This window comes from Arthrobacter sp. ok909, from assembly GCF_900104405.1.
Lineage (GTDB): Bacteria > Actinomycetota > Actinomycetes > Actinomycetales > Micrococcaceae > Arthrobacter > Arthrobacter humicola.
The window spans coordinates 1-50,402 of the sequence record NZ_FNJS01000033.1; the positions used below are offsets into that span (position 1 = coordinate 1).

The 50,402-nt window shown below is 68.1% G+C and carries 44 protein-coding genes, 2 tRNA genes, 3 pseudogenes and 1 riboswitch; of the genes and pseudogenes, 19 read left to right on the forward strand and 30 right to left on the reverse strand.

The features are described from left to right. On the forward strand, positions 1-798 hold a 798-nt coding region (locus BLR03_RS19625; protein ID WP_139184611.1), incomplete at its 5' end, for an aldo/keto reductase. 117 nt (positions 799-915) lie between these two features. On the opposite strand, the gene BLR03_RS19630 is transcribed toward BLR03_RS19625, so the two are convergent. From BLR03_RS19630 to BLR03_RS19650, 5 genes are all read right to left on the reverse strand, one after another. After that, positions 916-1,476, reverse strand: a complete 561-nt coding sequence (locus tag BLR03_RS19630) for an SRPBCC family protein (RefSeq protein WP_091255841.1) — start codon at positions 1,474-1,476, stop codon at positions 916-918. Positions 1,477-1,546: 70 nt separating this feature from the next. Further along, positions 1,547-2,335: an enoyl-CoA hydratase/isomerase family protein gene (locus BLR03_RS19635; RefSeq protein ID WP_091255842.1), complete on the reverse strand. Its 789-nt coding sequence runs from the start codon at positions 2,333-2,335 to the stop codon at positions 1,547-1,549. Beyond that, positions 2,332-3,630: a CaiB/BaiF CoA transferase family protein gene (locus tag BLR03_RS19640; protein ID WP_091255844.1), complete on the reverse strand. Its 1,299-nt coding sequence runs from the start codon at positions 3,628-3,630 to the stop codon at positions 2,332-2,334. The genes BLR03_RS19635 and BLR03_RS19640 overlap by 4 nt, the downstream gene beginning before the upstream one ends. Further along, positions 3,627-4,949 (reverse strand): MFS transporter, encoded by a 1,323-nt coding sequence (locus BLR03_RS19645; RefSeq protein ID WP_091255846.1) that lies wholly within the window; start codon positions 4,947-4,949, stop codon positions 3,627-3,629. Before BLR03_RS19645 ends, BLR03_RS19640 begins: the two co-directional genes overlap by 4 nt. 58 nt (positions 4,950-5,007) lie before the next feature. Continuing rightward, positions 5,008-5,823, reverse strand: a complete 816-nt coding sequence (locus BLR03_RS19650) for a maleate cis-trans isomerase family protein (RefSeq protein WP_091255847.1) — start codon at positions 5,821-5,823, stop codon at positions 5,008-5,010. Between the two features lie 148 nt (positions 5,824-5,971). Between BLR03_RS19650 and BLR03_RS19655 the strand changes: the two genes are divergently transcribed. After that, positions 5,972-6,802, forward strand: a complete 831-nt coding sequence (locus tag BLR03_RS19655; RefSeq protein WP_091255849.1) for an IclR family transcriptional regulator — start codon at positions 5,972-5,974, stop codon at positions 6,800-6,802. A 217-nt stretch (positions 6,803-7,019) separates the two neighbouring features. Here the strand turns inward: BLR03_RS19655 and BLR03_RS19660 are convergent. Next, positions 7,020-7,478, reverse strand: a pseudogene (locus BLR03_RS19660) (LacI family DNA-binding transcriptional regulator); the annotation flags it as partial. A 23-nt stretch (positions 7,479-7,501) separates the two neighbouring features. Here BLR03_RS19660 and BLR03_RS19665 point away from each other — a divergent pair. The 3 genes and pseudogenes from BLR03_RS19665 to BLR03_RS19675 all read left to right on the forward strand — a co-directional run bounded on the left by BLR03_RS19665 (position 7,502) and on the right by BLR03_RS19675 (position 9,473). Beyond that, a pseudogene (locus tag BLR03_RS19665) lies at positions 7,502-8,112 on the forward strand (lactate utilization protein C). Between the two features lie 145 nt (positions 8,113-8,257). Further along, positions 8,258-8,524, forward strand: coding sequence for a hypothetical protein (locus BLR03_RS19670; RefSeq protein ID WP_091255852.1), 267 nt, complete (start codon positions 8,258-8,260; stop codon positions 8,522-8,524). A gap of 166 nt (positions 8,525-8,690) precedes the next feature. Further along, the gene (locus BLR03_RS19675) at positions 8,691-9,473 is read left to right on the forward strand and encodes an SGNH/GDSL hydrolase family protein (RefSeq protein ID WP_175460628.1); all 783 of its coding nucleotides are present in this window, start codon (positions 8,691-8,693) and stop codon (positions 9,471-9,473) included. Between the two features lie 143 nt (positions 9,474-9,616). Here the strand turns inward: BLR03_RS19675 and BLR03_RS25220 are convergent, their stop codons facing one another. The 9 genes from BLR03_RS25220 to BLR03_RS19720 all read right to left on the reverse strand — a co-directional run bounded on the left by BLR03_RS25220 (position 9,617) and on the right by BLR03_RS19720 (position 18,785). Then, complete coding sequence (locus BLR03_RS25220; protein ID WP_091255855.1) at positions 9,617-10,330, reverse strand: SRPBCC family protein; 714 nt, start codon at positions 10,328-10,330, stop codon at positions 9,617-9,619. 19 nt (positions 10,331-10,349) lie between these two features. Continuing rightward, entirely contained in the window at positions 10,350-11,204 is an 855-nt protein-coding gene (locus BLR03_RS19685; protein ID WP_091255857.1) for an FAD binding domain-containing protein, read from the reverse strand. Then, on the reverse strand, positions 11,201-13,570 hold the full coding sequence (locus BLR03_RS19690; protein ID WP_091255859.1) for a xanthine dehydrogenase family protein molybdopterin-binding subunit: 2,370 nt from the start codon (positions 13,568-13,570) through the stop codon (positions 11,201-11,203). Before BLR03_RS19690 ends, BLR03_RS19685 begins: the two co-directional genes overlap by 4 nt. Continuing rightward, a complete protein-coding gene (locus BLR03_RS19695) occupies positions 13,567-14,079 on the reverse strand; it encodes a (2Fe-2S)-binding protein (protein ID WP_091255860.1) in 513 nt (170 codons plus the stop codon). The genes BLR03_RS19690 and BLR03_RS19695 overlap by 4 nt, the downstream gene beginning before the upstream one ends. Before the next feature lie 91 nt (positions 14,080-14,170). Further along, the gene (locus BLR03_RS19700) at positions 14,171-15,337 is read right to left on the reverse strand and encodes an XdhC family protein (RefSeq protein ID WP_091255862.1); all 1,167 of its coding nucleotides are present in this window, start codon (positions 15,335-15,337) and stop codon (positions 14,171-14,173) included. After that, the gene (locus tag BLR03_RS19705; RefSeq protein ID WP_091255863.1) at positions 15,330-16,445 is read right to left on the reverse strand and encodes a vWA domain-containing protein; all 1,116 of its coding nucleotides are present in this window, start codon (positions 16,443-16,445) and stop codon (positions 15,330-15,332) included. The genes BLR03_RS19700 and BLR03_RS19705 overlap by 8 nt, the downstream gene beginning before the upstream one ends. A gap of 4 nt (positions 16,446-16,449) precedes the next feature. After that, the gene (locus BLR03_RS19710; RefSeq protein WP_091255865.1) at positions 16,450-17,334 is read right to left on the reverse strand and encodes an AAA family ATPase; all 885 of its coding nucleotides are present in this window, start codon (positions 17,332-17,334) and stop codon (positions 16,450-16,452) included. 90 nt (positions 17,335-17,424) lie between these two features. Beyond that, positions 17,425-18,480 (reverse strand): GTP 3',8-cyclase MoaA, encoded by a 1,056-nt coding sequence (gene moaA, locus BLR03_RS19715; RefSeq protein WP_091255866.1) that lies wholly within the window; start codon positions 18,478-18,480, stop codon positions 17,425-17,427. Positions 18,481-18,695: 215 nt separating this feature from the next. Continuing rightward, positions 18,696-18,785: transfer RNA gene (locus BLR03_RS19720), tRNA-Ser, on the reverse strand. Between the two features lie 128 nt (positions 18,786-18,913). Here BLR03_RS19720 and BLR03_RS19725 point away from each other — a divergent pair. From BLR03_RS19725 to BLR03_RS19740, 4 genes are read left to right on the forward strand one after another with little or no spacing between them, the layout of a single operon-like run. Beyond that, the gene (locus BLR03_RS19725; RefSeq protein WP_091255868.1) at positions 18,914-19,957 is read left to right on the forward strand and encodes a dehydrogenase; all 1,044 of its coding nucleotides are present in this window, start codon (positions 18,914-18,916) and stop codon (positions 19,955-19,957) included. A 3-nt stretch (positions 19,958-19,960) separates the two neighbouring features. Further along, the gene (locus tag BLR03_RS19730) at positions 19,961-20,359 is read left to right on the forward strand and encodes a 6-pyruvoyl trahydropterin synthase family protein (protein WP_091255870.1); all 399 of its coding nucleotides are present in this window, start codon (positions 19,961-19,963) and stop codon (positions 20,357-20,359) included. Between the two features lie 9 nt (positions 20,360-20,368). Then, on the forward strand, positions 20,369-21,601 hold the full coding sequence (locus BLR03_RS19735) for a glycosyltransferase family 4 protein (protein WP_091255872.1): 1,233 nt from the start codon (positions 20,369-20,371) through the stop codon (positions 21,599-21,601). A 48-nt stretch (positions 21,602-21,649) separates the two neighbouring features. Continuing rightward, a complete protein-coding gene (locus BLR03_RS19740) occupies positions 21,650-22,936 on the forward strand; it encodes a DNA glycosylase AlkZ-like family protein (RefSeq protein WP_091255873.1) in 1,287 nt (428 codons plus the stop codon). A gap of 10 nt (positions 22,937-22,946) precedes the next feature. Here the strand turns inward: BLR03_RS19740 and BLR03_RS19745 are convergent, their stop codons facing one another. Beyond that, positions 22,947-23,447 (reverse strand): nucleoside deaminase, encoded by a 501-nt coding sequence (locus BLR03_RS19745; RefSeq protein WP_091255875.1) that lies wholly within the window; start codon positions 23,445-23,447, stop codon positions 22,947-22,949. An 89-nt stretch (positions 23,448-23,536) separates the two neighbouring features. Between BLR03_RS19745 and BLR03_RS19750 the strand changes: the two genes are divergently transcribed. The 4 genes from BLR03_RS19750 (at position 23,537) to BLR03_RS19765 (ending at position 26,221) form a co-directional block, all read left to right on the forward strand. Beyond that, positions 23,537-24,379, forward strand: coding sequence for a phosphatase PAP2 family protein (locus BLR03_RS19750; RefSeq protein ID WP_254788602.1), 843 nt, complete (start codon positions 23,537-23,539; stop codon positions 24,377-24,379). 12 nt (positions 24,380-24,391) lie between these two features. After that, positions 24,392-25,027, forward strand: a complete 636-nt coding sequence (upp, locus tag BLR03_RS19755) for a uracil phosphoribosyltransferase (RefSeq protein ID WP_091255877.1) — start codon at positions 24,392-24,394, stop codon at positions 25,025-25,027. Positions 25,028-25,087: 60 nt separating this feature from the next. Then, positions 25,088-25,465, forward strand: coding sequence for a VOC family protein (locus BLR03_RS19760; protein WP_091255879.1), 378 nt, complete (start codon positions 25,088-25,090; stop codon positions 25,463-25,465). A gap of 75 nt (positions 25,466-25,540) precedes the next feature. Continuing rightward, a complete protein-coding gene (locus BLR03_RS19765) occupies positions 25,541-26,221 on the forward strand; it encodes an HAD-IA family hydrolase (protein WP_091255880.1) in 681 nt (226 codons plus the stop codon). Between the two features lie 27 nt (positions 26,222-26,248). On the opposite strand, the gene BLR03_RS19770 is transcribed toward BLR03_RS19765, so the two are convergent. From BLR03_RS19770 to BLR03_RS19795, 6 genes are all read right to left on the reverse strand, one after another. After that, entirely contained in the window at positions 26,249-28,399 is a 2,151-nt protein-coding gene (locus BLR03_RS19770; RefSeq protein WP_091255882.1) for an ArnT family glycosyltransferase, read from the reverse strand. A 6-nt stretch (positions 28,400-28,405) separates the two neighbouring features. After that, a complete protein-coding gene (locus BLR03_RS19775; protein WP_091255884.1) occupies positions 28,406-30,475 on the reverse strand; it encodes a glycosyltransferase family 39 protein in 2,070 nt (689 codons plus the stop codon). Then, positions 30,476-31,960: a bifunctional glycosyltransferase family 2/GtrA family protein gene (locus tag BLR03_RS19780; RefSeq protein ID WP_091255885.1), complete on the reverse strand. Its 1,485-nt coding sequence runs from the start codon at positions 31,958-31,960 to the stop codon at positions 30,476-30,478. A gap of 156 nt (positions 31,961-32,116) precedes the next feature. Continuing rightward, entirely contained in the window at positions 32,117-32,920 is an 804-nt protein-coding gene (locus BLR03_RS24130) for an aggregation-promoting factor C-terminal-like domain-containing protein (protein WP_139184612.1), read from the reverse strand. Between the two features lies 1 nt (position 32,921). Continuing rightward, positions 32,922-33,079, reverse strand: a riboswitch (cyclic di-AMP (ydaO/yuaA leader). Positions 33,080-33,258: 179 nt separating this feature from the next. Continuing rightward, entirely contained in the window at positions 33,259-34,923 is a 1,665-nt protein-coding gene (locus BLR03_RS19790) for a sensor histidine kinase (protein ID WP_091255889.1), read from the reverse strand. A 3-nt stretch (positions 34,924-34,926) separates the two neighbouring features. Beyond that, complete coding sequence (locus BLR03_RS19795; protein ID WP_091255891.1) at positions 34,927-35,667, reverse strand: response regulator transcription factor; 741 nt, start codon at positions 35,665-35,667, stop codon at positions 34,927-34,929. A gap of 249 nt (positions 35,668-35,916) precedes the next feature. Here BLR03_RS19795 and BLR03_RS19800 point away from each other — a divergent pair, with 249 nt between their 5' ends. The 4 genes from BLR03_RS19800 to BLR03_RS19815 all read left to right on the forward strand — a co-directional run bounded on the left by BLR03_RS19800 (position 35,917) and on the right by BLR03_RS19815 (position 39,563). After that, a complete protein-coding gene (locus BLR03_RS19800) occupies positions 35,917-36,840 on the forward strand; it encodes a hypothetical protein (protein WP_254788603.1) in 924 nt (307 codons plus the stop codon). Positions 36,841-37,374: 534 nt separating this feature from the next. Then, positions 37,375-38,238 (forward strand): winged helix-turn-helix domain-containing protein, encoded by an 864-nt coding sequence (locus tag BLR03_RS19805; protein ID WP_091255892.1) that lies wholly within the window; start codon positions 37,375-37,377, stop codon positions 38,236-38,238. 100 nt (positions 38,239-38,338) lie between these two features. Next, positions 38,339-38,866 (forward strand): SixA phosphatase family protein, encoded by a 528-nt coding sequence (locus BLR03_RS19810; protein WP_091255894.1) that lies wholly within the window; start codon positions 38,339-38,341, stop codon positions 38,864-38,866. A gap of 139 nt (positions 38,867-39,005) precedes the next feature. After that, positions 39,006-39,563: a hypothetical protein gene (locus tag BLR03_RS19815; protein ID WP_091255896.1), complete on the forward strand. Its 558-nt coding sequence runs from the start codon at positions 39,006-39,008 to the stop codon at positions 39,561-39,563. 75 nt (positions 39,564-39,638) lie between these two features. Here the strand turns inward: BLR03_RS19815 and BLR03_RS19820 are convergent, their stop codons facing one another. From BLR03_RS19820 to BLR03_RS19840, 5 genes are all read right to left on the reverse strand, one after another. Further along, positions 39,639-40,322 (reverse strand): hypothetical protein, encoded by a 684-nt coding sequence (locus BLR03_RS19820; RefSeq protein WP_139184613.1) that lies wholly within the window; start codon positions 40,320-40,322, stop codon positions 39,639-39,641. An 8-nt stretch (positions 40,323-40,330) separates the two neighbouring features. Next, on the reverse strand, positions 40,331-40,993 hold the full coding sequence (locus tag BLR03_RS19825; protein ID WP_091255900.1) for a TetR/AcrR family transcriptional regulator: 663 nt from the start codon (positions 40,991-40,993) through the stop codon (positions 40,331-40,333). Continuing rightward, a complete protein-coding gene (locus tag BLR03_RS19830; RefSeq protein WP_091255902.1) occupies positions 40,990-43,062 on the reverse strand; it encodes a YhgE/Pip family protein in 2,073 nt (690 codons plus the stop codon). The genes BLR03_RS19825 and BLR03_RS19830 overlap by 4 nt, the downstream gene beginning before the upstream one ends. After that, positions 43,059-43,742 (reverse strand): ABC transporter ATP-binding protein, encoded by a 684-nt coding sequence (locus BLR03_RS19835; protein ID WP_091255904.1) that lies wholly within the window; start codon positions 43,740-43,742, stop codon positions 43,059-43,061. Before BLR03_RS19835 ends, BLR03_RS19830 begins: the two co-directional genes overlap by 4 nt. A 104-nt stretch (positions 43,743-43,846) precedes the next feature. After that, positions 43,847-45,352: a dihydrolipoyl dehydrogenase family protein gene (locus BLR03_RS19840; protein ID WP_091255906.1), complete on the reverse strand. Its 1,506-nt coding sequence runs from the start codon at positions 45,350-45,352 to the stop codon at positions 43,847-43,849. 164 nt (positions 45,353-45,516) lie between these two features. Between BLR03_RS19840 and BLR03_RS19845 the strand changes: the two genes are divergently transcribed. Next, entirely contained in the window at positions 45,517-46,260 is a 744-nt protein-coding gene (locus BLR03_RS19845; protein ID WP_091255908.1) for a FadR/GntR family transcriptional regulator, read from the forward strand. Positions 46,261-46,418: 158 nt separating this feature from the next. Here BLR03_RS19845 and BLR03_RS19850 read toward each other — a convergent pair. Further along, positions 46,419-46,492 (reverse strand) — tRNA-Arg (locus BLR03_RS19850). 277 nt (positions 46,493-46,769) lie between these two features. Between BLR03_RS19850 and BLR03_RS19855 the strand changes: the two genes are divergently transcribed. Continuing rightward, positions 46,770-48,605: a phosphoenolpyruvate carboxykinase (GTP) gene (locus BLR03_RS19855; protein WP_091255910.1), complete on the forward strand. Its 1,836-nt coding sequence runs from the start codon at positions 46,770-46,772 to the stop codon at positions 48,603-48,605. A gap of 185 nt (positions 48,606-48,790) precedes the next feature. Here the strand turns inward: BLR03_RS19855 and BLR03_RS19860 are convergent, their stop codons facing one another. Then, a complete protein-coding gene (locus BLR03_RS19860; RefSeq protein ID WP_091255912.1) occupies positions 48,791-49,951 on the reverse strand; it encodes a globin domain-containing protein in 1,161 nt (386 codons plus the stop codon). A 174-nt stretch (positions 49,952-50,125) separates the two neighbouring features. After that, a pseudogene (locus tag BLR03_RS19865) lies at positions 50,126-50,402 on the reverse strand (IS982 family transposase); the annotation flags it as partial.

The window sequence follows — 50,402 nt, forward strand, 5'->3', positions numbered from 1 at the left end:
GCCGGTGTGCGGCGCGAAAGCGTCGAGATCTTCACCAAGGTCTACTTCCCCACCGGCGAGGGCCGGAATGACCGCGGGCTGTCCCGCAAGCACATCACGGAATCCATCAACGGCTCGCTGAAGCGGCTGCAGACCGACTACGTGGACCTCTACCAGGCCCACCGCTACGACTACGAGACACCGCTGGAAGAAACCATGCAGGCCTTCGCCGACGTCGTCCGGGCCGGAAAGGCCCACTACATCGGAGTCTCCGAATGGACCGTGGACGAAATCCGCACCGGCGCCGCCCTCGCCCGGGAACTAGGCATTCAACTCATCTCCAACCAACCTCAATACTCCCTGCTCTGGCGGGTCATCGAAAAAGAAGTCGTCCCCACCTGCGAGGAGCTGGGACTGGGACAGATCTGCTGGTCACCCATGGCCCAAGGCGTCCTGACCGGAAAATACGTCCCCGGCCAGGCCGCCCCGGCAGCATCACGCTTCACAGGTCAGGACGGCAAACTCAAGTCCGACAACCGCTACCTGACCGAGGACATCCTCACCAGCGTCCAGCAGCTCAAACCGCTCGCCGCGGACGCCGGCCTGTCCATGGCCGCCCTCGCCGTCGCCTGGGTACTGCAAAACCCCAACGTCTCGGCAGCCATCGTCGGTGCTTCCCGCCCCGATCAGCTCATCGACACCGCCACCGGAGCCGGGGTAAAACTTGACCCCGCACTGCTGGCCAAAATCGATGACATCCTGGAACCGGTCATTGAACGCGACCCCACCAAGGTGGAATCCTTCAAAACGCGCCCGTGAGCCAAAAGCTGCCAGTACAGGGCACGTCGCCCAACAGGTAACCGTCAACCTGCACCCCTCCATCCCCGTGCGGATTAGCGTGGTGCGCGCCGGCGCCGGTGCGGGCCGCAGGCCAGCTCAGCCACGCCACCGCAGCCAGGCGAAGGTGGGCCGCGGCGGCGGTGGAACAGGGTGCGTTGGGCCGGTGGTGATCCCCGCTGCGGCCCGGCGCCGGCGCAGCTCCAGTGCCAGGCTCTCCTCGCCGCGGGCCATCGCCCAGCGGTGATTGGCAGCGAAACCGGGTTTGAGCAGCCAGCTGAGCCGCCGCAGCAGCGGCTTGGCGGCGCTGACGCGCCAGTCGTAGGTGATGACCGTTTCCGGCCCGTCCGGCTCAAAGGTCCAGCAGCCGGTGCCGTTGAGGTCGCCGGCGGCGGTGAGGGCGAAGCCGCGGCTGGTGACCGGCTCCGTGACCGTGAGCGTCCACCGGAGCGTGTAAGGCAGCCAGCCCTTCGTGTGGAGGCGCACGGGACGGGGAACGCCGGGCCCGGGTTCCGGACCGCCAGTCACCGGCTCGACGCTGAGATAGACGGACGGGCACCAGCGGGGCAGCGCGGTGGCGTCGCCGAGGACGGCCGCGACCTCCTCCGGCGTGCCCGCCACGCGCCAGACGGTCCGGAACTCGTAGTCTGTGCTGCCCATCGGGGCCTCCTGCTGGTGCCGTCGCGAGTCCAGTAGATGCGCACGACCGTACTCAGATACGGGGACGCGGTCAACGCAGTGCAGTAGGTCCACGTTTGCGGCGCAGGAAGTGGTTGACCCGAAGGAAGAATTCCGCGCCGTCGGACGCGGGGCCCTGCGGAAAGGCCCGAGCAGGACTCTCCAGCGGGGCAAGTCCCTGGTTTACAGCGGCCTTGGAGGCCCGCAAGGATGCCTGCGACATCGCGCTCCACCGCTCGGTCAGCTCGGACACTTCCCCGTGAGCACCTCCGGCGGGCACCACCGTGCTCACCAGACCGATCGTCAGCGCCTCCGCGGCGGTAAGCAGTCTTCCGCCGTACAGGAGATCCTTCGTCCGGGACGGACCGATCCGCAACGACATCCGGTTGGCGAAGGTCGGCGGAATGAGCATGCCCAGCCTTGCGATCGGCATGCCGATCTGCGCCGATGCATCTAGGACCTGAAGATCGCAGGCGAGGGCTAGCTGGCAGCCGGCACCTGTGGCTACGCCTTGCACCAGGGCCACCGTGGGAACGGGGATGGATTCGATGGCTTGGAGCGCCCCCTCGATGGCGGAGAAGGCGTCGGTCACATCGGCGCCGGTGGCGTCCCGCCACTCCCGCAGGTCCGAACCGGAGCAGAACGTCCCGCCAGTGCCGCGTATGACGACCGCCCGGACGGAGGGATCCGTCGACAGATTGCGCGCCGAGATTTCAAGCGCACGCCACTGGGGGGAGCTGAGCGCATTGAATCGTTCACCGGTGCCCACCTCCAAGACGGCGACCCGGCTGGCCGCGACCGTGGGCGGAAGATCAAGTTCTTGCTCTGCGGGGGCCGTCATTGGACCGCACCGCTCAGGCGCAGTGACTGGATCCGGTCCGCGTTCAGACCCAGCCCCGTCAGAACCTCATCCGTGTCCTGGCCCAGCATTGGCGGGGCCGTTCGGACGGACGGGGGCGTTCTCGTCAGCCGGACGGGGCAGCCCACCACTTTCATGGGGCCCGCGGTCGGGTGCACGAGCTCGGACACCATGTCGCGGGCAAGGACCTGCGGATCCCGCAAGGCCTGGTCCACGGTCTGGATGGGCCCCACCGGGACTCCCGTCGCATCCAGCACAGTTACCCATTCGGCGGTGGTCCGGCCCCGCATGATGTCTTCGAGCAGCGGAATCAGCGTTTCCCGCTGGGCAACCCGGGACGGGTTGGTAGCAAAGCGCTCGTCCGCGGCCAGATCGCTGCGGCCGACGGCGGCGGCATACTTGCGCCACAGGCCGTCATTTCCGACGGCGACCATGACGAATCCGTCCGCGGTGGGGAAGGCCTGGTACGGGGCGATGGTCGGGTGGGCCGATCCGTAGCGCTTGGGGATGTCCCCGCTGGCAAAGTACCCGCTTGAGACGTAGGTCAGCCAGGAGACGGAGCCGTCCAGCAGGCTTATGTCCACCCATTGACCCGCCCCGGTCCGCTGTTTCTCATGAAGGGCCGCGAGGATACCGATCGTGGCCCACATGCCTGCCACCAGATCGGCGCTGCTGACGCCCACCCGTACCGGGGGTCCGTCGGTTTCGCCGGTGACGCTCATGATGCCGCTGCGCGCCTGGGCGATGGCGTCGTACCCGGCACGGCCGGCCTCGGGGCCGGTCTGTCCGTATCCGCTGATGGAGGCGTATACGAGCGCGGGGTTCTCACGCGACAGGTCTTCATAGCCGAGTCCAAGGCGCGCGGCTGTTCCCGGCCTGAAGTTCTCGACCACGACGTCAGCCCGGCGGGCAAGCTCCTGGACGATTTTCAGCCCCTCCGGAGATTTGAGATCCACTGCGAGGCTGCGCTTGTTCCGGTTGACTGCGAGGAAATAGGCGGCCTCGTCGCCTTGGAACGGCGGGCCCCACTGCCTGGTGTCGTCGCCGGTTCCCGGCTGTTCAATCTTGATGACGTCGGCACCGAGATCGGCAAGGGTCATGGTGGCAAAGGGGCCGGAGAGGATGCGGGTAAGGTCCAGCACCAGCAGATCGCCCAGCGCTGTGGCGGAACCGGTCGCGGCGGCCAGGCGGGTTGCCCGCGCAGCGGGAGTGTCGCGTCCGGGCGTGCTCCAGCCCGGGGCGGCGTCATTTATCACATCCGTGCCGTGGGCGCTCATGCCAGACCCGCCACACGTACCGGTGCCGGGGCGGCGAGCCGCTTGGCGAGTTTCGGCAGCAGGATCAACGCGAGCATGCTGATGGCGCAGCAGATGATGATGTAAATGGAGATGGATGTGGAGTCGCCGGTGGCCTGGAGCAGGGCGGCCGCGATGAGCGGGGCTGGTCCGCCGGCCACCACGCTTGCCAGCTGATAGCCCATGCCGGCCCCGGTGTAGCGGATATCAGCGTCGAAACTCTCAGCAATCAGGGCCGCCTGCGGGCCGTACTGCACGTCGTGAAGCATCAGGCTGAGGATGATGGCGAGTCCCACCAGCAACGCGTTGCCGGTGTTGAGCAGACCGAAGTAGGGGAAGGCGAAGACGGCGGTCAGGACAATGCCTATGCCGTAGACCCGGCGCCGGCCGAACCTGTCCGAAAGGCGGCCGAAGACCGGAATGCTGATCAGGCCCAGCGCGGCGGCAATGAGGGTGTCATCCAGGATTGAGTTGCTGTTGAGCTTGAGCTGTTTGACTGCATACGTGAGCACAAAGGTGATGAAGAGGTAGAACGGCGCCTGCTCCGAGGTCCGGACGAGTGCCGTTAGCAGGACCTGCTTGGGCTGGCGCTTGAAGACCTCGATCAGGGGGTTCTTGACCACCTTGTTGGCCTTGCGGACAGCTTCGAATTCCGGGCTTTCAACGACGCGCATCCGGACGAAGAGGCCAACACCGATCAGCAGGATGCTGAGGATGAACGGAATCCTCCAGCCGTAGGCGGCGAAGCCCTCCGTGCCCGTGATCCCGGACGTGATGCGGACGACGCCGGTGGAGAGGACAAGCCCGATCGGCACCCCCATTTGCGGCCAGCTGGCGGCAAGGCCGCGGCGCTTCTCGTGGCCCCACTCCATGCTCAGCAGGACCGAGCCGCCCCACTCGCCGCCGACGCCGATTCCCTGGATGATGCGCAGCAGCACGAGAATGATCGGCGCAGCGATGCCGATGCTTTGATAGGTCGGCAACAGGCCGATGAGCACGGTCCCGAAAGCCATCAGGAACAGCGTCGCCATCAGCGTCGTCTTGCGCCCGATCCGGTCACCAAAATGCCCGAAGATGGCCGCGCCCACAGGCCGGGCTACGAAGCCGACGAACTGGGTCGCGAACGCCGCCAAGACCCCGGCGAACGCGTTCTGGCCGGGAAAGAACAGCTGCGGGAACACCAGCGCCGCCGCCGTGCCATAGAGGAAAAAGTCGTACCACTCGATCGTGGTCCCGACTACACTTGCGATCGTGGCACGCCGTACGGCCTGCGCGCGGGTCACTTCCTGAACTGTCATCATCACTCCATTGTTCTGACGCATGTGGGCGTGGTGCCCAGGTTGGATTTGTTGTTGCCGGCTACGCAGCGGCGACGGGCGTCATCAGCCCGGAAAGAAGCCGTCCGGCCCCGGGAATGGTCGGCTCGTGGCCGAGTGCCCGGAGGATTTCGTAGGTGGTGGCCGTGGCCGCCGTGACGACGGGGATCCCGAGCGCATCTTCCACTTCCTGGACTGCTGCCAGGGAGGGCATCTGGACGCAGGCGGAGAGGACCAGGGCGTCGATGCCGGTGTGGTTCAGGCGTGCGGCGATGGAAGGCAGTCGGGCCGGGTCCAGGCGGCCGACCGCCAGGTTGTCCGCCACCTCGAGGCCGATCACGTCCTGGACCTCGATCCCCGCGCCCTCGATGTATTCGGCGACCATTTTGGTCAGCTCGGGCAGATACGGCGTGACCATGGCGACTTTGCGCGCACCCATTGCCTGCAGGGTCCGGACCAGCGCGCCGGCGCTGCTGGTGACGGGAGCGGGATGCCCGTTCCCGGCGGCTGCCGCGGCAATCACCTCCTCCGAGCCCCCATGCGCTCCGGGCCCCTGTGCCATCACGGCCACCAGGCACGCGTAGGCGATGACGTCGACGTCGGCGTCGGATACGGCCGTAGCGCATTCCCCGGCCTTGGCGACCATGGCCGCCAGTTCTTCAGGGGTCACGCTCTTCAGCGTCGCCCTGGCGGAGTGGAACGTGTAGGAGTGCCCGGTGGCTTCGGATTGCCGGCGGAACATCTCCGGGAGTTCGGTTTCCATCGTCGTGTTGGAGCTGGGGACGATCAGGCCGATCCTTGAGCTGGCCTCACCGTTTCCGGACCCCTGGTGGACGCCTTGTGTTTCAGGTGCTGTCATTGCCGCTTCCATCTCCCTATCCGGATCTTCATCCGTGTGCCCGTGGCTGGCATTAGTTAAACCCACATTGTGGTTTGAAAACCCATCCTGCGGGTTTAACCTGAATGTGTCAACGTTGATGCCGCCGGAGCAGGGCAGGCTGGCTAGGATGGACACTCACGAAGAAAGTCGGTGGCAGGTGGCAGGCGGCAGCACGGTAGCGAAAGAGCAGGGCGCCGGGACAACTCCGATCCTTGTGCTGCGCAAGGTCAGCGAAATCCTCAACTGCTTCTCCATCGAGGCGCCCGAGCCGACTCTCCAGCAGATCGCGCGCACCACCGGATTGCCTGCCAGTACGTGCCAGCGGCTGGTCCAGAACATGGTCCGCGAAGGGTTCCTGGACCGCGACGGCGACCGCTACAGGATCGGCCTGCGGCTGGTTCAGTGGGCGGCCCCCGGCACCCTGGGCCTGGATGTGGTCCGGCTGGTCCGGCCCGTCCTTCAAGAACTCCGGGACGCCACCGGGGAATCGGCCTGCCTGTACATGCGCGACGGCGCCTTCCGCACCGTGGTGGCCGTGGCGGAGACCCGCCACGTCGTCATGCGCCCCTTCCTCGTCGGCCAGGTCATGCCGATCCACGCCGGCGCGCCGGGGAAGATCTTCCTCGCCTTCGATCCCGGCGCCAGGGAAGCCCTGCTCGGCACGGACCTCACCCGGTTCACGCCGTCCACCCCGGTCAGCTGGACGCAGCTGGACGAGCAGGCCCAACTCGCGCGCAAGCAGGGTTTCTTCGCCGCCTTCGGTGAACGCAACAGCGACGTCGGGTCGATCAGCGCACCCGTGTTCCGGTATGACGGTCAGCTCGCCGCGGTCCTGGGCCTCGGCTTTCCGATCCAGCGGGTCAGCAGCGACGACGTCCCGAGGTTGGGGCCGATCGTCGCCGCCGCGGGCAAAACGGCTAGCGCCGCCCTGGGGTACCGGGCCCCTGACCCGAGCTGACCAGAAAATACCCCGGTCCGCAGACCGGGGTGTGACCGACCGTGGCAGGATCAGCAGCAACCGTGCCCTGCGACGTCGTTGGCGAATTCTCACGGGACGGGCAGCGGCTGGACTGGTCCCGAATCAGCGGTCACACCAAGCCCATCGCGGCAACAAGACGCTACCCCACCCCCATGTTCGAACCGGGGACAGCCATGAGAGCTTCTGGCCGGGCTCGCTAGTGGCGCCGGGTGCTCTGCCTGGCAACGAGTTCCGGTGTGAACACCACCTGGCTGTGGACGTGGCCGGGCTCGTCGTCGATTTCCTCGAAAAGGAGCTGGGCGGCGCGCTCGCCGATCAGGTGCCGCGGCTGGCTGATGGAGCTAAGCGGAATACTCGACTGGGACGCGAAGTCGATGTCGTCGAAGCCCACGATCGCGATGTCCTCGGGCACGCGCAGCCCGTTGGCGGCGAAGGACTGCAGGAGCCCGAGCGCCAGCTGGTCGTTGGCGGCAAACACGGCGTCCGGCCGCTTGTCGGGCTGAAGATTTCCGATGAGATCGCCGATCTGGCGTCCGCGTTCAAATTTGAGGTCGGGCGTTTCGAACAATTGAAGTCGGATCCCCGCCTTTTCGGCCGCGTCGGCGGCACCCCGGTAGCGGTCCTCGACCTGCTGCAGCGTGAAGGGGCCGCCGACGAACGCCGGGCGGACTCGGCCGGATCCGCTCGGCCCTCCGGGACGCCCCGGCCGTCCCGGAGGTGCCCCGCGACTACCGGCGCGCTTCCGAACTGGCCGAGGAAACGCTCATCGAGCTGCTGACAGACCGGCTGGTCGACTACAAGGCGAACGTCTTCGTTGAGGATGCCGCCGCGGTGCCGCAGCGGCTCGCCACGCTGCTCGAAGGCACCGACCGCTACGCCGTGCCGCACGGCCTCGCTGAGTCCCTGTTCGCGGAGGCGGACGCACACGACGGCGGTTCCGGCCGCCGCGTCACCGACGCCCCCGGCCACCGACTGAGCGTCGAGGAACTGGACGGGGTGGACGCCGTCGTCACCGGAGCGCCGTGGCCGTCGCCGAAACCGGCACCATCGTTCTGGACGCAAGTCCGGACCAGGGCCGCGGGGTCATCAGCCTCGTTCCGGACCGGCATATCTGCCTGGTCCGGGCCGGTGACATCACGGCCATCCTGCCCGAGGCCCTGCGCCGGCTCGACGCCACCCGCCCGCAGACGTGGATCAGCGGGCCCAGCGCCACGAGCGACATCGAACTCGAACGAGTCGAAGGGGTCCACGGCCCGCGGACCCTGGATGTCGTGATCGTGCGCGGCTAGGTAGCAGGGCAGCCCTGCTTCCCCTTGTAAACAAGGGGTAGCAGGGCTTTGTGTTGGGTGGCGACGGGTTCCGGGAAAGCACCGCCACCCTGATCACCCAGACGATACTCATGGTCTTCTCAGGTGGGAGTTGAACCATGGAAACATGTACCTAGTCGACCCCAGAGCCTATGCACAGCGTTTACTGCATCCTGGCGCTTGGTTCCTCACGTCTATCCGTCGGCACCTGACCGCCGGGGAGCAGCGGCCCGCCCACTCCCGGCTCGACTATCTCGAGGTCGGCATCACGGGAACAGTCAGCACCGCCTACACCCGCCGCAGAGGCAAAGAACTCGAGCAGGCCTTCCGCAACGGCGAGGTCTCCTATGAGGACGCGTGCCTGGAAATGGAGCAACTCGACGGAGGGGTCTGACGCGTTGTTCCAGCCAACGGCGATGGGGATGCCATTCCGGAACCAGCATTACTCCAACTTGGTGTCGAACTTGTGAGGCAACGCGACGGTAGCTACCGAACCGACCCGTGTCTATTCTGGATACCATGGCAAAGCGACATGCCGGCGACGCTACCTGGGAGCCACTGTGACCCTCAGCCGCCACCGCCGGTCCACGCTGGCAACCGCTCTCGGTGTGTCGGCTGTTCTCTGCGCTCTCGCTGCCTGCGCCCCGGCTGCCGACCACCGCTTGGCCCAGGCGGGCCCGCAGCAGAGCACTCCCTCCCCGGCCCCATTCCAGACCCCTCAGAGGACGACGCCGGAACGCGTGGTGGTCATCGGCGATTCCCTCAGCACGGGGTTCGGCACCTCCCCTGAGGAAGCATGGCCCCGCCAACTGGGCCAGGCGCTGCAGTCCGGGCAACACCCGGTGGACATCATCAACGCGGCAAAAAACGGTGCAGGCTACCTTGCCGCCGGCGAGGGAGGGGAGACATTCGGGTCGCAGATCGCCGCCACTCTCAATGCCTCGACGGACATCGTCGTGTTCTTTGGCTCGGACAACGACGCAGGCCAGGATCCGGCGGCCCTGAAAGCCGCCGTCGCGGACGCACTCTCGACAAGCAAAACCCTGGCCCCCCACGCGGCCAGGATCGTCATCGGCCCCCTCACGGCCTTTGAGCCCGTGAAGGCGGACGTTGATGTCATCCGTGACCAGGAGAGGACAGTTGCCCTCGACGCTGGAGCAGAATTTGTTGATCCGATCACGGACCATTGGATAGCGGGGCCCAACTCTTCACTTCTGGGCCCCGACCACGAACACCCCAGCAGCCAGGGACAGCGATTCCTGAAAGGCATGATCCAAGGAATACTCGCGTCCTTGGCAAGCCCCGGCGCCGTGTCTTCCCCTCCCGAAGCCCCTCGCCAGTGAACCTCTGCATCCTGCACGACCGGTGCTTAAGAAAGGAATGCAGAGCCGGTGGGGAGACGAGACACATGCCATAGAACATGGATTCCGTCGGAACCATGCGTCGGCTGAACCGTCATGCGCACACGCTTCACAGTGTGCGTTTCCTAAGCCTCACGGCACCGCCTGATCCGCCAGATGACCAGCGCCAGGACGGCGGCGCAGAGTGCGGCGGGGCCGAAACGGCGTACCAGTACCGGCCATGCGGCCGAGCCCAGATCCAATTCGGCCGCCGGTGCGCGCGGGGTTGCGGGCGCAGGCGCCGCCGGAGGCACGGCTGCCGGTGCTGCCGGGCCGGCGGAGTCGGATCCGGCAGGCAGCGCCGGTTCGGCCGGTCCGGCTGAGCCCGGACCGCCTGGCTCAACAGCCCCGGCGGCCCCGTCGCCCACCTTCCCGATCACGCACTGGACAAACTGGGCCAGCAATTTGTCCGAGACGTCCTGGATGACGCCGCGGCCGAATTGGGCCGGTTTGCCGGTGACGTTCATGTCGGTGGTCACGTCCACTGAGGTGCCGTCGCCGTCGGGCGCCAGCACTGCCGTCACCGTGGCGCCCGCCGTGCCGTTGCCGCGCTTGTCCTTCCCTGTGGCCGAAATGACCACCGTGTGCGTGTCCTGGTTGCGTTCAAGGAATTCACCGGTGCCGGTGTAGATCATGGCGATCGGCCCGAGCTTGACCTTGACCGTTCCGGTGAACTGTTCGCCGTTAACGGACGTGAGCGTCGCTCCCGGGAAACAGGGGGCGATGTCTTCCAATTGGTTGAAGGAATGCCAGGTGTCCTCCAGTGAACTGGGGACCACGAAGCGGTGCTTGAGTTCCACGTCTTCCTCGCCTGATCCGCTAGAGCCCGGCGGCCGCGATGACGGCCCGCCTGGTCAAGACCTCGGCCAGATGACGCCGATAGGACGCGTCCCCGTTGAGATCGCTGGCAGGATCGGTCCCCTCGGCCGCGTGTGCGCTGGCGCTGGCGATCGCTTCCCGGGTCAACGGGGCCCCCGCCAGTGCCTGCTCGACGGCGGTGGCCCGCAGGGGGGTGCTGGCCATGTTGGTCAGCCCGATCCGGGCCTCGGCGATGGTGCCGTCATCCACCCGGACCATCGCGGCCACCGCAACGATGGACCATTGCTGGGCCACCCTGGTGAACTTCTCATAGTGCGCACCCCATCCGGTGTACTTCGGCACGCGGATGTGGGTGAGGATCTCACCCTCGGCTACGGCAGTGGTGAAATAGCCCTGGAAGAAGTCCGCCGCTGCCACCCGCCGTTCCCCGCCCGCTCCGGCCAGGATGAAAGTCGCGTCGGCCGCCAGAACCGGTGCGGGCAGGTCCCCCGCAGGGTCGGCGTGCACCAAAGCGCCACCAAACGTACCGCGGTGGCGGACCTGCGGATCCGCCACCGTCGCCGCGGCCTTGGCCAGCAACGGCAGGTGCGCGGCAATCAGCGGGTCGGTGGCCACTTGGTGGTGCGTCGTCATGGCGCCGATCAGCAGGGCATCGCCGTCGTCGCGCACTCCGGACAGCTCGCCGATCCGGCCCAAGTCGACCACCATCGCCGGGTCGGCCAGGCGCAGCTTCATCACCGGGATCAGGCTTTGACCCCCGGCCAGCAGCTTCACGTCGTCACCAGCGTGGGCCAGCAGGCCCAGCGCCTCCGCGACCGTAGCCGGCGCGGCGTAGTCGAATGCGCTAGGAATCATTGCACACCTCCGGTCATCTTGGCTTCTTCAAGGGCGGCCCACACGCGCGACGGCGAACAGGGCATCTTGATGTCCTTCACGCCCAGGTGCCGCACTGCGTCCAGCACGCCGTTGACGATGGCGGGCGTCGAGGCGATGGTTCCCGCCTCCCCGACCCCCTTTGCCCCGAGCTGGTTAGTGGTCGAAGGGGTCTCGGTGCGCGCCGTGGTGAAGTGCGGCAGATCCGGCGCGCTGGGCACCAGATAGTCCACAAACGAGCCCGTGACCAGGGTGCCGGCGTCGTCGTATACGGCCTCCTCATAGAGGGCCTGCGCGATTCCCTGCGCCAGACCGCCGTGGACCTGGCCCTCCACAATCAGCGGATTGACCACCACCCCCACGTCGTCGACGCAGACGTATTTGCGGATCGTGACCTGCCCGGTCTCGGTGTCCACCTCCATGGCGGCAAGATGGGTGCCGTGCGGGAAAGAGAAGTTCTGCGGGTCGAAGGTGGCATCCGAATCCAGGTTGGGCTCAAATCCGTCCGGCAAGTTGTGCGCGGAGAAGGTGGCGAAGGCGATCTCACCGAGCGCCGTCGACTGCTCGGTGCCCTTGACACTGAACTTGCCGTCCGCAAACTCGATGTCCTCCTCGCTGGCTTCCATCATGTGCGCGGCCACAACCTTAGCCTTCTCGATCACCTTGTCCGCAGCGGCTAGCACCGCCATGCCGCCGACGGTCAGCGACCGGGAGCCGTAGGTGTCCATGCCCCGCTGGGAAATCTGGGTGTCCCCATGCAATACCTCAACATTTTCGAACGGCACACCCAGCCTGTCCGCCACGAGCTGGCTCCACGCGGTTTCGTGGCCCTGGCCGTGAGCGGAGGAACCAGTGACCACCTCGATGTTGCCAGTGGGCAGCACCCGCACCTGGGCGTGCTCCCAGCCGCCGGCGGCGTAGCTGAGCGCGCCAAGCACACGGGACGGCGCCAGGCCGCACATTTCGGTGAACGTGGAGATGCCGATGCCGAGCTGGACGGGGTCGTTGGTCTCGCGGCGCCGCACCTGCTCGGCCCGGAGCGCGTCGTAGCCGAAGAGCTCCATGGCCTTCGCGGTGGCCGCCTCGTAGTTGCCGGTGTCGTATTCGAGACCGGCGACAGTGGTGAAGGGGAATTCCTCGTGCTTGATCCAGTTCTTTTCCCGCACCTCCAGAGGATCCATGCCGAGTTCGACGGCGAGTTCGTCCATCAAGCGCTCGATCGCAAAGGTTGCTTCCGGCCGGCCGGCGCCGCGGTAGGCATCGGTCCACGCCTTGTTGGTGAAGAGGTTGGTGCATTCGAAACGGTAGGCCGGGAACTTGTAGATGGAGTTGTACATGAAGGCGCCCAGGATCGGGATCCCGGAGGTGACCAGGCCCAGGTAGGCTCCCATGTCGGCCAGTAGATGCACGTCCAGCCCGGTGACGATCCCGTCCCTGGTGGCCGAGAGTTTCAGCTTCTGCACCTGGGCACGGCCGTGGTGGGCCGCCATCAGGGATTCGCTGCGGGTCTCGGTGTATTTGCACGGCTTGCCGGTGTGCCGGGCGGCCAGCACGGTGATGGCTTCCTCAGGGGTCACCTGCAGTTTTCCGCCGAAGCCGCCGCCCACGTCGGGGGCGATCACGCGCACCTTGCTTTCCGGGATGCCCAGGGTCAGTGCCAGCATGAGACGGAGAATATGCGGCACCTGCGTGGCCGACCACATGGTGATCTGCTCACCGGTGGGGTCCACCACTGTCGATCGGGGCTCCATGAAGGACGGGATGAGCCGCTGCTGGTAGAACGTGCGCTCGATGAGGACCTCGGCGGCCGCCAATGCCTCACCGACCGGCTTACCGGTGCCGGCCTCGCCCGAGTCAAAGACCCAGGTGGCCGATTTGTTGGTGCCCAGGTCCGGGTGGGCCAGCACCTCATCCTTCGCCGCCTCTTCCAGATCCAGGACGACGGGCAGTTCCTCATAGCTGACATCGACCAGCTCGACGGCGTCGCGGGCGGCGGCGGCACTGCGGGCAATGATGCAAGCAACCACCTCGCCGGCAAAGGCCACCCTATCGACGGCGATGGCCGGGTGCGCTGGGGCCTTTTGCTCGGGCGTTATCGGCCAGGCGTTGGGCAGGCTTCCCTGTTTGTCGGCCACGTCGGCTCCGGTGAGCACCGCAACGACGCCGGGTGAAGACTTCGCAGCGGAGGCGTCGACGGAGGTGATCTTCGCGTGGGCGAATGGACTGCGCACCATCGCCAGATGCAGCATGCCGGGCAGCGTGATGTTGTCCGTGTACCTGGAGCGCCCCGTGATGAGATGGGCATCTTCCTTGCGGAGCCGGGGCCGGCCGACCTCGGCGGTGGTCATGCCACACCTGCAGATTCGCTTGCGCCGCTGTCCGAGGACACCGTGCCCTCCGCGGCCGCCCGGACCGCGGCAACTATGTTCTGGTACCCGGTGCACCGGCACAGGTTCCCTTCCAGACCGTCTCGGATCTCCTGCTCGCTAGGGTGCGGGTTTTCGTCCAGCAGGGATGCGGACTGCATGATCATGCCCGGCGTGCAGAAGCCGCATTGCAGTGCATGGCATTCGTGGAAGGCCTGTTGCAGCGGGGCAAGTTTGCCGTCCCGGGCCAAGCCTTCGATGGTGGTGACGCTGTGGCCGTCGGCCTGGACTGCAAACATGGTGCAGGATTTGACGCTGACGCCGTCCAGATGGACCGTGCAGGCGCCGCAGTTGGTGGTGTCGCAGCCAATCAATGTGCCGGTCTTGCCAAGCCGTTCGCGCAGGTATTGGACCAGCAGCAACCGGGGTTCGACGTTGTCGGTGTAGCTCACATCATCGACTTCGACGGTGATCGTCTTGGAACTCGCCATTGAGATCTCCTCTCGCCTTGGAGGACGAGCACGACCGCCCGGCATCCAGTCTTGATGTGACACACGTTACTCCAAGGAGGAGATTAGCGCCTTAGAGAGACCTACGCGGGTTCCCCGCATCCTCTTGGTCCGCTTCGGCCACGGGCTCGTGGTGGATCCTGGCTTCCATGGTGCTCAACCGTCCGCCGCCGCCACCCCAGTGCAGCGCAATGATTTCGGCGGCGATTGAGACGGCTGTTTCCTCGGGCGTACGGGACCCGAGGTCCAGGCCGATCGGGCTGGAAAGCCGGGCCAATTCGGCCTCGGTCAGGCCTGCTTCGCGCAGCCGCTCCAAGCGGTCGTGGTGCGTGCGCCGGGACCCCATGGCCCCCACATAGGCCACGTTATGGCGCAGCGCCAGCTCCAGCACCGGCACATCGAATTTCGGGTCATGCGTGAGCACGCAGATCACAGTGCGCTCATCCACTTGGCCGGCATTGATCTGAGCCTGCAGGTAGCGGTGTGGCCATTCCACCACCACCTCGTCCGCCTGAGGGAACCGGGCAGCCGTTGCGAAAACCGCGCGTGCGTCACACACAGTCACGCGGTAGCCGAGGAAGCTGCCCTGCTTGGCGACGGCGGCGGCAAAGTCAATCGCGCCGAACACCAGCATCCGCGGCTGCGGGGCGAAACTGAGGGCAAACACGCGCATCCCCTCCCCGCGCCGCTGGCCGTCCGGTCCATACATGAGGGTGGCGTTGCGGCCGGCGGCCAGCAGGCCCTGGACGTCGTCACAGACCGCATGGTCGGCACGGTCGCTGCCCAGGGAGCCGACGAACCCCTCCGGGCGCACCACAAGGTGGCGCCCGAGCCAGGACGGATCGGGGTGTTCGATCACGGTGACCACGGCCACCGGCCGGCCCGCGCCGACGTCGTCCGCCACCTGGGGCAACTGGGGGAAAATCTTGGTGGAGACCGGCTCGACAAAAATGTCTAGAATCCCGCCGCAGGTCAGGCCGACCTCGAACGCAGCGTCGTCACTGATGCCATAGCGCTGGAGCACAGGTCGGCCGGACTGGACCACCTCGGTGGCCAGTTCGTAGAGCGCGCCTTCAACGCAGCCGCCCGACACCGAGCCAACCGCGCTGCCGTCGGCGTCGACCATCATGGCCGCCCCGGCCGGCCGCGGTGCGGACCGGAAAGTGCGCACCACCGTACCGAGTCCTACTGTGTGGCCGGCCGCTATGGCGGCGACCAGATCGTCCAAAACCTCACGCATTGGCAACCACGTCCAACAATTCCTCGAAACTCTGCATTGAGTGCCCCCCTATAAAGTAGTCAACGTGCGGCAGCACTGCCTTGATTCCCCGCTGTAGGGGCTGGTAGCCCGCCATGCCACGGTGCGGGTTGGACCAAATGATCCGCCTGGCCAGATGGTGCAGCCGCTCGGCTTGGCGCCCCAGCAGCGCAGGGTCGCCCCGCTCCCAGCCGTCGCTGGCAATCACGACGACGGCGCCGCGTACCGTCAAACGCTGGCCCCAGCGGTCGTTGAACGCGCGCAGCACTTCTCCAAGCCGGGTTCCACCGGACCAGTCGGGGACGGCGCGGCCGGCGAGGGCCAGGGCAGTGTCGGCATCCGGCACCCTCAGTGCGGCGGTCACCCGGGTCAGCCGCGTGCCGAGCGTGAACACCTCCACCTGGTGCGGGGCGGCTTGCACTACCCGGTGGGCCAAGCGCAGGAGGCTGTCAGCGTAGGGCGCCATCGAGCCCGATACATCGATCAGCCAGACCATCCGGCGGGGTTTGCGTGGCGCCCGGGCGCGGCGCAGCGGCCCTGGTTCCCCGCCGCGGCGCAGCTGGTCGCGCAGGGTCCGCACCCGGTCGACGTCGCCGTGCCGGTCCAGGCGTTTGCGCCGGGTCTGCCGGGTGGGCAAGTGCACCGGCAGTTCCTCGAACATGCGGTGCAGCAAGGCCCGCTCGGCATCATCCAGGACGGCTACATCACGGTGCCGCAACCGCTCCCGGCGGCTGGCGAGCGCCTGCAACTGGTCCCTGGCACCCTCCGGGCCGCCGTCGTCGTTGTCCAAAGCGGCAGCGCTGACGGAGGTCGCGGAGGCCTCGACACGCTGGGCGGCGGGGTGCCCCGCGGCGAACCAGGCCTCAAACGTCCGCTGGTAGGCGGGCAAATCCTCCGGCGATGCGCACAGGGTGGCCCGGCCGGCCCAGAACACGTCCGAGCGGTTGTCTAGGGCGAGCCTGCCGACTGCGTCGACGAAGCTGCGCGCCCGGTCTGCGGTCACTTTCACCCCGGCCGCGCGCACCGCAGCGGCAAAGGCCAACAGGATCTCCTCGGCGCTGTGCTCTGGGTTCTGTCCTGCCGCTGGCATGGGCTCAGCCGAGCATCCGGGACAGGGCCGCCGAGACCCGCTCGGTGTCTTCGCGGTATTTGCACAGTGCGCCGATGCTGGCCGCGGCCGAGGCCAGGTCCAGCTCGGCCCGGCCGAGCTGATGCAGCGCGCGGGCCCAATCCAGGGTTTCGGCCACGCCTGGAGGCTTGAGAACGTCGTCGGTGGCCCGGATCTGCTGGACGACGCGCACCACTTGCTCGGCGAGCAGCGCGGGCACCTGGGGGAGTCGGGTGCGCACAATTTCGACCTCCCGGGCTAACCCCGGGTGGTCGATCCAGTGGTAGAGGCACCGGCGCTTGAGCGCATCGTGCAGGTCACGGGTCCGGTTGGAGGTGAGGACCACAATCGGGGCGATGTCTGCCCTGACCGTGCCGAACTCGGGGATGGAGACCTGGTAGGTGGAGAGCACTTCCAGCAGGAACGCCTCGAACTCATCGTCGGCCCGGTCGATTTCGTCGATCAGCAGCACGGCCGGGCTTTGCTGCAGCGCCTTGAGAATGGGCCGGGCCAGCAGGAACCGTTTGTCGTACAGGGAGTGTTCCAGTTCGGCAACGCTCATTCCCGCGCCGCCGCCGGCCTCCACACTGCGCAGATGGAGGATTTGGGCGGTGAAGTCCCAGTCGTAGAGCGCCTGCGAGGCATCGATTCCCTCATAGCACTGCAAACGGATCAGCGGCAACCCGAAGACCTGTGCGAGGGCCTCGGCCAGGGAGGTCTTGCCGGTGCCGGGTTCCCCCTCCAGCAGCAGCGGCCGTTCCATGCTCAGGGCGAGGTAGCAGGTGGTGGCCAGGCCCTCATCGGCGAGGTAGCCGGTGGCGGCCAGCTTTTCGGCCAGCGCTGCGGGGGAACTGATCGACGTCTGCGTCATGACACCAGCATAGGGTCATTGGTCGTAGGGGCCCGGGCGGTGGCCGCTGGCGATACCAGGGGCCGGAGTTAATGGGCGCGTTCGGTCCGGCTAGCCGCCGATGTATGACATCTCGATCTTGTGTGCCGATGCAGGGGCCTCGGGGGTGTTGGCTTGGGGAGTGTGGGCACTGCGCAGTTCCGAGTAGCGGTCCGTGCGGCCACCCCAGAGGGCGGACAATGCCGCGGAAAGCTCGACGTCGGATGCGCCGCCTCTCAGCAGTGCCCTCAGGTCCGTGCCGGCTGTGGCAAACAGACATGTGAACAGCTTGCCGTCGGCGGAGAGCCGCGCCCGCGTGCAGCCGCGGCAAAAGGCCTGGGTCACGCTGGAAATGACCCCGATTTCACCACTGCCGTCCGTGTAGCGCCAGCGATCTGACGTCTCACCAGGGTAGTTGGGCGGCACCGCCTCCAGCGGGAACACCGCATTGATGCGGGCCAAGACTTCGGCGGAGGGCACCACCTCGCCCATTTTCCAGCCGTTGGACGCACCCACGTCCATGTACTCAATGAACCGCAGGATGAACCCTGATCCCTTGAAGTGGCTCGCCATGTCAAGTATGTCCTGGTCATTTGTCCCGCGCTTGACCACCATGTTGATCTTCACCGGCCCTAGGCCGGCAACCTGGGCGACCTCCGCCGCGTGCAAGACCTTGGCGGCGGGATAGCCGACGTCGTTCATGGCTTGGAAGATCTCCTCCCGGAGCGAGTCGAGGGACACCGTCACGCGATTCAGCCCGGCATCCTTGAGGATCTGCGCCTTCTGCGCCAGAACGGAGCCGTTCGTCGTCATGGCCAGATCCGGCGCCAGCCCGTCGGGAGTCCGCAACCGCGCCAGCATCCGGACCAATACCTCAATGTCCTTTCGCAGCAGGGGTTCCCCGCCGGTCAAACGGATCTTCCGAACCCCATGCCCGACGGCGATGGACGCCAGCCGGGTGATTTCCTCAAACGTCAGCAGTTGGTCCCGAGGCATGAAAACGAAATCCCTGCCGAAAATCTCCTTGGGCATGCAGTAGACGCAACGCAAATTGCACCGGTCCGTGACGGAAATCCGCAGGTCCCGTAGGGGCCGGTGGAAGGTGTCGGTGATGGAATTGGCGTCCATGCATCGCCCTCTCAAAGCGGTAGTAGTGCGACCGCTTGACCTCTCTCAGCGTATGCCACACCCTGGGCCCTCACAATGGCCGTCCTGCTGAACGCCGTCGGTCAGGACGCGGGACCGGGCCCGATCACCCGGCCCCGAAAACGACGAATTCCCCCGGACAAAACACTCCGGGGGAATTCGTGATCACTAGCTGGGGTAAGACGTACTACCCCCTGTGGCGGTGACGGTGGGATTTGAACCCACGTTGGCTTTGACACCAAACAACATTTCGAGTGTTGCACCTTCGGCCGCTCGGACACGTCACCAACCTGACTAGGGTACCGGAGCAAGGCGCCCATCCACAAAACGAGCCGCACCGGCACCCGAACAAACCCGCTGCCCGCGCGCGCCGCCCTTCCCCGCGCACGGGCAGGGCACTAGATTCGGAAGCACCATGACTACTTCTCAAGGGCCCGCCACCGCGACCGCTTACTGGACCGTCGGCCCGGAACAGGGTGAGCTCCGGAGCGAGGCTCTGCCCGCTCCCGGACCCGGCGAGGCACTCGTCCGGACCCTGTACTCGGGCATCAGCAAGGGCACCGAGCTCGTCGTCCACCACGCCAGCGTCCCGGAGTGCGTCGCCGGGGCCATGGCCGCCCCCAACCAGGAGGGGAACTTCCCCTACCCGGTGAAGTTCGGCTACCTCACCGTCGGGGTGGTGGAGGCGGGCCCGGACGGCTGGGCGGGCAGAACCGTCTTCTGCCTCTACCCGCATCAGGACCGCTTCATCGTCCCGGTCGGATCACTCACGGTGATTCCCGACGGCGTCCCCGCCCGCCGCGCCGTGCTCACCGGTACCGTGGAAACCGCCGTCAACGGCCTCTGGGAAGCCGGACCCCGTCTGGGTGACAGGGTTGCCGTGATCGGGGCCGGACTCGTCGGCGGAACGGTGGCCAGGCTGCTGGCCGGCTTTCCGCTCGCGCGGCTGCAGCTGATCGACGTCGACCCCGCGAAGCGCGCGTTCGCAGACGCCCTCGGCGTCGAGTTCAGCCACCCCGACGATGCCCTCGCGGACTGTGACATCGTGATCCACTGCTCCGCCTCGCAGGAAGGCCTGGAGCGGAGCCTGCAGCTGGTGGGCGACGAAGGCGACATCATCGAGATGTCCTGGTACGCCGACCGGAGAATCAGCCTGCCGCTGGGCGAGGACTTCCACGCCCGCCGCCTGTCCATCCGGGCCAGCCAAGTGGGCAAGGTTGCGCGCGCCCGCCGGCACCGCCGCACCCACGCCGAGCGCCTGGCGCTCGCCGTGTCCCTGCTGCAGGACCCGGTCTTTGACGTCTTTCTCACCGGATCCTCGGGCTTCGCGGAGCTTCCCGACGTCGTCCGGCGGCTTGCCGACGGAACTCTGGACGCCCTGTGCCACGTCATTGAATACCCGTCAGAAGCCCCGTCCACTGATCCATCCATCGCCCAGCCCATCGAAGCCACGAGGTAGCCCGTGTTCAGTCTGACCGTCCGCCGTAACTTCATGATCGCCCACAGCCTGCCCCGCGAAGTCTTCGGCCCCGCCCAGGGCCTGCACGGGGCCACGTTCGTCACCGAGGTGACCTTCCGCCGTCGTGAGCTCAATGACGACGCGATCGTGCTGGACATCGGCGCGGCGGGGGTCGTGGTGGACGAGGTCCTCGACGAGCTGAACTACAAGAACCTCGACGAGCACCCCGACTTCGCCGGCAAACTGAGCACCACCGAGGCCTTGGCCCGGTACATCGGCGAGGGTGTCGCCGCGCAGATCCGTATCGGCAGGGATGGCGGCGCGCTCACCGGGCTGGACGTCACCCTGCGGGAGACCCCTGATGCCTGGGCCAGTTACTCGCTGGATTTCGACGCCCGCTAGGCGCCGCACATGCCGCCGGTCAGCCTGCGCATCCGGTTCGTGGTGCCCGGGAACGTCCGGCACAACTCCGGGGGCAACGTCTACAACGCCGCGCTTGCCCGGGAACTTACCGCCCTGGGCGCGGACGTGGAGACGTGCCCGCTCGACGGCGACTGGCCAGACGGCAGCGGCGAGGACCGGGGTCGCCTGGCCCGGCTTCTCCACGCGACGCCCGACGCCGGCGGCCCTGCTGAGCCGGGTCGCGCCACTTTTGGGCCAGACCCGACGGGGCCGACGCCTGGTTCCGTGACGCTGGTCGACAGCCTCCTCGCCTGCGGAGCGCCCGACGAACTGGAAGCGGCCGGCGCCGAGGGTCAGCAGGTCTGGATCCTGCTGCACATGCCCCTGCCGGACCACCCGGAGCGTGAACGCCGGGCCCTGCAGGCCGCCGCCGGGGTCATCTGCACGAGCGGTTCGGCCGCGGCAGACATCCGCGCCCGGCACGGCCTGGACGGGATCAGGGTGGCCCTCCCCGGGACCGCGCCCGCACCGTTGGCACCGGGCAGCCTGTCCGCCGGCTCCGGCGGGCCGCACTTCATTGCCGTGGCCGCGTTGCTGCCGAACAAGGACCAGGCGCTCCTGCTGGAAGGGCTATCGCGGCTCACGGACCTGCCCTGGACGGCGTCCCTCATCGGCTCGGACACCGCCGATCCGGCCTATGCCGCGCAACTCCGGGACACGGTGCAACGGCTGGGCCTGGCCCGGAGGGTCAGCATCCCTGGCGAGCTCCGGGGCTCAGCGCTCGACGCCGAATGGAATGCGGCGGATGTCAGCCTGCTGATTTCCCGGGCCGAAACCTACGGCCTGGTCGTCACCGAATCGCTGGCCCGCGGCGTTCCCGTGGTGGTGCGCGAGGGCACCGGCGCCGTCGAAGCCCTCGCCGCCGGCACGCCACAAAACCTGCCGAGCGACTCGGCTGGGAACCCGGCCGGCAGGCCGCCCGCCCCGCCCGCCCCGCCGGTGCCGAACCTGCCGCTGCCGGGCGCCGCCGTCGGCCTCGGAACGGACCCCGCCCCGCTGGCGGACCTGCTGCGCCGCTGGCTGGGCGACCCCGGGCTCAGGCAACGCTGGCGGGACGCGGCCGTCGCCGCACGCGGCCGGTTGCCCGGCTGGGACGCCACCGCCCGGACGGTTCTGGAGTCCCTGGCGACGGAAACGGCAGGGGCCGGAAAAGTGGCCGGCAAACCCGACGGCGCGGGTTGATGCCCCTTCTTGATACCGCTGACGGAGAAGCTGTTGGAGAATGAGCCCATGAGCACCCAGCCTGTGACGACGCACGCGCCGTCGGTCAAAGAGCCCGTGGACATGCCGGAGCCGCAGAGCCTGACCCGGGAACGGCTCCGGGCCTGGGCCTGGCACCGGCAGGGCCTGGACGGCTCGCTGGCCGGCTGCACGGCGGAGCAGGTGCTCGCCCGGGCCGGCTGGGCCCGGTCCGTGGGCGGCGCCAATCCGTACCTCACGCTCTTCGCCCGCGCCGGCATCCGCCGCGAACAGGTGGACGCCGACGTCCTCGCCCACAGGATCCTCGAGCTCCCCGCCGCCCGCGGCTGCACCTACGTCCTGGGCCGTGACGACTTCGCTTGGGCGCTCCAGCTGGGCCGCGACGCGGCTGAATCGGCCTTAAAGGTGGTGGGCAGGCTCGGCGTGGACCGTGGCGAAGTCACGCTGCTGGAAGAGCAGGTGCTGCACACGCTCGCCGAAGCGGACGGGCCCCTGGATCCGCGGCAGCTCAAGGACGAGCTCGGCGATTCCGTCCGCAACCTCGGGGAAGAAGGCAAAAAGAGGGGGGCCACCACCACGCTGCCCACCGCGCTGGGGCTCCTGCAGTCGGACGGCAGGATCCGCCGGGTTCCCGCCAATGGGCGCCTGGACCAGCAGCGCTACGCCTACGAGCCCTGGGGCCTGCCGGCCAGCAACTTTGACGACGACGCCGCCCGGACCGAACTAATCCGCCGCTACCTGGGCTGGACCGGCGGCGCCACCTTCAAACAATCGCAGTGGTTCACAGCGTTCACCGTGGCACAGACCAGGGCGGCGCTCGCCGCCGTCGGCGCCGTGGAGGTACTCACCGCCCAGACCTCACAGGACGCCGCCGGGGGAGACACGCTGTGGATGCTGCCCGACGACGTCGGACTCTTCGCCGCCTTCGACGAACCCGCCGAAGAACAGATCCAACTGCTCGCCGGAACAGACTCACTCTTCCTGCTGCGCCGCAACGCGGCGGACCTGCTCGCCAACGAAGACCAGCACAAACCGGCGCTGGAATCGTTCGCTCTGCAGGCGGACCTTCCGGACCACCCCATTCTGGACCGCGGCCGGATCATCGGGCTCTGGCAGTACGAACCGGCCAAGGAACGGATTGTGCCCTGGCTGTTCCACGGTCCCACGCCGGCCGTGACGCAGCGGATCTCCGAGGTGGAAGCCTGGATCCGCGAAGACCTCGGTGATTTCCGGGCCTTCAGCCTCGACTCGCCGGCCACCCGGCAAAAACGCATCGATGCGCTCGCAGCATCTGCAGAAGCCTCCGGGGCCGGGTAGCCGGAACGGATCAGGCGCGGTGTCCCGCGAAGAAGTCCCGCAGCAGCGCGGCGCATTCCGGCTCCCGGACGCCAGCATAGACTTCCACCCAGTGGTTGAGCCGGCGCTCGCGGAGGATGTCGAACACGGACCCCGCGGCCCCGGCCTTCTCATCCCAGGCCCCGAACACCACCCGTGGAATCCGCGCCAGGACGATCGCCCCGGCGCACATCGCGCACGGCTCCAGGGTGACCACCAAGGTGCAGTCCTCCAGCCGCCAGCCGTCGTCATCCTTGCCTTCCAGGGCCCGGCGCGCCCGCAACCGCGCGGCCGCCTCGCGGATGGCCACCATCTCGGCATGCGCCGTCGGGTCTCCCAGGGCCTCGCGTTCGTTCCGCCCCGCGCCCAGCACGGAACCGTCCGGTCCGATCACGACGGCGCCGATCGGCACGTCCGCGGTGGCCAGGGCATTCCGGGCCTCGGCCAGGGCAAGGCCCATCCATTGGGCATGGCGGGGCTCCGGAGAAGTCATGGGTCAATGATAGTTTCGATCCTAAGTATGCTGTTCAGCCGGGCTGTGCAGCCCACGGGTTAAATTAGTCAAGTATCCGGGAGACGGCCGTGACCACCAGAACAGAGAACTGGCTGACGCAACGCTGGGGCAAGTGGGTGGTGCCCTACGCGGCGCTGTGGATCACCATGCTGATCGGCGGCGTGGTCGTGGTGATCCTGGCACTGACCAGCGCCGAGGTCTACGACAACGTGGTGGACGACGCCGGCCTCGCGAACCTGGATAAGCCGGCGCTGGCGTTCATGGAACATTTGCGCAGCCCCGGCCTGGACGCCTTCATCACCGGGTTCACCAACATCGGCGGCGGCATCGGCATGCCCATCCTGGCCAGCATCCTGACCGCGATACTGATCTATACCTCCCGCAGCTGGCGGCCGCTGATCCTGATCGGCGGCGCCGCCGCCGTCTCCGTGACGGCCACGGCCCTGGGCAAGAAACTGATCGGCCGCGCCCGCCCGGATCACGCCGACGCCGTGCCGCCGTACGAAAACTCGCCGTCGTTCCCGAGCGGGCACACGCTGAACACCACGGTGGTGATCGCGCTCGTGGTGTACCTGGCCTGCCTGCAGATCAAACGGACCAGCGCCCGGATCGCCCTGATCACCTCGGGTGCGATCTTCATCATCGCGATGGGCCTCAGCCGGGTCTATCTGGGCCACCACTGGATGACCGATGTGATCGTCGGGTGGGTGCTGGGACTGGCCTGGGTGGGCATTGTGATCCTGGCCCACCGGCTCTTCCATGTGCTGCGGCACCGCGAACACGCCGGCCCCGCGCCGACCTTCGAGCACCCCGCGCACCTGTACGAAGGCGCCGCCAGCGCCAATGCCCGGGCAGGGACGGACGACGCCGATACTCCCGGCCCAGCCGGACGGTCCCCGGGATCCGGATGATAGTTTTGACCCATGCGCACTCTCGTTGTGGACCACCCGCTGGTCGCCCATAAGCTCACCGTTCTGCGGGACAAGAACACCCCGTCCCCGGTCTTCCGCCAGCTCACCGAAGAGCTTGTGACGCTCCTCGCCTATGAGGCCACGCGCGATGTCCGCACCGAACCGGTGACCATCGAGACGCCCGTCAGCACCACGATCGGCACCGCGTTCACTAAGCCCACCCCGCTGGTGGTCCCGATTCTGCGCGCCGGGCTCGGCATGCTCGAGGGCATGACCAAACTGGTCCCCACCGCTGAGGTCGGCTTCCTGGGCATGGCCCGCGACGAAGAGACCCTGGACATCATCACCTACGCCGAGCGGCTCCCGGAGGACCTCACGGACCGCCAGATCTTCGTCCTCGACCCCATGCTGGCCACCGGCGGAACCCTGCGCGAGGCCATCAAGTTCCTCTTCAAGCGCGGCGCCTCCGACGTCACCTGCATCTGCCTCCTGGCCGCCCCCGAGGGCCTGGCCAAGCTGGAAGAAGAGCTGTCCGAGGCCAACGTGACCATTGTTCTGGCCTCGATCGACGAGAAGCTCAACGAAAAGTCCTACATCGTGCCCGGCCTGGGCGACGCCGGAGACCGCCTCTACGGCATCGCCGGCTAGCATCCGCTCCCCGCGGGGGATCCCTTCCGCATTACCGCGGCCCGCGTTAGCCTGTGCGCCATGGACTGGAAACTTGAACTCGTGTTTGTGCCCGTGTCCGACGTCGACCGGGCGAAGGATTTCTACGTCAACAAGGTGGGCTTCAACGCCGACTACGACGAACGCCCCATGGAGGGCATCCGGTTCGTCCAGTTGACGCCGCCGGGCTCCGGCTGCTCGATCGCGATCGGGGAGGGCCTCAACGACGCCCCGCCCGGCACGGCGCCAAGCCTTCAGCTCGTGGTCAGCGACATCCAGGCCGCCCACCGGCAGCTCAAGGACAACGGCGTGGAGGTCAGCGACATCGACGTCCAGGACTGGGGACACTTCATCTACTTCGCCGACCCCGACGGCAACAAATGGGCCGTGCAATACATCCCCGGCCGGCCCAACGGCTGATCCCGCCACATTGCGCCCGGTGACGCCTGCGCCCCCGCAGAGCCTAAGACCGGGGGCATGGGGCAGGATGGAACCATGAGCCTTCCCTCCCGCCGCAGTGCCACGACCCTGACAGCCCGCGCCGTCCTGTTCGATATGGACGGCACACTGGTGGATTCCACCAGCATCGTGGAACAGGTATGGACCACCTTTGCCGGGCGTTACGGCCTCGACGTCGGGGAGATCCTGCGTTCCTCCCACGGAGTCCAGGCGATGGACACGGTCCGCAGGTTCGCCCCGGCCGGCGCGGATATCCACGCCCTCACGGCGGAACTGGGCCGGATGGAGCTGGCCGAGACCCGCGGCATTGTCCCGGTGCCGGGCTCGCTGGAGCTGCTCGCGAGCCTGCCGCCGGATGCCGTGGCGCTGGTGACGTCAGCTTCACGGGACCTGGCCGAGGTCCGGATGGCCGCCGCGGGGATCGGCATCCCGGCCGCCGCGGTCACCTCCGAGGACGTGGCCCGAGGCAAACCGCACCCCGAGGGATACCTCCGGGCGGCCGCCCTGCTGGGCGTGGACCCGGCCGACGCCGTGGTGTTCGAGGACGCCCCGGCGGGCATCGCCGCGGGAGTCGCCGCCGGCATCCGGACCGTGGCGGTGGGCCCGAACGCCGGCGAGCTGCCCGACGGCGTGCTTCACATCCCCGACTACTCCCAGGTTGCCGTGACCACGCACTTCACGGTCGCTGGCGTGCGCACCCTGTCCTTCAACTTCTAGGACGAGCCGCCGTCCGGACGCCACGGCCTACCGCGCCAGCTGGTACACGCTGGTCCCGCCCACGGTCTGGGCGGTGAAATTGTCTTGCACCCACGCGGCAATCCGGGCGGCGTCATTGGATCCGCTTTCGCCCTGCATCATGCGTCCGGCGATGAAGTAGTGGATCTTGCCGTCGGCCACGTACTGCTGGAACTGTGCCAGCATCGGCGCCGGGTCCGTGCCGTTGAACCCGCCGACGGCCATCACAGGGAGCTGTGTGGCCAGCTGGTAGCCGGCGGCGTTGTTGGATCCGACGACGGCGGCAGCCCACGTGAACTTGCCGGCGTTCGTCTGCAGCGCGGTCACCAGGGCCGCCGACGGCGTGCTGGCCCCCAGAAGGCCGCCCATGCCGCCCGCCCCGCCGACCCCCGGGCCGCGGACGGTACCCGTGAACGTGCCGTTGCCATTCCCCGCGGCTGGACCGCCGAAGCCGCCGAAGGCCGCCGGTATCCCGGCCCCGCCCCGGCCGGACACGGCCGGTCCGGCGCTGACGATCGAGCCGCTGTGGGCGGTGGCCGCGGTGGACAGCGAGTACGCCAGCGGTCCGGCGAGGGCAGCGGCCACCGCGAGTGCCGCCGTCGTCCGCGCCATGGCCCTGGACGCCTTCATGCCGGACGCTTTGACCCCGGTCCCCTGAAATCCAAGCCGCTGACATCCCGGGGCGGCGGCGGCCAGCACCAGGCACGCCGCGGCGAGCGCGCCCAGGAGCACCACCCAGCGCAACCACGGCACGAACGTCGCCGTGCGGCCCAGCAGCTCCGAGGCCATGGCCCCGGCCGCCGCGATCGCCGCGGCGAGCACCGCCGCCGCCACGGGCTGGTCCCGCCGCTGCCAGAGCAGGACGCTGCCCAGCCCGGCGAGCCCGGCGATCCCGGGAGCCAGCGCCACCATGTAATACGGGTGAATGATCCCGGCCATGAAGCTGAACGTCAGGCCGGTGACCGCCACCCAGGAACCCCAGATGATCACTGAGGCCCGCACGGCGTCGGTGCGTGGCGCCCGGCGCCCCAGCCACAGCAGTCCCGCCCCGAGCAGCAGCACCGAGGGCAGCAGCCAGGCGATCTGGCCGCCAAACTCGCTGTTCAAGAGCCGGAACAGCCCGGGCGTGCCCCAGCCGTTGCTGCCGCCCACGCTCCCGGTTTCATCGCCGCTCAGCCGGCCCAGGCCGTTGTAGCCGAGGGTCAGTTCCAGGATCGAGTTGTTCTGCGAGCCGCCGATGTAGGGGCGGTCCGCCGCGGGAATGAGCTCGACGGCGGCCAGCCACCACCCGGCCGCGGCGGCCATCGCCACACCCGCACCGAGCAGGTGAACGATGCGCCTGCCCAGCCCGGCCGGCGCCGCGAGCAGGTAGGCGAGAGAGAAGCCGGGCACAACCAGCAGGACCTGCAGCTGCTTGGTGAGGAACCCGAAGCCCAGAAGAACCCCCGCAAACAGGAGCCAGCGCAGGCGCGCATCCTGGATGGAGCGCAACACGGCGTAGGCGGCCGCGGTCATCAGGAGCACCAGCAGGGCGTCGGGGTTGTTGAAGCGGAACATCAGCACCGCCACCGGGGACAGCGCCATGACCGCAGCGGCCAGGAGCCCGGCCCGGTGGGCCAGGCGGGGATCGGCCGTGGCAGGGGCCGCGGCCCGGCGGACGGCCAGGTACACGAGCCAGACCGTGCCCACCCCCATGAGCGCCTGCGGCACGAGGATGCTCCACGGGCTGAGCCCGAAGAGCCGCACCGAGAGCCCCATCACCCACAGCGACGCCGGCGGCTTGTCCACGGTGATGGCGTTGGCGGCGTCAGAGGAGCCAAAGAACCAGGCCGTCCAGTCCTGTGACCCGGCCTGGGCCGCGGCGGAGTAAAAAGCGTTGGCCCAGCCGGAGGCCCCCAGATTCCACAGGTTCAGCACGGCCGTGGCCACCAGCAGGGCAGTCAGTTCCAGCCGCGGCCGCCAGGCTCCGGGGCCGCGGCGTGCAGCGCCAGCCGCCCGGGGTGCCGGCGAGTCCGGGGACTTCGGGGACTCGGGCGACACCGGGGACTTCGGGAGCTGCTGGTGCGGCGGGACCTGTGGGAGGTGCGGGGCTTGCGGCCCCTCCGGTCCCGGCGTGCGGCCCGGCGTTCGGCCCGTCCTGGGGTTCAGGGTGTCAGTCATGGCGCCCTATGCCCCCAGCTTGTAGACGGTGGCGTTGCCCACGGTCTGGGCCTGGAAGTTGGCCTCGACCCAAGCGGCGACCTCGGAGTTGCCGCCGCGGCCCCCGCCCATGCCGCCCATGCCGCCGGAGATGAAGTAGCCGATCTCGCCGCGGTCCACCATCGCCTGGAACTGCGCGAGTGTCGGGTAGGGATCTCCGCCGTTCCAGCCGCCGAGCGCGATCACGCTGGTGCCCGTGGCGAGTTCCAGGCTTGCGGCCTGGGTGGCGCCGGAGACAATCGCGGACCACTTGGCACCGGAGGACTTCAGCAGGGTCGTCAGCTCGGCCGGGGCCGTTGCCTCGCCGGGTCCGCCGAGCGCCCCGGGCGCGCCGCTGGTGTCGGCGTTCACGCGGTCACCGAATGCCCTGCCTGCAATCCCGAAGCCGCCGCCCATCGCGGTCGCGGTGGGCCCGGACGTGGGAATCGAACCGGAGTGCGGCTGGGCCACCGTTGCCAGCGTCCATGCGGTGCTGCCGAGTCCGCCGGCGAGCAGGGACAGAACCACGACGCCGGCCGTGGCGGCCTTGCGGAACCGGGCCGGAAGCCCCGCGAGGCTGTCCACCCGCAGGAGCAGCGCCACGGCCGCCAGGACGCCCAGGACCACGACGATCACCCGGAGCCAGGGAAGCCAGGACGGGTCGCGGCCAAGGAGCACGGCGGACCAGACTGAGGTGGCCAGTACCGTCACGGCCAGGACAATCCGTGCGGGCCAGTAGGCCAGGCCCCGCCACAGTTCCACGGCGCCGATGCCCGCCAGGGCTGCGACCGCGGGGGCCAGCGCCACGGCGTAGTACGGGTGCACGGTGCCGCTCATGAAGCTGAAGATCCCGGCCGTCACCGCCAGCCAGCCGCCCCACAGCAGGAGCGCCGCACGGGTCCTTGACGTCCGGGCCTCGCGCCGGGTGAACCACAGCCCGGCGGCCAGTAGGATCAGGGCCGCCGGCAGGAGCCAGGACACCTCGCCGCCGAAACTGGTCCCGAACATCCGGGCGATCCCGGCCGCGCCACCGAAGCCGACGTTACCGTTGCCGCCCGGGCCTCCGGCGTTGCCGCCCATGTTGCCTCCGCCGGGCATGCCTCCGCCGGACCCGGTGATCCGCCCCAGGCCGTTGTACCCGAACGTGAGTTCCAGGAAGCTGTTGGTCTCCGAACCGGCCATGTACGGCCGGGCCGAGGCCGGGGTCAGCTGGAACAGGACAATGTAGCTTCCGGCCACGACGGCGATCCCCGCGGCTGCGGCCAGCAGGTGCAGGAGCCGGCGGCCCAGGGTGGTGGGCGCCGCCCACAGGTAGGCCAGGGCCAGTCCCGGCACAATCAGGAAGCCCTGCAGCATCTTGGACAGGAACGCCAGGCCGATCACCGCGCCGGCGGCGGCGAGCCATTTCCAGCTGGCCTTCTCGATGGCGCGGGTGGTGAGGTAGGCGGCCAGCACCAGGCACAGGGTAAGCATGGCGTCCGGGTTGTTGAACCGGAACATGAGGGCGGCCACGGGGGTCAGCGCGAGGGCGCCGCCGGCCAGCAGGCCCGCGGCCGGCCCAGCCACCCGCTTGACGGTCAGGTAGAGAAGCGCGACGGCGGCCACTCCCATCAGTGCCTGGGGAATGAGCATGCTCAGTGCCGAGAAACCGAAGATTCGCCCGGCGAGGGCCGGGATCCACAGGGCGGCCGGCGGCTTGTCCACAGTGATGGCGTTCCCGGCGTCGAGGGAGCCGAACAGCAGCGCGGTCCAGTCCTTGGTCCCGGCCTGGATCGCCGCGGCGTAGAAGGAATTGGCGTAGCCGGTGGCTTCCAGGTTCCAGAGGTACAACACGGCGGTGATGGCCAGGAGCAGAGCTGCCGAGGGCCGCACCCAGTGGGGCTGCGGTCCGAACACCAGGAGTTCCCGACGGTTCCGGGATGCGGGCGGGCGGGATGCGGGCGGCTGTGGCGCCGTCCCGCCTGGCTCGAGTGCCGTGGCAGGGGATTCCTGGAGTGCCGGCGTGCCGGCGGGGGAGCCCGCCTGGGCTCCGGCGGTGGGGCTAATGGTTGACGTCATTTACTGGGCCGTTTCTGTGCGGGAAAGGGAAGCATCGTTGGCAGCGGGCGCTGGAGCAATGCCGGCGGTGGTGGCGGGCACGGGAAGAGTGCCGGTGCTGCCGGGAACTGCGGTGACGGGCCGGTGACGGAACACCACCAGACGGAAGAGCAGGAATTTGACGGCTGTGGCGGCGAGGTTGGCGGCGGTGACGGTGACCAGTTCAAGCCAGCGGTCCGGTGCCCCTCCTGATGCGTTGTGAACCAGGGCGAGGGCGCCCGAGGTCAGGGCCAGGCCGATCCCGAAGACCAGCAGGCCCTCGAAGTGGTGGCGTGCCGCCTGGCTGCTGCCCTGGATGCCGAACGTGAAACGCCGGTTAGCCGCGGTATTGGCCACGGCGGTGGTGAGCAAGGCGAGGAAATTTGCCAGTTGCGGGTCCATGATGCCGCGGCAGAGCAGGAAGATCACCAGGTATGCCAGGGTGGAGGCCACCCCGATGCTGCCGAAGCGGACGAGCTGTCCAAAGAGGCTTCCGCCGGGGCTTTGTTCCTGGGCCCGCGAGGAAGCAGGAAGCGGTCCGCGGGCGAGGGCGGCGCGCAGTTCGGGAACCGGGATCCGGCCCGAGACCAGGTCCCGGCTCAGCCGTGCCATGCCGCGCAGGTCCGCGATGGCGGTCTGGACGATGTCCACGCTGGTATCCGGGTCGTCGGTCCAGTCCACCGGGACCTCGTGGACGCGCAGGCCGCACTTTTCGGCCAGGACCAGCAGTTCGGTGTCGAAGAACCAGGCGTTGTCCAAAGTGTGCGGGAGCAGTTGCCGGGCTACGTCCGCGCGGATTGCCTTGAAGCCGCACTGGGCGTCGCTGAAGTGGGCGCCCATGAAGGACTGCAGCAGGAAGTTGTAGCTGCGCGAGATGAATTCCCGCTTCGGCCCGCGGACCACGCGCGAGTTGCGGGCCAGCCGGGTCCCGATCGCGAGGTCGGAGTGCCCCGAAATGAGCGGGGCAAGGAGGGGGCCGAGCGCCGCCAGATCGGTGGAAAGGTCCACGTCCATGTATGCCAGGAGCGGCGACGGTGAGGCAAGCCATACCTTGCGCAGCGCATTTCCTCGGCCTTTTTCGGCCATATGGACCACGTACACCTCGCGGAACTCGCGGGCCACGCGCTCCGCCGTCTTGAGCGTTCCGTCGGTGCTGGCGTTGTCCGCCACCGTGATCCGGAAGGAGTGCGGGAAGGAGCCAAGAAGATAGGCGTGGAGCCGGCGCAGGCACGCTTCGAGGTCCCGCTCCTCGTTGAAGACCGGGATGGTGACGTCCAGCAGCGGCGTGCTGGTGCGTGTGTCAATAGCTGAGCGCCGGCCGCCGGCGGCGGTGAGCGGCCCGCCGAACCGGGCCGGGGCGGGCGCGTCGGCCACGGCAAGCCCGGAAGGTGCGGCGGGTGCTGCCGGACCGGCCGGCGTCGCCGTGGAGTGTGGCAGGGTTCCTGAGGCCTGGTCTGTGAACGTCATGCCTCAACTTTCCCGGCGGCCCATATGAGGGCTTTAGGGTCAAGCTGTGCGGGGGCTGTGGAAGTCCGGCCCGGTGCAGCCGGGGCACGCGCGCAGGAGGCCCCGGATCGCTATGGATCCGGGGCCTCCTGGGCGCTGCTGGCTGGTGATGCCGGCTTAGTACCAGTTGTGGGACAGGTGGAAGTTCAGTGCACCACAGGGGGAGCCGTAGCGCGACTTGACGTAGTTCAGGCCCCAGTTGATTTGGGTCCGGTAGTTGGTCATGTAGTCCGCGCCGGCGCTCGCCATCTTCGAGGCGGGCAGGGACTGGACCACACCGTAGGCGCCGCTGCTGGCGTTCGTGGCAGTCGTCTTCCAGTCCGATTCCTTGGTCCAGAGCTTCTGTAGGCACTGCATCTCGCCGGGCGCCCAGCCATAGCTGCCCAGCTGGGCCGCGGCGTAGGCCTGTGCCCCGGCGGGGTCGTCGATGGCGACCGGCGCCGGTGCCGGCGCGGGAGCCGCTGCGGGAACGGGGGCCGCTGCTGGAGCGGGCGCGGGGGCTGCCGCCGGGGCCGGTGCGGCCGGGGCAGCAGCGGCGGGGGCGGGTGCCGGTGCTTCGGTGGCCTTGACCTCCGAGATCTGAGGTACCGCGCCGCTGGGCGCTGCAGCTGCCGGCGCGGCGACCCGGACCCGCTCAAAGTTCAGCTTGGCCAGGGGATCGGCCATGGTGGCCGTTTGGGAGCTCGCAACAGTCGCCCCGTAGCTGCCCGGCTCGGCGGCCTGGCTGGCGGCGGCGCCGCCAGCCACCAGTACTGCGCAGGCGGCGGTGACCACTGCGGCGCGGCGTCCGGTGATGCCGAGCCCGGTGGCCAGCCGCGACAGGACGGATGCCTGCGGGGCCGGTGCGGCACGGTGGCGCGACTTGCCGGCGCGGGAATGTGAAACGCCGTCAGGGCGCGTTTGTACCTGGAATTCAGTCATGATGGCCTCTCAACGCCTGCGGAGTTAGCTGTCGGGTTCGGATGAGGTCATCCGGCCGCACGGAATATCACGTGTCGGCTTCACCCCAAGGGCGCATGTGTGCAGAATGCCCGGGAACTCTGGGTCCCCCGCCTCTGCCTGGTCCAGCGGAATCCGGGAAGCGGCAGAGTTTGGCGTCCATCCGGATATGCGGCACAAATGGAGGCCGCACTCGAAAAACGGTACAGGACTACTGAACTTAAGTCACATTTGGGTAACGGGAGTCACAGGGGCGGCGTGTCGCATTGCGCGAGATTCCCCCGCGGGTTCCTGTAGCCGACCTGTAGCCCCGGCGCCGGTTACGCCGACGGCGGCACGGCCGGGAGGCGTACAGCGAACTCCGTCCGGCCCGGCCGGGACGTGACCTCGACGGTCCCCCCGTGGGCTTCCACGATCGACTGGACAATGGACAAGCCCAGCCCGCTGGTGCCCTCGGACGTCTGTGCGGGCGCCGTGGCATGTCCACTGCCATTGCTGCCGGCCGCACCCCCGGATCTGCCGGAGACAGAGCCGGAAAGAGGACCGGTGGAAGAGCCGGAAGCGCCGCGGGCAGCGGACCCGGACCGGGCCCCCGCCGTCGCTGCCGCAGGGCTGGCTTCGGAACTGGCCGCAGGATTGGTGCGCGACGCGTCAGCCCGCGCGAAGCGGGCGAAGACCCGGCCGACGAATTCGGGGGCGATGCCGCTGCCGTTGTCCGTCACGGTAACCACGGCGCTGCCGTCCGCCGAACGCATGACGCCGGTTACCACTTTGGTCCCCGGTTCCGTGTGCTTGCGCGCATTGGACAGGAGATTGGCGAGGACCTGGTGAAGCTGGGCCGCATCGCCGCGCACCACCACCGGCTCATCCGGCAGTTCCAGCTGCCAGATCCGGTCCGGGGCCATGACCTTCTCATCGCTCACGGTCTCGACGGCCAGCTGGGTGAGGTCGACGTCGGCGACCTTGAGCGGCTGCCCCTCGTCCAGTCGCGCCAGCAGCAGCAGGTCCTCCACCAGGGTGGTCATCCGCTCGGATTGGCTTTGGACACGGGCCAGGGATTTCTCGCCGTCGGGCGTGAAATGCTCGGTCATCCGCATCAGCTCCGTGTAACCGCGGATCGCCGTGAGCGGAGTGCGGAGTTCGTGCGAGGCATCCGCGACGAACTGCCGCACCTTCATCTCGCTTTCCTGCCGCGCCTCGAGGGCGTTGGAGACGTTGTCCAGCATCTGGTTCAGCGCGTAGCCCACGCTGCCCACTTCTGTGCCGGGGTGGGCGGCCGACGCCGGGACACGCACCCCGAGCGCCACCTCGCCGGCGTCCAGCGGGAGGCGGGAAACCTTGGTGGCCACCTCGGAGAGCTGCTCCAGCGGCTTCATGGTCCGCCGGATCACCGCCGTGCCGGCGAGGCCGATCAGCACCAGCCCGCCTGCGGACACCACCACCATGGTCCACACCAGCGAGGCCAGGGTGTCCTGCTTTTCCGCCAGCGGGAGGCCGGTGACAATCACGTCGCCATACGGTGCACGCACGGCCATGAGCCGGTACGCGCCGGCCGAGAGCGTCCGGTCCACCGGCACACCGTTCGGGGCCAGGGTGAGGAGGACGGCGTTGTCGTCGGGGGAGAGGCTCTTGCGGGTGGCGTCCCCGGCCAGGAATCCGGCGCTGCTGACCTCGCCGTCCGCCAAGCGGGCGTTGAGCGTTCCGATGCCCTGCCCCCGGGCCTCGAGGGGGTCGGGGCGGCCCCCCGAGCTGCCGGGGACGGGCCGGCCGAACTCGCTGGAGCGGTGCGATGCTTCGCCGAGCTGGTCATCGAGCTGCCGGGTCAGGAAGAGGTCCATGGAGGCATAGCTGAACAGCCCCACAGCGCCGCAGATGGCCACGAGCAGCCCCATGGCAACGAGGACCAGCCGGGTGCGCAAATGCCACGTGGACGGGTTGCGCCAGTCGCGCCCGGGGACGCGGGTGACGCCGGAAAGGGTGGGCACGGATCAGTCCGCCGGCTTCAGGACGTAGCCGGCGCCGCGCACCGTGTGGATCATGGGCACGTGGTTGGCGTCCACCTTCTTGCGGAGGTACGAGATGTAGAGTTCCACGATGTTCGCCTGACCGCCGAAGTCATAGTCCCAGACCCGGTCCAGGATCTGGGCCTTGCTGATCACCCGCTTGGGGTTCTCCATGAGGTAGCGCAGCAGTTCGAACTGCGTGGCGGTCAGATGCAGCTCCTCGCCGGCCCGGGTGACTTCGCGGGTATCGACATTGAGCACAAGGTCGCCCACCACGAGTTCGGCGGTGTCCATGGCGGCCACCCCGGAGCGCTGGACCAGCCGGTGCAGGCGCAGCAGGACCTCTTCCATGCTGAACGGCTTCGTGACGTAGTCATCGCCGCCGGCCGCCAGGCCGGTGATGCGGTCCTGGACGGCATCCTTGGCGGTGAGGAACAGTGCCGGAACCTCCGGCGCGAAGGCGCGGATCCGGCTGAGCAGCTCGACGCCGTCGAATCCGGGAAGCATCACGTCCAGCACCAGCACGTCGGGGCGGAACTCTTTGGCAAGCCGGACCGCGCTGGGCCCGTCGGCCGCCACGGCCACGGACCAGCCGGCCATCCGCAGGCCCATGCTCATGAGCTCGGAGAGGCTGGGCTCATCGTCCACCACCAGCGCGCGGATGGGGGAGCCGTCCGGATGCGTGAGCTGGGGAAGGTTGTTGGTCATGGAGTGCGAAGTGGCCATGGGACAACTCTCCGATCTGCCGGTTAGGCGGGGCTTTGGGGACCCTGTGCGGCACCTGTGAATCCCAGCCTAGCGAGCTGAACGCCTTTCCGGGGCTGTCCGGGCTGCTTTGGAGGAAGTGTGGGTCGCCGCCCGGCCTTGTGGTCAGCCGGAAGGTCACAGGCGGGGCTGTCGGCCCGCACAGCGCAGGCACAGGATCGCTCAGCACTCTGGGGTGAACATCGATCCGCATCCTGAAGGAGAAACACCATGAGCGGTCAGCATCCCGGAGCCGGTTCCGGCCCAGTTCCTGAACCCACGGCGCCCGCGCCCGTCACGACGCCCCAGGGAGTCGGGCCTCAAACAGCGTGGCAGCATGACACCCCGCCGTACGACGCCTCGCACTACGACGCCTCGCAGAACCCCGCCGGTCAGCGCGGCGACGCCGCTACCCCCGGCTGGGGCGCGCCCTCCGCCGATTCGACCGTTCCGGCCTCGTCCCCGGCCTGGGGCATGCCCCGGCAGGAACTGCCGTCCCCTCCATCCGCCGGCTGGGGTGCCCCCGGAGCCGGATCCAAAAACGCCTCTGTGGCCAAGCCCTGGACGCTCAAGCGGGGCCTCGCCGTCGCCGGGGCGGCAGCAGTCCTGGCGGTCGGCGCCGGGGCGGGCGTCTACGCCCTTACCTCAAGTTCTGCGGCAGCGGCTGGCACGGCGGGCGGGCTAGCCGGCGGCCAGGGCTCCGGCGCCCAGGGTTTCGCCCCGGGCATGCCGGGATCCGCTCAGGGCGGAGCCGCGGGCGGCGGAATGTCCGGGCAGGGCGGTCCAGGCAACTTCGCGCCCGGTGGAATGGGCGGGCTTAACTCAGCCGTGCACGCTGAATACGTCGTGCTGCAGGGAAGCGCCTACGTCACCATGGCCGAGCAGATGGGGACGGTGAGCGAGGTCAGTGCGTCCTCCGTCACGGTTAAGAGCAGCGACGGGTTCACGCGCAGCTATGCACTGGGTAGTGACGTGGTGGTGAGCAATCTGCAACAGCGGCGCCAGCAGGCAGGCGGCGGCACGGGCACCCAGCTGAGCGTGACGGACATCGTCGCCGGCGGGACGGTGCGGATCGTAGCGGCCAAAGATGGCTCCGGCTACACTGCAACGTCCGTCATGGTGGTGGCGGCGACCTCCACCGGCCAGTCCAACTGACCCCGCCGGGGCGCCCCCTGTTGCCGGGTCCGACGGGCCCGGCAACACGCCCACTCTGTGGACTGCGACGGCGGGAACGCCGGGTTTTGCCGATTCGACCTGCTGTGAACGATTTCCGCGGTTCAGCGACTCTGGTCGAACATAATTCGGAGTGAAGCGCTTGCCGACCGCTGAGTCAAAAAAACGCTTGTTATTTTATTACGTGCGCCAAATTGTGATTTGCACTACACTTCCGGAATTCGTCTCACTATGTGGAACCTGCGGTCCATTGTTACTTGCACGTTCGCATTGTTACGTTGCACACTTCAATTGTGAACAAGAACTCAACAGCACCTGCAACTGCAGCTTCCTGGGTCAGCACACCCGCTGGTACCGAGATGCGCTGTTGTCGAATGCACGCCTAACTTTTACACCCCAAGAGTTTCTAGGCATTCGCCCCCCAGCCCAGAGTCGGGCGCCCCTCCCCAGTTTTCATTGCGGGGAAAGTAGCATTCGAGCCGCGATGACGGCCATTCACATTGAGGTAAGCATTCCATGTCAGTTGCATCCGGATACGTCCACATCTCCGTCCGTAACGCCAGCAAGGCCGGCCAGACCTCCGGGATCCGCCAGGGCTTTGGTGGCCGCTCCGCATTCGCGCCCGCCGGTTCCGCCGGCACCTTCCCTGCCCCCGGATATGCAGCCCAGGGCTACAACCCTGACTCCTACGGTCAGCTGCGCGCCGTTCCGCCCGCCCCCGCCACGGCACCCACTCCCGTGATCGCTCCGGGTGCCGGCAGCGCGGTCCGTCCGGCCCCCAGCGACAACGTCGCCCGCGGCTTCGTGCTGTACATGGGGATCGACGAGGAAACCGCGGCCGCCGCCGGCACTTCGATCGCCAAGCTTGCCCAGGAGATCCGGGCCTACGCCCAGTCCCTTGTTGCCGGCGCCGAAAGCTACGCCGCCGTCGCCGTCGCGCCGGCCAGCGCCCCGGGTTCCGCCCTCGACGTCGTCCGTTCGACGTTCGGCGACCCCACCGCCGCTGCCCGCCAGCGTACCGAGACCGCCCGCCTGCAGCAGCCGCAGGATCCGCGGCCGTCCGGCGTGTTGATCGATCTCGCCCGCCGTGAGGTACACCTCGACGGCGAATCCCTGAACCTGACGTTCAAGGAATTCGAGCTCCTGAACTACCTCGTGGAGAACGGCACCCGCACCGTAGGCCGCGACGAGCTTCTCGAAGGCCTGTGGCGGAACGCCGAAGAGGTCCCCAACGAGCGGACCATCGACGTCCACATCCGCCGCCTGCGTTCCAAGCTCGGGCGCCTGGCCAACACGGTCCGCACCGTCCGCGGCCAGGGCTACCGCTTCTACGAGCACCCCGAGGTCGTCGTCTGGGCCGCTCCGGAATACTCGATCTAGCCTTGGCTTCACGCAAAGCGTCCGTTCCTCCTACTACGGGGACGGGCGCTTTCGCTTTCGCGGCACGATCCCCCGGCGCCTGCCGCATTAGGATTGGGGCATGAGCGCGCATCACATCAAACGGCTGGTGATCATGAGGCACGCCAAGTCCGACTGGCCCGGCGGGGTGGCCGATCACGAACGGCCGCTCGAAGAGCGCGGCCACAGGGATGCTCCCGTCGCCGGAAAGTGGCTACTCAAACACGACGTGGTCCCCGACTTCATTCTCTGCTCCAGCGCGCTCCGGACCCGTCAGACCTGCACCTGGGTGTGCCACGCGCTCGGTGACAAAGCGCCGACGCCGAAGCTTGAGGACGGCCTGTACGCCGCGTCCGCCTCGCGCATGCTGGCGGTGATCAACCACGTTCCGGATACCGTGAACACGCTCATGGTGATTTCGCACATGCCCGGTGTCCAGGATCTTGCCATGCATCTGGCGTCCCGGGATTCCGATCACGATGCGTACATGGACGCCGCCACCCGTTATCCGACCAGCGGGCTGACCGTGCTGGAAACGGAGAAGTCGTGGGCCGAACTGGACGGGCAGGACGCGCGGCTCACCCATTTCAAGGTTCCGCGCGCCAAATAACCGCCCGGCTGCCCGGGCGATGATTCCGGAGTCCATAGCTACCGGCTGCATTCTGCGGTTTACTGTTCCTGTTTGCTGATGTGGTTTTTCCAATGGTTTTGGGGCAGGTAAGGCAACCTCAGAGAAAAGGTGGATCAACGTGGATTCAGGGCAGCTCATAGGAATTATCATCGGCATCGTTGTGGTGCTGGCGATTGTCGCGGTCGCGGTCATGGTCAGCCGCAGGCGCAAAGTCGCCGCGGACCGGAACCGCGCTGCTGAAATGCGTGAACAGGCCAAAGCCGACGAGCTCACGGCGCGCGAACGCGAGGCCAAGGCGACGCGGGCCGAGGCGGACGCGCAGCAGGCCGAGCTTGAGGCCGAACGCCTGCGGCTGGAAGCCCGCAGCCGCCAGGAAGAAGCCGAAAAAGTCCGCTCTGGCGCGCAGGAGCAACTGCGCAAGGCCGACGAACTGGACCCCGACGTCGTCACGTCCGAGCACGACGATGCGTCAGCGGAGACCCCCACCCGGCGGAGTTTGCGGGCCGAGCCGGTCACCGGTGGGCCGGTCTCCGGTGAACCAGCGGCCGGCGAGCCGGTTCCCGGCGCGCGCGTTTCCGGTGAAGAGCGCAACCCGGACGACGTGACGCAAGCCGACACGGCCCAGACTCACACCACGGATACCAACCCGCCGGACGACAAGCCGCGAAATCTCTGAGCCCGGAATCAGGAACCCACATTCCTGAGCCCGGTATTCCAGGGCCGGAAGCGTGCGCCGGCCGCGCCGGCGTACTTAGCGGCGGGCGGAGTTCCGGGCGGGCGCTTTCGCACTGGGTGACTTGGCGGGTGTTCTTGCTGCGGGTGACCGGACCGGTGATTTGGCCGCCGGTGATTTGACGGAGGGGACCCTCGCGGGTGCCTTCGCCGCGGACTTGGCGGCCGGCCGCGCAGCCGCCGGACGTGCGGTGGTTCCCCGCCCCGTCGTCCGCGACGCGGACGGCCGCGGGCTGGCGGTCCTGGCCCCCGCGCCCCGTGAAACCGGCGCCGGACGGCGCCGCGGAGCCTGGCCGGGGACGCGCCGGCCGCGGCTCCTGCCGGGGAGGGCGGTACCGGCGAACAACTGCAGCAAGGTGACGGCTCCGGCGGCGCCGGCCAGATAGAAATACAAATCCGGGTGCGCCGAATCGACGCGCGTGGACAGGGCATTGGGGTCCGGGTTGAACGCTAGGCCCCACTGGCGCAGGAAGGCGATTCCGAACGCGATGAAGAGGATGCTGCCGGCTCCGCTCGCCACCAGGGTCTTGTGCCGGCGCCGGATCACGACCTCGGCCACGCAGGCCACATAGGCCGCTGCGGACGCACCGAGGAACCACACGAACACGGTCTCGTTCAGGGTGATCCCGGTCAGGACCAGGAGGGCCAGGGCGGCGAGAAACGCTCCGATGGCGATCTTCCCGCTGATACCCATGTGACGCATGTGAATAATCATGCCTGAGCGGGCGGCTGCTTCACGACGTAGCCGCGCATGGAGGCCATAATTGCGGCCACACTCTGCTCGCGGGTCCGCTCCGGGTTGTAGGCGTGGCGGTCCAGTCCCACCACGAAACAGGCGCCGAAGATGGCCGTTTCGAGGCTCCCGCGGGACACTGCGGGATCCACGGGATAGACGGCGGCGACTCCGTCGATGGCAGAGCCGATCACGGCGAGCAGGCGTCCGCGGAGCTCGGCGAAGGTGTCCTGCCATTCGCTGGGGGTCCGCCAGTTCTCGCTGACCCAGAGCCGGGCGAAGGACGGGTACTCGGCCATGAAGTCCATGGCCTGGCCGATCATCTCCTCCATGGCGGCGAGGGGATCGGCGGAGTCGTCCCGGACGCTCAGGAGCCGCGCCATGAGGATGTCCACGCCGTGGCGCAGCAGCTGGGCAATGAGGTCCGACTTGCTGCCGAAGTTGTAATACACCGTGCCCTTGGACACCCCGGCGGCCGTGGCGATCTCGTCGACGGTCACGCCCGCCGCACCCCGTTCGCCGATCAGTTCCATGGACGCCTCGAACAGCTTCTGCTTTGTGGCGTTGGTGCGGCCGGGACGGAGCTTCTTCTCGGGCTCCTCGGGGCCCGCCGTGCTGCCGCCGCGCGGGCTGATGGTCATACGGCGATCTCCGGTTTCAGCGTCTTGAGGGTCCAGTACTTGTTCTTGCGGACGGCCGCGGTTGACATGGCCAGTCCCAGCAAAGTGTAGCCAACCAGGCCGAGCATGGTGGGCAGGATGATCGCGAGGTCGGCCCCGTAAATCAGGTGCCGCATGCCGCTGACCACGTAGCCCATGGGCAGGATCTGGTGCACGACGTGCAAGGGCTCGGGCGTGGTCTGCCACGGGAACGTGCCGCCGGACGACACCAGCTGCAGCACCAGCAGGATGAGCACCACGAGCTTGCCGGGCGAGCCCAGCAGCGCCACGACGCCCTGGATGATGGCGCTAAACGCCATCGCGGCCGCCAGCATGAGGAACCACATCAGCACAGGGTGCGCGGGGTCCAGTCCGAGACCCACGTCCACCACGAGGGTCAGCAGGCTTGCCTGGACGGCGGACACCGCGAGGAACGGAAGCCAGCCGCCCGCAGCGATCTTCCAGGCGGGCGCGTTGGAGGCCAGCGCGCGCTGGGTGACCGGGCGCATGGCCTGGACCAGCATGAAGACGCCGATCCACAGGGCCAGCGTAAGGAAGAACGGCGCCAGCCCGGCGCCGTAGGACCCGGCCTTGGCCTGCGAGACATTGCTGACCGCGACGGGGTCGGCCATGACCTTGGAGAGGCTGTCCTTCTGGGAGTCGTCCGGGTTGGGAACCTTGCCCGCGCCCTGGGCGAGTTCCCCGGCGAGGGTTCCCGCGCCGTCGGAGGCCGTGGCTGCGCCGCTCTCCAGCTGGGCCGCGCCGTCGTCGAGTTTCTGGGCTCCCTGCACGAGCTTGCCGGCGCCGTCCACGGCGTTCTGCTGGCCAGCGGCGAGGGTGGCGGAGCCGCTGGCGAGCTGGTCCGCCCCGGCGGAGGCCTTGGCGACGGCGTCGCTGAGGGCGGGCGCCGCGCCGGCCAGCTGCGAGGCGCCGGCGCTGACGGCGGCGGAACCGTCGGCGAGTCTCTGGACCTGGGTGGCGGCAGCCTGCAGTTTCGCGGTGGAAGCGGCAGCAGCCGGCGAAGGCGCGGCCGGCGCCGGGGTGGCGTCGACGTCGGCCACGACCGCATCGGCCTGCTCCTGGGTGAGGACTCCGGCGGCGACCAGGTGGCCGGTCGATGCCACCACCCGGCTCCGCTGGCCCTGCGCGGCGGCTTGTTGCGCGGCCTGGTTGGCGGCAGCGAGCTGGCCGGGGATGCCCTGCATCGCGGTATTGAGTGCGGCGTTGCCGGCAGCCACCTGGGCGGCGCCGTCAGCCAGCTGCTGCGCGTTGGCGGGCAGGGCTGCCGTCTTGTCCTTGAGCTGGGTGAGGCCGCCGCTGAGCTGGGCCGCCCCGGCGCTCAGCGAAGTGGCGCCGTCCCGGAGCTTGACTTCGCCGTTGTAGAGCTCGGTGGCGCCGCTTTTGAGCTCGCCCGTGCCTTGGTGCAGGGTCACCGTGCCGTCATGGAGCCGGGCGACGCCGTCGGCCAGTTGCCCTGCGCCGTCGGAGGCCTTGAGCATCTGCGTATGGATGGTGCCGAACCCGGTCAGTAGCTGGTTGGCCGTTTCCTCGCCCACCTCCTTGGCCACTGTCGTGTGCACGGCCGTGGTGAGTTTGTCCACGATGGTGCTCAGGAGGTAGTTGTTGGCGTCGTTGGTGGTGACATTGAGCATGGCCTGGTGGCCGGCGTCGAAGCTGCCGGGGGAGGCCAGGTTCGCGGAAAAGTCCTTCGGGATCTTCAGGGCAAACGCGTAGGTGCCGTTGCTGACGCCCTGGTCGGCTTCCGCGGTGCTGGCGACCGTCTTCCAGTTGAAGACGTGGCCGTCCACAAGGCTCTCGGCCACCTTCCGGCCGGCCTCCAGCCGGGTGCCGTCGGCGGACGCGGCGCCGGAGTCCTCGACCACCAAGGCCGCATCGATCTGGTTCAGCTTGCCGTACGGATCCCAGTTCGCGTAAAGGTACACCGCGCCGTAGAGCAGCGGGACCAGGGCCAGGGCCAGGATGGTCAGCTTGGGCAGCAGCCCGCCGGTCATTCGTTTGAGCTCGGAGCGGGCCAGCCGCAGCACAGTCACTTTGCGTCCTCGGTTTCGGGTAGAAGGGGATGGGCGGGGCGGGTTTCGTCGGGCTCGGGGACCGCGTTGCCGATCACGGCGGCGGGCCCCGTCCAGCCGTCCGGAATGCGGGTGACGGTAGCGACGACGGCGAGCCGCCGCCCGGCGTCGTGCGCCAGTTCCATCAGCCGCGGCAGCCAGTCGGAGGCGTCGCCGCTGTGCCGGTCGGGCGAGTCCATCACGAGCAGGCCCGTGTCCGGATCGGCGAGGGCGAGCGCCGTCAGCAGTTCGACCCGCCGGCCGGCCGGCAGTTGCTCGGTCCAGAGCCCGGCGATGTCCTCGAAGTTGTTGAGCTTCAGCCAGGGGGTGCTGCGCAGGGCACCGCGGTGGCGGCGCGGGATCAGGGACAGGTCCTCCGTGACGAGGTCGCGGACGCTCAGGTGCTGCTCGGGCTCGTTGACGCCGGGGGAGTCGACCACGTTGCTGGCCTGCCGGAGCGCCTTGATCCGCCCGCTGCCGTCCCAGCCGATGTTCCCCGACGAGGGCCTCATGCGTCCGGTCAGGGCCAGGGCGAGGGCCGTCCTCTGGTCTTGGCGGGGGCCTTCGACGAGCAGGAGTTCACCGCGCGCGGCCTCCAGCGAGGTCGGCGGCAGCAGGTCATCCCGCCGGCCGGTCACGGAGAGTTGTTGTACGCAGAGCAAAGCGTGCCTTTCGCAGAAACGGTGTCTGCTCCAAGGCTAACTAAACTGACCGGTCAGTTCAAATAAGATGCCGGTGGTGTGATGAACGAGACGCGCCGGCAGGTTCAGAGGCCGTAGGCCTCCAGCAGGCGGAGCCAGACCTCGCTGATCGTCGGATAGGAGGGCACGGCATGCCAGAGCCGGTCCAGCGGCACTTCCCCCACGATCGCGATGGTGGCCGCGTGCAGGAGTTCGGCAACATCCGGGCCGGCGAACGTGGCGCCCAGCAGCACTTTGCGGTCCTCATCGATGACCAGCTGCGCCCACCCTTCGTAGTTTTCGGCATGCAGGGAGGAGCCGGAGACCTGGATGGGAAGCTCCACGGTGGAGGCCCGGAAGCCGCCCTTCTCGGCCTGCGCCTTGGTCCGGCCGACGTTCGCCAGTTCGGGGTCGGTGAACACCACGTTCGGCACCGCGTGGTCATAGGCCGTCTGGGCAAAGCCGGTCCACGGTGCCGGCTCGCCGGTGAGCTCGCCCTTGGCCCGGGCGGCAATGGCGTCGCCGGTGGCCCGGGCGCCGTACTTGCCCTGGTGCGTCAGCATGGCCCGTCCGGCGGCGTCGCCTGCCGCGTAGAGCCACGGGGTGCCGGAGGCCTCGTTTTCTGCGGCGCGGTGGACTAGGCCGGTGGCATCGGTGGTGAGCCGCAGCGGGCCGCCCTCCGGCGCGGAAATCCCGACGCTGTCCAGGCCGATCCCCTCGAGGGCGGGGTGCCGGCCGGTGGTGACCAGCAGTTTGTCGGCCGTGAGGCTCGCACCCGCGGCTGCCCCTGCGCCGGCGCTGGTACCGCCCCCGGACCCGCCGTCGAGCATGACGGTGAGGGAACCGTCGTCGTTCTCGCTGACGCTGCGTGTACCGGTATGGAGGCGGAGGTCGACGCCGTCGGCGCGCAGTCCGGCAGCGACCAGTTCGGCGGCCTGCTCCGGGAAGGCGCCCAGGAGGGCGCCGCGGGCAACGAGCGTCACGGCCGCGCCAAGGCGGGCGTAGGCCTGGGCCAGTTCGACGCCGGCCACCCCGCCGCCGAGCACGGCGAGCCGCTCGGGAACTTCGCGGGCGGACGTCGCCTCCCTCGTGGTCCAGTATTCGATGTCCTGCAGCCCCTCGACCGGTGGCTGGTTGGGGGCGGATCCCGTCGCGACCACCACGGCGTGCCGGGCTGTGAGCGCGTAGCTGTTGCCGTCCAGCCCGGCCACCTCCACCTGCCGCGGGGCGGTGATCCAGCCGTGGCCGCGGATCAGATCTATCCCGGTGTCTTCCACCCATTTGACTTGGCTGTCGTCCTGCCAGTTCGAGGTGAAGTAGTCCCGGCGCTTGAGGACGGCGGCCACATCCAGGGTTCGGGTGACGGCCTCCAGGGCGCCGGGGACGGTCTGCGCGCCGTGCAGGGCGGTGCCCGGCCGCAGAAGCGCCTTCGACGGCATACACGCCCAGTAGGAACACTCGCCGCCCACCAGCTCAGCCTCGATCAGCACCGCCGTCAGGCCGCCGCGGACCACGCGGTCCGCCACATTTTCCCCGACGGCGCCCGCGCCGATCACAATGACATCGAATTCCCGCTCGAGCCGTAACGTCATGGCACCAGCCTACGCCGGGGCCTTAGCGCGCTCGGGACGGGCGCTGGGGCGGGCGTTCCGGGCGCCGTCGCGGCCGGGGCCCGGCTTAATGTGCCGGGCAAAGCCCTTTGCAGGACCGGGGACCATCGATACTGTTGGGACCATACTTGGGGGAGGAGGCGGCGATGGCCGCAGGAAATATCACAGCAGGCAAGACCCTGCCGATGGCGAGGTTCAGTGCGCAGGCCCGGCTCCGGGCGCTTCAGACGGACATCCTGGAGCTGATCCTCGAACGCGATCTTGTTGCCGGGGACCCGCTGCCCACGGAGAGCGAGCTCACCGCCGCTCTCGGCGTCGGCCGCAATACGCTGCGGGAATCGCTGAAGGCGCTCCAGGCGGTGGGAGTCATTGAGATCAGGCACGGCTTTGGCATGTTCGTGGCCCCGAGCAACTTCGAGGCACTGACCGACGGCCTCACTTTCCGTGCGCGGTTGTCGCTGCGCCACCACGGCGAAGAAGCGATGCAGCTCGTCGATGTCCGGCAGGCGCTCGAATCCGGCCTGGTCGGTGCCGCGATGGACAAGATCACGCCCGAACAGCTGGCCGCAGTGGAGGAATCGGTCGAGCGCATGGAAGCCTCGGCCGCTGCCGGGGAGCCCTTCATCGAAGCCGACGCGGAGTTCCACCGCCGGCTGTTCGAGCCGCTGAACAACGAACTCCTGATCAGTCTCATGGACGTTTTCTGGAAGGTCTACCGCCGGATCCACCTCGAGGTCGGCAGCCTGTATGCGGTGGACCTTCATGAAACCGCCGCGCTGCACAGGGAGATCTACGAGGCTGTTGCCTCGGCGGATAAGGTCCTCGCTGCCGAGCGGCTCAACAGCCATTTCGATGGAATCCGCAGCATCATCGCCCAGACAACGGCCTGACCGCCTGATTCGCCGTCAACCCGCGTCGATTGCTCCGTAGCCGCCCTTTTGACCCGCCAGAAGGGCAGTTATGGAGCAATCGAGGGTTAGCGGACTGGAGGCCGAAGCTTAAAACAGAAGATCCGCCCCGGCGAACCGGGGCGGATCTTCTTCTGTTGTGCGCCCAAAGGGATTCGAACCCCTGACCTTCTGTTCCGTAGACAGACGCTCTATCCAGCTGAGCTATGGGCGCATTCTCGGCTCTTGGGGAACTTCTCGCTCCCCGAACCTCGAATTACTTTACGCGAGCCCGGGCCCAGTTACAAATCGAAACGGGTGTAATTTGGGCAACTAGACCGGTCTACGTGACCTTAGTCACAAAAAGTGCTACTGTTCACCGGCAACTTCCTTGGATTTCCGCGGTTTTTGATTCGCACAGCCCTGGTCATCCCATGTCCGGGCCCAAAATCGGCACCCTGGCGAGCCCTAGCATTTAGGACACACCACTGAACCCGAGGAAGGGAACCGTAATGGGAGATCTGGCGCGACTGCCGTTGCTTGAAAAGGCACCCACCACACATGCCGGTCTGCTGGCATGGGTTGAAGAGGTGGCTGAACTGACTCAGCCGGACCGGATCTACTGGGTTGACGGCTCGGAAGAGGAAAACACCCGGCTGACCGATGAGCTCGTTGCCGCGGGCACCCTGACCCGGCTGAACGAGAACCTGTTCCCCAAGTCCTTCGCAGCCTTCTCCGACCCGGCCGACGTGGCGCGCGTTGAAGAGCAGACCTTCATCTGCTCCGAGAACAAGCGCGATGCAGGGTTCACCAACAACTGGATGGCACCGGCGGAGATGAAGGAGAAGCTGCGCGGCCTGTTCGCCGGCTCCATGCGCGGCCGCACCATGTACGTCATCCCGTTCGTGATGGGCCACCTGGACGCCGAGGACCCCAAGTTCGGCGTGGAGATCACGGACAGCGCCTACGTTGTCGCCTCCATGCGCATCATGGCGACCATCGGCACCGAGGTCCTGGACAAGATCACCGCCACGAACGCGTTCTTCGTCCCCGCACTGCACTCCCTGGGCGCACCGCTGGCCCCGGGACAGGCTGACGTCGCATGGCCCTGCAACCCGGACAAGTGGATCGTGCACTTCCCGGAGGAGCGCTCCATCTGGTCCTTCGGCTCCGGCTACGGCGGCAACGCCCTGCTCGGCAAGAAGTGCTACGCCCTGCGCATCGCCTCGGTGATGGCCCGCGACGAAGGCTGGCTGGCCGAGCACATGCTCATCCTCAAGCTGACCTCGCCGGAGAAGAAGAACTACTACGTCTCCGCCGCCTTCCCCTCCGCCTGCGGCAAGACCAACCTCGCCCTGCTGGATCCGACCATCGAGGGCTGGGAAGTCGAAACCCTCGGCGACGACATCACCTGGATGCGGATCGGCAAGGAAGGCGAACTGCGCGCCACCAACCCGGAGGCGGGCCTGTTCGGCGTCGCCCCCGGCACCGGCTGGGGCACCAACCCGAACGCCATGCGCGCCATCGCCAAGGGCCACAGCATCTTCACCAATGTGGCCCTCACGGACGACGGCGGCGTGTGGTGGGAAGGCATGACCGACGAGGTCCCGGCGCACCTGACCGACTGGCAGGGCAACTCCTGGACGCCTGATTCGGACAAGCCCGCAGCCCACCCGAACTCGCGCTTCTGCACCCCGATCTCCCAGATCGACATGCTGGCCGAGGAGTACTACAGCCCCGACGGCGTAGAGCTTTCCGCCATCCTCTTCGGCGGCCGCCGCAAGACCACGGTTCCCCTGGTGACCGAGGCCCGCAGCTGGACCAACGGCATCTTCATGGGCTCCACCCTGTCCTCCGAGACCACGGCCGCGGCGGCGGGCCAGGTGGGCGTGCTCCGCCGGGATCCCATGGCCATGCTGCCCTTCATCGGCTACGACGCCGGCGACTACCTGAAGCACTGGATCAGCGTTTCGTCCAAGGCCAACCCGGCGCGGCTGCCCAAGATCTTCCTGGTCAACTGGTTCCGCCGCACGGCCGACGGCGACTTCGCCTGGCCCGGGTTCGGCGACAACGCGCGTGTCCTCAAGTGGGCCATCGAGCGCATCGAGGGCAAGGCCGACGCCGTCGAGACGCCCATCGGGTTCGTGCCGGCCGGCCACGCGCTGGACCTCACCGGCCTGGACCTGACCCACGCCCACGTTGAAGACGCCGTCCGCGTCGACCCGCAGGAGTGGGCCACCGAGCTGGCCTCGATTGAAGAGTGGTACGCCAAGTTCGGCGACTCCCTGCCGGAGGCCCTGCGTACCGAGCTGGAAGGCCTGAAGGCCCGCATGGCAGCCCAGCAGTAACAAGTACCGGCCAACGAACAGCGGCCCCGCACCTTGCGAAAGGTGCGGGGCCGCCGTCGTCTAACAGAGGCCTCCGCCGCCTGGGCCCACACTGCCGAGAGACCCCCAACGAGCGTGCGAGTTTGGGGAGGTGGCGGGGAGGGTCTCCTGGCTGAGCGGAGCGAAGCTAGGGAGGCGGTGGGGACTTAGCTGGCGAGCCAGATGTCCGGGCCGAAGACCTCGTAGTGGATCTTCGTGGCCGGGATGCCGGCGTTGATGGCTTCGTTGCGGATGTTCTTCATGAACGGCAGCGGGCCGCACAGGTACAGGGACGCGTTGGCGGGCAGGTCCACTTCGCGCAGCGACATGAAGCCGGTCCTGGCCCCCGCTTCCGGCTGCTCGAGCCAGAGCTGGAGGTCGGCGCCGTCGAGGCGTTCGACGTCGTCGGTCATCTGGGAGCGCAGCGCCCAGCTGTCCAGGGTGCTTTCCGCGTGCAGGACCAGGACCTGGCGGTCCGAGCCGGACTCGGCGAGGGAGCGCAGGATGGACGCCGTGGGGGTGCAGCCGATGCCGGCCGAGGCCAGGACCACGGGGCCGTCGCCCTCCTTGAGCGTGATTTCGCCATAGGGGTTGGAGATTTCGATGACGTCGCCGACCTCCACGGTGTTGTGCAGCACGGGGGAGACCTCGCCGCCGTCGTCGAGCTTCGTGGTGAAGCTGCGGCTGGTGCCGGCGTCGCCGGAGAGGGAGTACTGGCGGACCTGGCGGAGTCCGTCCGGCAGGGTGACTTTGACGCTGACGTACTGGCCGGGGAGGGCCGCGGTGATGGGGGTGTCGTCGGCCGGTTCCAGGGTGAAGGTCATGGAGCCGGTGCCGGCGGGGGTCTTGGCGGCAACCTTCCAGGGGGTCCACATCTCGCCGTTCGCCTGGGCGGCGTAGAGGCCTTTCTCGAGCTTGATCAGCGCGTCCGCCATGAGCCAGTAGACCTCGGTCCAGGCCTCGGCGATTTCCGGGGTGATGACCTCGGCGAGGTCCTCGGCGATGGCGGCGAAGAGGTGCTCGTAGACCACCTGGTACTGCGGTTCGGTGATGCCCAGGGAGGCGTGGCGGTGCGCGATGCGGGACAGGACGGTCTCGGGCAGGGTGCCTGGGTTGTTCACCAGGTGGGTGGCGAAAGCGGCGATGCTTCCGGCCAGGGCCTGCTGCTGGTTGCCGTTGCGCTGGTTCGAGCGGCTGAAGAGCCCGTCCAGCAGTTCCGGATGCGCGGCGAAGAGCCGGGCGTAGAACTTGGGGGTGATCTCGCCGATGCGGGAACCGACCAGCGGCAGGGTGGCCTCGATGACCGGGAAGGACTTGTCCGAGAGCATGCTGACTCCTGAGTTAGTGGCCCGGGGTCTTCAACCGGACCGCGATGTGAATACTAATATTTGAAATGCGAGTATTTACACCTCAGTTCTACATGCCGTAGAAGAGTGATGCAAATCGGGCGGGCTCAGGGCCGTGGCTAAAGTCCGGGACTAGATGAGTGAGTCCGTATTCGTTTAGTGGTCGTAGGCGATGAGTGAGCGTTTGCGGGGCGCGTCGATGTGCCAGTTGTGCCAGATACCGGCGGCGAGTGCGAAGAGTCTGGCCGCGACTCTGGCATAGACCCCGGCGAGGGTCCGTCCGCCGTGCTGTTCAAGGGTGAGTTGACCTTTGAGGGTGTCGAAGACGGATTCGATCCATTGCCGGATGCCGCCGAAGTTCCCGAAGCGGTGCTTCTCGTCTTTGCGGTCGGGCCGGATCAGGGTGGCGCCGAGATTTTCTGTGATGAATTGT

Excerpts from the sequence above, each read along its gene's own strand:
- BLR03_RS19820 (WP_139184613.1), bottom strand. The coding sequence starts at position 40,322 with ATGCGTCACATGGGTATCAGCGGGAAGATCGCCATCGGAGCGTTTCTC.
- BLR03_RS19630 (WP_091255841.1), bottom strand. The coding sequence starts at position 1,476 with ATGGGCAGCACAGACTACGAGTTCCGGACCGTCTGGCGCGTGGCGGGC.
- BLR03_RS19840 (WP_091255906.1), bottom strand. The coding sequence starts at position 45,352 with ATGACGTTACGGCTCGAGCGGGAATTCGATGTCATTGTGATCGGCGCG.
- BLR03_RS19670 (WP_091255852.1), top strand. The coding sequence starts at position 8,258 with ATGTACCTAGTCGACCCCAGAGCCTATGCACAGCGTTTACTGCATCCT.
- moaA (WP_091255866.1), bottom strand. The coding sequence starts at position 18,480 with ATGGACGCCAATTCCATCACCGACACCTTCCACCGGCCCCTACGGGAC.
- BLR03_RS19705 (WP_091255863.1), bottom strand. The coding sequence starts at position 16,445 with ATGCCAGCGGCAGGACAGAACCCAGAGCACAGCGCCGAGGAGATCCTG.
- BLR03_RS19770 (WP_091255882.1), bottom strand. The coding sequence starts at position 28,399 with ATGACTGACACCCTGAACCCCAGGACGGGCCGAACGCCGGGCCGCACG.
- BLR03_RS19640 (WP_091255844.1), bottom strand. The coding sequence starts at position 3,630 with ATGAGCGCCCACGGCACGGATGTGATAAATGACGCCGCCCCGGGCTGG.
- BLR03_RS19795 (WP_091255891.1), bottom strand. The coding sequence starts at position 35,667 with ATGGCCACTTCGCACTCCATGACCAACAACCTTCCCCAGCTCACGCAT.
- BLR03_RS19690 (WP_091255859.1), bottom strand. The coding sequence starts at position 13,570 with ATGACCACCGCCGAGGTCGGCCGGCCCCGGCTCCGCAAGGAAGATGCC.
- upp (WP_091255877.1), top strand. The coding sequence starts at position 24,392 with ATGCGCACTCTCGTTGTGGACCACCCGCTGGTCGCCCATAAGCTCACC.
- BLR03_RS24130 (WP_139184612.1), bottom strand. The coding sequence starts at position 32,920 with ATGACTGAATTCCAGGTACAAACGCGCCCTGACGGCGTTTCACATTCC.
- BLR03_RS19775 (WP_091255884.1), bottom strand. The coding sequence starts at position 30,475 with ATGACGTCAACCATTAGCCCCACCGCCGGAGCCCAGGCGGGCTCCCCC.
- BLR03_RS19810 (WP_091255894.1), top strand. The coding sequence starts at position 38,339 with ATGAGCGCGCATCACATCAAACGGCTGGTGATCATGAGGCACGCCAAG.
- BLR03_RS19740 (WP_091255873.1), top strand. The coding sequence starts at position 21,650 with ATGAGCACCCAGCCTGTGACGACGCACGCGCCGTCGGTCAAAGAGCCC.
- BLR03_RS19725 (WP_091255868.1), top strand. The coding sequence starts at position 18,914 with ATGACTACTTCTCAAGGGCCCGCCACCGCGACCGCTTACTGGACCGTC.
- BLR03_RS19760 (WP_091255879.1), top strand. The coding sequence starts at position 25,088 with ATGGACTGGAAACTTGAACTCGTGTTTGTGCCCGTGTCCGACGTCGAC.
- BLR03_RS19805 (WP_091255892.1), top strand. The coding sequence starts at position 37,375 with ATGTCAGTTGCATCCGGATACGTCCACATCTCCGTCCGTAACGCCAGC.
- BLR03_RS19825 (WP_091255900.1), bottom strand. The coding sequence starts at position 40,993 with ATGACCATCAGCCCGCGCGGCGGCAGCACGGCGGGCCCCGAGGAGCCC.
- BLR03_RS19735 (WP_091255872.1), top strand. The coding sequence starts at position 20,369 with ATGCCGCCGGTCAGCCTGCGCATCCGGTTCGTGGTGCCCGGGAACGTC.
- BLR03_RS19685 (WP_091255857.1), bottom strand. The coding sequence starts at position 11,204 with ATGATTCCTAGCGCATTCGACTACGCCGCGCCGGCTACGGTCGCGGAG.
- BLR03_RS19860 (WP_091255912.1), bottom strand. The coding sequence starts at position 49,951 with ATGCTCTCGGACAAGTCCTTCCCGGTCATCGAGGCCACCCTGCCGCTG.
- BLR03_RS19800 (WP_254788603.1), top strand. The coding sequence starts at position 35,917 with ATGAGCGGTCAGCATCCCGGAGCCGGTTCCGGCCCAGTTCCTGAACCC.
- BLR03_RS19845 (WP_091255908.1), top strand. The coding sequence starts at position 45,517 with ATGGCCGCAGGAAATATCACAGCAGGCAAGACCCTGCCGATGGCGAGG.
- BLR03_RS19745 (WP_091255875.1), bottom strand. The coding sequence starts at position 23,447 with ATGACTTCTCCGGAGCCCCGCCATGCCCAATGGATGGGCCTTGCCCTG.
- BLR03_RS19765 (WP_091255880.1), top strand. The coding sequence starts at position 25,541 with ATGAGCCTTCCCTCCCGCCGCAGTGCCACGACCCTGACAGCCCGCGCC.
- BLR03_RS19655 (WP_091255849.1), top strand. The coding sequence starts at position 5,972 with ATGGACACTCACGAAGAAAGTCGGTGGCAGGTGGCAGGCGGCAGCACG.
- BLR03_RS19695 (WP_091255860.1), bottom strand. The coding sequence starts at position 14,079 with ATGGCGAGTTCCAAGACGATCACCGTCGAAGTCGATGATGTGAGCTAC.
- BLR03_RS19635 (WP_091255842.1), bottom strand. The coding sequence starts at position 2,335 with ATGACGGCCCCCGCAGAGCAAGAACTTGATCTTCCGCCCACGGTCGCG.
- BLR03_RS19855 (WP_091255910.1), top strand. The coding sequence starts at position 46,770 with ATGGGAGATCTGGCGCGACTGCCGTTGCTTGAAAAGGCACCCACCACA.
- BLR03_RS19650 (WP_091255847.1), bottom strand. The coding sequence starts at position 5,823 with ATGACAGCACCTGAAACACAAGGCGTCCACCAGGGGTCCGGAAACGGT.
- BLR03_RS19780 (WP_091255885.1), bottom strand. The coding sequence starts at position 31,960 with ATGACGTTCACAGACCAGGCCTCAGGAACCCTGCCACACTCCACGGCG.
- BLR03_RS19710 (WP_091255865.1), bottom strand. The coding sequence starts at position 17,334 with ATGACGCAGACGTCGATCAGTTCCCCCGCAGCGCTGGCCGAAAAGCTG.
- BLR03_RS19700 (WP_091255862.1), bottom strand. The coding sequence starts at position 15,337 with ATGCGTGAGGTTTTGGACGATCTGGTCGCCGCCATAGCGGCCGGCCAC.
- BLR03_RS19645 (WP_091255846.1), bottom strand. The coding sequence starts at position 4,949 with ATGATGACAGTTCAGGAAGTGACCCGCGCGCAGGCCGTACGGCGTGCC.